General features: G+C 68.9%; 53 protein-coding genes and 1 tRNA gene (1 of these 54 only partly in view). 31 read left to right on the top strand and 23 right to left on the bottom strand.

The features are described from left to right. The 6 genes in view from CKO31_RS07600 to CKO31_RS07575 are tightly spaced (at most 18 nt apart) and all read left to right on the top strand, a layout consistent with a single transcriptional unit that may run on beyond the window. Positions 1-703, top strand: the 3' portion of a protein-coding gene (locus CKO31_RS07600; protein ID WP_200235576.1) for a hypothetical protein. Its footprint begins 83 nt before the window's first position; only the last 703 of its 786 coding nucleotides appear in the window; the start codon falls outside the window, past its left edge; the stop codon is at positions 701-703. Continuing rightward, entirely contained in the window at positions 703-2532 is a 1830-nt protein-coding gene (locus CKO31_RS07595; RefSeq protein ID WP_200235574.1) for a V-type ATPase 116kDa subunit family protein, read from the top strand. Before CKO31_RS07600 ends, CKO31_RS07595 begins: the two co-directional genes overlap by 1 nt. Further along, positions 2529-2885, top strand: a complete 357-nt coding sequence (locus CKO31_RS07590; RefSeq protein ID WP_200235572.1) for an ATP synthase subunit C — start codon at positions 2529-2531, stop codon at positions 2883-2885. The genes CKO31_RS07595 and CKO31_RS07590 overlap by 4 nt, the downstream gene beginning before the upstream one ends. A gap of 18 nt (positions 2886-2903) precedes the next feature. Next, a complete protein-coding gene (locus tag CKO31_RS07585; RefSeq protein WP_200235570.1) occupies positions 2904-3224 on the top strand; it encodes a V-type ATP synthase subunit F in 321 nt (106 codons plus the stop codon). Then, positions 3221-3913 (top strand): hypothetical protein, encoded by a 693-nt coding sequence (locus CKO31_RS07580; protein WP_200235568.1) that lies wholly within the window; start codon positions 3221-3223, stop codon positions 3911-3913. Before CKO31_RS07585 ends, CKO31_RS07580 begins: the two co-directional genes overlap by 4 nt. After that, positions 3910-5727 (top strand): V-type ATP synthase subunit A, encoded by a 1818-nt coding sequence (locus CKO31_RS07575; protein ID WP_200235566.1) that lies wholly within the window; start codon positions 3910-3912, stop codon positions 5725-5727. The genes CKO31_RS07580 and CKO31_RS07575 overlap by 4 nt, the downstream gene beginning before the upstream one ends. Before the next feature lie 163 nt (positions 5728-5890). Here the strand turns inward: CKO31_RS07575 and CKO31_RS07570 are convergent, their stop codons facing one another. Then, positions 5891-6196 (bottom strand): hypothetical protein, encoded by a 306-nt coding sequence (locus CKO31_RS07570; RefSeq protein ID WP_200235565.1) that lies wholly within the window; start codon positions 6194-6196, stop codon positions 5891-5893. A 596-nt stretch (positions 6197-6792) separates the two neighbouring features. Here CKO31_RS07570 and CKO31_RS07565 point away from each other — a divergent pair. From CKO31_RS07565 to CKO31_RS26735, 7 genes are all read left to right on the top strand, one after another. After that, complete coding sequence (locus tag CKO31_RS07565) at positions 6793-7266, top strand: DUF29 domain-containing protein (protein ID WP_200235563.1); 474 nt, start codon at positions 6793-6795, stop codon at positions 7264-7266. A 727-nt stretch (positions 7267-7993) separates the two neighbouring features. Then, positions 7994-8431, top strand: coding sequence for a hypothetical protein (locus CKO31_RS07560; RefSeq protein WP_242475225.1), 438 nt, complete (start codon positions 7994-7996; stop codon positions 8429-8431). Positions 8432-8467: 36 nt separating this feature from the next. Further along, positions 8468-9664: an HlyD family secretion protein gene (locus CKO31_RS07555; protein ID WP_322789107.1), complete on the top strand. Its 1197-nt coding sequence runs from the start codon at positions 8468-8470 to the stop codon at positions 9662-9664. Between the two features lie 113 nt (positions 9665-9777). Then, positions 9778-10398, top strand: a complete 621-nt coding sequence (locus CKO31_RS07550; RefSeq protein ID WP_200235559.1) for an SUMF1/EgtB/PvdO family nonheme iron enzyme — start codon at positions 9778-9780, stop codon at positions 10396-10398. Positions 10399-10662: 264 nt separating this feature from the next. Next, on the top strand, positions 10663-10905 hold the full coding sequence (locus tag CKO31_RS07545; protein WP_200235557.1) for a type II toxin-antitoxin system HicA family toxin: 243 nt from the start codon (positions 10663-10665) through the stop codon (positions 10903-10905). Beyond that, the gene (locus tag CKO31_RS07540; protein WP_200235555.1) at positions 10902-11255 is read left to right on the top strand and encodes a type II toxin-antitoxin system HicB family antitoxin; all 354 of its coding nucleotides are present in this window, start codon (positions 10902-10904) and stop codon (positions 11253-11255) included. Before CKO31_RS07545 ends, CKO31_RS07540 begins: the two co-directional genes overlap by 4 nt. Before the next feature lie 87 nt (positions 11256-11342). Beyond that, positions 11343-11522, top strand: a complete 180-nt coding sequence (locus tag CKO31_RS26735; protein WP_242475233.1) for a hypothetical protein — start codon at positions 11343-11345, stop codon at positions 11520-11522. Between the two features lie 444 nt (positions 11523-11966). Here CKO31_RS26735 and CKO31_RS07530 read toward each other — a convergent pair whose 3' ends face one another. From CKO31_RS07530 to CKO31_RS27185, 5 genes are all read right to left on the bottom strand, one after another. After that, positions 11967-12494: a Uma2 family endonuclease gene (locus CKO31_RS07530; RefSeq protein WP_306341719.1), complete on the bottom strand. Its 528-nt coding sequence runs from the start codon at positions 12492-12494 to the stop codon at positions 11967-11969. Between the two features lie 191 nt (positions 12495-12685). Next, positions 12686-13039, bottom strand: a complete 354-nt coding sequence (locus CKO31_RS07525; RefSeq protein WP_200235553.1) for a type II toxin-antitoxin system PemK/MazF family toxin — start codon at positions 13037-13039, stop codon at positions 12686-12688. 8 nt (positions 13040-13047) lie between these two features. Continuing rightward, the gene (locus CKO31_RS07520) at positions 13048-13350 is read right to left on the bottom strand and encodes a hypothetical protein (protein WP_200235551.1); all 303 of its coding nucleotides are present in this window, start codon (positions 13348-13350) and stop codon (positions 13048-13050) included. 364 nt (positions 13351-13714) lie between these two features. Then, a complete protein-coding gene (locus CKO31_RS07515) occupies positions 13715-16603 on the bottom strand; it encodes an alkaline phosphatase family protein (RefSeq protein WP_200235549.1) in 2889 nt (962 codons plus the stop codon). A gap of 296 nt (positions 16604-16899) precedes the next feature. Beyond that, positions 16900-17595: a hypothetical protein gene (locus CKO31_RS27185; protein ID WP_200235547.1), complete on the bottom strand. Its 696-nt coding sequence runs from the start codon at positions 17593-17595 to the stop codon at positions 16900-16902. A 974-nt stretch (positions 17596-18569) separates the two neighbouring features. On the opposite strand from CKO31_RS27185, the gene CKO31_RS07505 reads away from it, so the two are divergent. Then, positions 18570-20048, top strand: a complete 1479-nt coding sequence (locus tag CKO31_RS07505) for a V-type ATP synthase subunit B (RefSeq protein ID WP_200235545.1) — start codon at positions 18570-18572, stop codon at positions 20046-20048. A 23-nt stretch (positions 20049-20071) separates the two neighbouring features. Further along, positions 20072-20776, top strand: a complete 705-nt coding sequence (locus CKO31_RS07500; protein ID WP_200235543.1) for a V-type ATP synthase subunit D — start codon at positions 20072-20074, stop codon at positions 20774-20776. Positions 20777-21476: 700 nt separating this feature from the next. On the opposite strand, the gene CKO31_RS07495 is transcribed toward CKO31_RS07500, so the two are convergent. The 6 genes from CKO31_RS07495 to CKO31_RS07470 all read right to left on the bottom strand — a co-directional run bounded on the left by CKO31_RS07495 (position 21477) and on the right by CKO31_RS07470 (position 29352). After that, the gene (locus tag CKO31_RS07495; protein ID WP_200235541.1) at positions 21477-22595 is read right to left on the bottom strand and encodes a thioredoxin fold domain-containing protein; all 1119 of its coding nucleotides are present in this window, start codon (positions 22593-22595) and stop codon (positions 21477-21479) included. A 157-nt stretch (positions 22596-22752) separates the two neighbouring features. Further along, positions 22753-26043, bottom strand: coding sequence for an efflux RND transporter permease subunit (locus tag CKO31_RS07490; protein WP_200235540.1), 3291 nt, complete (start codon positions 26041-26043; stop codon positions 22753-22755). Between the two features lie 4 nt (positions 26044-26047). Beyond that, entirely contained in the window at positions 26048-27919 is a 1872-nt protein-coding gene (locus CKO31_RS07485) for a glycoside hydrolase family 15 protein (RefSeq protein WP_200235538.1), read from the bottom strand. Positions 27920-28182: 263 nt separating this feature from the next. Next, positions 28183-28668, bottom strand: coding sequence for a hypothetical protein (locus CKO31_RS07480; RefSeq protein WP_200235535.1), 486 nt, complete (start codon positions 28666-28668; stop codon positions 28183-28185). A gap of 66 nt (positions 28669-28734) precedes the next feature. Continuing rightward, the gene (locus CKO31_RS07475; RefSeq protein WP_200235533.1) at positions 28735-28887 is read right to left on the bottom strand and encodes a hypothetical protein; all 153 of its coding nucleotides are present in this window, start codon (positions 28885-28887) and stop codon (positions 28735-28737) included. Positions 28888-28977: 90 nt separating this feature from the next. After that, the gene (locus CKO31_RS07470) at positions 28978-29352 is read right to left on the bottom strand and encodes an EF-hand domain-containing protein (RefSeq protein WP_200235531.1); all 375 of its coding nucleotides are present in this window, start codon (positions 29350-29352) and stop codon (positions 28978-28980) included. Between the two features lie 380 nt (positions 29353-29732). Here CKO31_RS07470 and CKO31_RS07465 point away from each other — a divergent pair, with 380 nt between their 5' ends. The 4 genes from CKO31_RS07465 to CKO31_RS07450 all read left to right on the top strand — a co-directional run bounded on the left by CKO31_RS07465 (position 29733) and on the right by CKO31_RS07450 (position 31887). Next, complete coding sequence (locus CKO31_RS07465) at positions 29733-30647, top strand: alpha/beta fold hydrolase (RefSeq protein WP_200235529.1); 915 nt, start codon at positions 29733-29735, stop codon at positions 30645-30647. 53 nt (positions 30648-30700) lie between these two features. Beyond that, complete coding sequence (locus CKO31_RS07460) at positions 30701-31102, top strand: bacteriohemerythrin (protein WP_200235527.1); 402 nt, start codon at positions 30701-30703, stop codon at positions 31100-31102. 356 nt (positions 31103-31458) lie between these two features. Then, positions 31459-31689 carry a DUF1902 domain-containing protein gene (locus CKO31_RS07455; protein WP_200235525.1) on the top strand — a complete coding sequence of 77 codons (231 nt, stop codon included), beginning with the start codon at positions 31459-31461 and terminating at the stop codon, positions 31687-31689. After that, on the top strand, positions 31690-31887 hold the full coding sequence (locus CKO31_RS07450) for a type II toxin-antitoxin system HicA family toxin (protein WP_200235523.1): 198 nt from the start codon (positions 31690-31692) through the stop codon (positions 31885-31887). It begins immediately after the preceding gene. A gap of 186 nt (positions 31888-32073) precedes the next feature. Here CKO31_RS07450 and bchE read toward each other — a convergent pair whose 3' ends face one another. Continuing rightward, complete coding sequence (gene bchE / locus CKO31_RS07445; protein WP_200235521.1) at positions 32074-33828, bottom strand: magnesium-protoporphyrin IX monomethyl ester anaerobic oxidative cyclase; 1755 nt, start codon at positions 33826-33828, stop codon at positions 32074-32076. Between the two features lie 361 nt (positions 33829-34189). Between bchE and cobF the strand changes: the two genes are divergently transcribed. Together cobF and CKO31_RS07435 are read left to right on the top strand one after the other, a co-directional pair. Then, positions 34190-34975, top strand: a complete 786-nt coding sequence (gene cobF, locus CKO31_RS07440; protein WP_200235520.1) for a precorrin-6A synthase (deacetylating) — start codon at positions 34190-34192, stop codon at positions 34973-34975. A 277-nt stretch (positions 34976-35252) separates the two neighbouring features. Next, positions 35253-35597, top strand: a complete 345-nt coding sequence (locus tag CKO31_RS07435) for a hypothetical protein (protein WP_200235518.1) — start codon at positions 35253-35255, stop codon at positions 35595-35597. 105 nt (positions 35598-35702) lie between these two features. On the opposite strand, the gene CKO31_RS07430 is transcribed toward CKO31_RS07435, so the two are convergent. The 7 genes from CKO31_RS07430 to CKO31_RS07400 form a co-directional block, all read right to left on the bottom strand. Then, on the bottom strand, positions 35703-36227 hold the full coding sequence (locus CKO31_RS07430) for a DUF302 domain-containing protein (protein WP_200235516.1): 525 nt from the start codon (positions 36225-36227) through the stop codon (positions 35703-35705). 119 nt (positions 36228-36346) lie between these two features. Next, positions 36347-37054 carry a c-type cytochrome gene (locus CKO31_RS07425; RefSeq protein ID WP_200235514.1) on the bottom strand — a complete coding sequence of 236 codons (708 nt, stop codon included), beginning with the start codon at positions 37052-37054 and terminating at the stop codon, positions 36347-36349. Between the two features lie 312 nt (positions 37055-37366). Further along, complete coding sequence (locus tag CKO31_RS07420; protein ID WP_200235512.1) at positions 37367-38098, bottom strand: DUF429 domain-containing protein; 732 nt, start codon at positions 38096-38098, stop codon at positions 37367-37369. Then, the gene (locus CKO31_RS07415; protein WP_200235510.1) at positions 38095-39369 is read right to left on the bottom strand and encodes a protoporphyrinogen/coproporphyrinogen oxidase; all 1275 of its coding nucleotides are present in this window, start codon (positions 39367-39369) and stop codon (positions 38095-38097) included. Before CKO31_RS07415 ends, CKO31_RS07420 begins: the two co-directional genes overlap by 4 nt. A gap of 48 nt (positions 39370-39417) precedes the next feature. Then, positions 39418-40971, bottom strand: a complete 1554-nt coding sequence (locus tag CKO31_RS07410; RefSeq protein WP_200235508.1) for a cryptochrome/photolyase family protein — start codon at positions 40969-40971, stop codon at positions 39418-39420. A gap of 10 nt (positions 40972-40981) precedes the next feature. After that, a complete protein-coding gene (locus CKO31_RS07405) occupies positions 40982-42565 on the bottom strand; it encodes an ATP-dependent DNA ligase (protein ID WP_200235507.1) in 1584 nt (527 codons plus the stop codon). Between the two features lie 40 nt (positions 42566-42605). Then, the gene (locus CKO31_RS07400; RefSeq protein WP_200235504.1) at positions 42606-43349 is read right to left on the bottom strand and encodes a ferredoxin--NADP reductase; all 744 of its coding nucleotides are present in this window, start codon (positions 43347-43349) and stop codon (positions 42606-42608) included. Between the two features lie 203 nt (positions 43350-43552). On the opposite strand from CKO31_RS07400, the gene CKO31_RS07395 reads away from it, so the two are divergent. After that, positions 43553-44125: a glutathione peroxidase gene (locus CKO31_RS07395; protein WP_438874004.1), complete on the top strand. Its 573-nt coding sequence runs from the start codon at positions 43553-43555 to the stop codon at positions 44123-44125. A gap of 156 nt (positions 44126-44281) precedes the next feature. Next, positions 44282-45301, top strand: coding sequence for an SRPBCC family protein (locus CKO31_RS07390; RefSeq protein ID WP_200235502.1), 1020 nt, complete (start codon positions 44282-44284; stop codon positions 45299-45301). A gap of 228 nt (positions 45302-45529) precedes the next feature. On the opposite strand, the gene CKO31_RS07385 is transcribed toward CKO31_RS07390, so the two are convergent. Further along, positions 45530-46720, bottom strand: a complete 1191-nt coding sequence (locus tag CKO31_RS07385) for an RtcB family protein (RefSeq protein ID WP_200235500.1) — start codon at positions 46718-46720, stop codon at positions 45530-45532. A 35-nt stretch (positions 46721-46755) separates the two neighbouring features. Beyond that, positions 46756-47310, bottom strand: coding sequence for a hypothetical protein (locus CKO31_RS07380; protein WP_200235498.1), 555 nt, complete (start codon positions 47308-47310; stop codon positions 46756-46758). A gap of 195 nt (positions 47311-47505) precedes the next feature. On the opposite strand from CKO31_RS07380, the gene CKO31_RS07375 reads away from it, so the two are divergent. From CKO31_RS07375 to CKO31_RS07340, 8 genes are all read left to right on the top strand, one after another. After that, positions 47506-47784 (top strand): hypothetical protein, encoded by a 279-nt coding sequence (locus CKO31_RS07375; protein WP_200235495.1) that lies wholly within the window; start codon positions 47506-47508, stop codon positions 47782-47784. 16 nt (positions 47785-47800) lie between these two features. Further along, positions 47801-48421 carry a hypothetical protein gene (locus CKO31_RS07370; RefSeq protein WP_200235493.1) on the top strand — a complete coding sequence of 207 codons (621 nt, stop codon included), beginning with the start codon at positions 47801-47803 and terminating at the stop codon, positions 48419-48421. Positions 48422-48691: 270 nt separating this feature from the next. Then, a complete protein-coding gene (locus CKO31_RS07365) occupies positions 48692-49705 on the top strand; it encodes a prenyltransferase/squalene oxidase repeat-containing protein (RefSeq protein ID WP_200235491.1) in 1014 nt (337 codons plus the stop codon). 251 nt (positions 49706-49956) lie between these two features. Further along, the gene (locus CKO31_RS07360) at positions 49957-51015 is read left to right on the top strand and encodes an extracellular solute-binding protein (protein ID WP_200235489.1); all 1059 of its coding nucleotides are present in this window, start codon (positions 49957-49959) and stop codon (positions 51013-51015) included. A 3-nt stretch (positions 51016-51018) separates the two neighbouring features. Continuing rightward, entirely contained in the window at positions 51019-52578 is a 1560-nt protein-coding gene (locus CKO31_RS07355; RefSeq protein ID WP_200235487.1) for an ABC transporter permease, read from the top strand. A gap of 6 nt (positions 52579-52584) precedes the next feature. Next, positions 52585-53592: an ABC transporter ATP-binding protein gene (locus CKO31_RS07350; protein ID WP_200235485.1), complete on the top strand. Its 1008-nt coding sequence runs from the start codon at positions 52585-52587 to the stop codon at positions 53590-53592. 237 nt (positions 53593-53829) lie between these two features. Then, positions 53830-53985: a hypothetical protein gene (locus tag CKO31_RS07345; RefSeq protein WP_200235483.1), complete on the top strand. Its 156-nt coding sequence runs from the start codon at positions 53830-53832 to the stop codon at positions 53983-53985. Continuing rightward, positions 53978-55252, top strand: a complete 1275-nt coding sequence (locus CKO31_RS07340; protein WP_200235481.1) for a radical SAM/SPASM domain-containing protein — start codon at positions 53978-53980, stop codon at positions 55250-55252. Before CKO31_RS07345 ends, CKO31_RS07340 begins: the two co-directional genes overlap by 8 nt. Positions 55253-55361: 109 nt before the next feature. On the opposite strand, the gene CKO31_RS07335 is transcribed toward CKO31_RS07340, so the two are convergent. Further along, positions 55362-55437 (bottom strand) — tRNA-Thr (locus CKO31_RS07335). Positions 55438-55650: the final 213 nt, after the last annotated feature.

The following is a 55650-nucleotide window of genomic DNA, read 5'->3' as shown; positions in this document are numbered from 1 at the left end:
GCGCCGCATCAGCGGCATCCGCGGGCTCGGCGCCTGGCTTGAGGATGCCCGCAACGGCCCGCACCGGGATTGGGTCAAGGCCTTCTCCGCGGCCAGCACCGCCGCCGACATCGAGGCCGGCGTGCGCGGGCTGCTGCTCACCGAGATCGACGCCGTCGCGGACTTCGTGCCCGAGTCCTGGCGCGACGCCGTGCGCTGGACCCGGTGGCTGGCGCTTGCCGGTGTGATCGAGCATCTGCGCCGGGGCGGGGCGCTGCCGGCGTGGGCCCGGCAGGCCGCGCCGCTGGCGGCCTTGCTGGATGACGACGGCGCCCTGGTGGAGGCACGGGTGGCCGAAGCAGGGCTGGCGCCGCTGCTGGACCCGGCCGCGGGCCCGGTGCCGACGCTGTGGACGAACGCCTGGCGCCGGCGCTGGCCGCACCCCGGAGCGGCGGCGCGCGCCGACCTGGACGGCCTCGCCGGGCTTCTCGGCGAGCATCTGGCCGCCTTTCGTACCGGCAGCCCGCAGCGGGCCTGGACCCGCCGCCAAGCGCTGCGTGAGCGCCTGCGCTTTCGCTTCCACGGTCTGGGCCTGTCGCCGGCGGCGCCCTTTACCTACCTGGCGCTGCTGGCACTGGACCTGGAGCGCCTGCGCCGAGCGCTGCTTGACCGGGCTCTGTTCCCGCAGGTGCCGGCGGCCGGCAGCCGAGAGGAGGCCGCCTGATGCTCCGCCCCCTCGCCACCCGTTGGTTCGAGGTGCTCTGCCCCCGCAGCGAGGCGGTGCACACCCTCGCCGAGCTGGCGCGCACGGGCGCCGTGGAGCTGGAGCTGCGCGCGCCCGAGACCGCCGAGCAGCCTTTGGCGGCCATCGCCGCCGGCATCGCGGAATACCAGCGCCTGGCGCAGCGCTATCAGCGCTACTGGCAGCGCGGGCGTCTGCGCCGCGGCCCGCTGCTGGCGGCGCCGGTGCAGGTGATGGAGCGCGCCTTGACCCGCATCGCCGCCTGGCAGCGCGAAGCCGACCCACTCATCGACCAGCTCCAAGCCTGCGAAGAGGAGCAGACCGGCCTCAAGTGGCTGGAGCAGATCATCGGCAAGGTGCGCGGCAGCACCCTGGACTTCGCGCGGGTGACCGACTCCGGGCCCATGCTCGGCACCTTCTGCGCCATCCTCCCCGCCGGCACCGAGCTCGCGCTGCCGGAGCCCCTGCTGGCGCGCAGCGTCCCCTGGAGCGACGAGGACTGCTGGATGATCCTCGGCCCCGCGGATCGGCTGGACGCGGCCAAGGCGCAGGTGAAGGCCCAGCACGGGCGGCTCGTGCTGCGCCCGGCCTGGCTCAAGGGCGATGCTGTCACGGCGCTGGCACGGATTCGCGCCCGCCGCAATTTCCTCTCCCGGCGGGCGGTGCACCTCACTGCCGAGCTGGACACCCTGTTCGACGAGTACTCACTCGGCGACAGCCTGGGGGAGGCGGAGTGGCTGGAGTGGTTCAGCCGCCGCGTCGGGGCGCTGGAGCGCGCCGGCGAGCACCTGGCCTGGATCACCGGCTGGACCGACGACCTCCACGGCGAGCGCCTGGCGGCGGCCCTGGCGCGCGCCGACACCCGTGCGCTGCTGCGCTTCGCACCGCCGCCGGCGGGCGCCCGCCCGCCGCAGGTGCTGCACAACCCGGCCTGGCTGAAGCCCTTCGAGCTCTTCGCCCGGGCGCTGGGCGTGCCCGGCGGCGACGAGGCCGACCCGACGCCGCTGTTGGCCGTGGTGGTGCCGCTGTTGTTCGGCTACATGTTCGGCGACGTCGGCCAGGGATTGGTGCTGGTGGCTGTGGGCCTGTGGCTGATGCCCAGGTTCCCGATGGCCCGGCTCATGGTGCTCTGCGGCGCGTCGGCGACGCTGTTCGGCTTCCTCTTCGGCAGCCTGTTCGGCATCGAGCACGTGATTCCGGCCCTGTGGCTGCATCCGCTGGAGCACCCGCTGGTCGTGCTTGCGGTGCCCCTGGTGTTCGCGGTGGCGCTGCTCTCCCTGGGTCAGCTGCTGGCGGGCTTCGGGGCGCTGGCGGCGGGCCACGCCCGCCACTGGCTCGCCGTGGACGCGGGCATGCTGGTGCTGTACCTGGGCCTGGTGGGTATGCTCGCGCTGCCCGATCTCGGTCTCGGTTGGCTCGCGCTGTTGGGGCTCGGCTGGTATATCGCCGGGTCCTATTGGATCGCGCACAAGCTGCTCGGGGCGCTGGCGGCGCTGGGGCATCTCGCCGAGAGCGGGCTGCAATTGCTCACCAACACCCTGTCCTTCGCCCGTGTCGGCGCCTTTGCGCTGGCGCACGCGGCGCTGTCGGCGGCCGTCGTCACCATGGCGGCCGCCGCCCCCGGCTGGGCCGCGGTGCTGATCCTGATCCTCGGCAATCTGGTGATCATCCTGCTGGAGGGGCTGGTGGTGTCCATCCAGACCACGCGGCTGGTGCTGTTCGAATTCTTCAACCGTTTCCTCAAGGGCACCGGGCGGGTGTTCAGCCCGCTGCCGGCGCCCCCCGCCCTCGTCACAGGAGGTCCGTCATGAGCAAATCCGTTCTTGTCGCCGGCTCGCTGTTCGTCTCCGCCGTGCTCGTGGCGGTGTTGGCGAGCGTGCTGCTGTGGCAGCCGCAGGCCTTCGCGCAGGGGGAAGTCGTGGAGATCGCCGAGCGTGTCATGGATCCGAGCGTGCAGCGCTGGGGCTTCGTCGCCGCAGCCCTGGCCACCACCGTCGGCGCCCTGGGGGCGGCCTATGCGGTGGCCACCGTGGGCGCGGCGTCCGTGGGTGCGCTGGCCGAGAAGCCGGAGCTCTTCGGCAAGGTCATCATCCTGGTGGGGCTCGCCGAGGGCATCGCGATCTACGGGCTCATCGTCTCGGTGCTGATCTTGAACAAGATCTGAGCCGTCGGGCCGGCCGCCATGGCAGACGTGCTCGCTGCAAGCCGCTGCGTCTTCGTCGGCGATGCCGTCAGCGCCGCCGGCTGGCGCCTCGCCGGTGCCGACTGCCGCACGCCGGCGCAGCCCGAGGTCGCGGCCTTGCTGCGCGAGCTGCGCCGCGACGCCGGCGTCGGACTCATCATTCTCACCGCCGAGGCCGCCGCTGCGCTGCCGGCGCCACTGCGAGCCGAGGCGCTGGCCGCGCAGCGCCCGCCCTGCGTGGTGGTGGCGGACGCCCGCGGGCGCATGGCGCCTGCGGACCTCACGGCGGTCTTGAAACGACAGCTGGGGTTGGCCGAATGAACACCGAAGAGCGCGAGCGCGCCCTGCTCAAGCTGGTGGCGGACGAGCGCGACAAGGCCTGCCGGGAGATCCGGGCCGAGGCCGAGACGCGGGCCCGGTCCCTGATCCACGACGCCTACCGGCGCGAGCGCGCCGCGCTGCACGAGCGCATCGTCGCCGAGCGCGCCCGCGCCGAGGGCATCCTGCGCGCCGCCGCCGCAGAGCGGGCCACCGTCGAGCGCCGCCGCGGCGAGCATGCCGATGCGGCTCTGCTGGCCGCCGCCTGGCCCGGGCTTAGGGCGCAGCTCGCCGAGCGCTGGGCCAACGCCGAGCATCGCCGTGCCTGGGTGGACACCACCCTGGAGCAGGCCCTGGAGCGCCTGCCCGAGCACGGCTGGACCATCCGCCACGCCGGCGGCTGGCCGCAGGCGGAGCGCGAGGCGGCGCTGGCGGGGCTTGGGCAGGCCGGCATCGAGCCGCCGGCGCTGCGCGCGGACGGCGACTTGGAAGCGGGGCTCATCGTCGCCGCCGGCGGTGCCGTGCTGGACATGAGCCTCGAGGGCCTGCTGCGCGATCGCGCGCGCATCGAGGCGCGCCTGCTGGCGCTGGCCAAGGGGCAGGCAGCCGGTCGGACAGAGGCCCGGGCGGGGGGCGCTGCCCAAGTCGCCGGGACATCCACCCACAGCGAGACCCCGGAGGTGCCCACATGAGCGCCCGCGCCACCACCACCTGGATCAGCGGCCCGGTGCTGCGCGCGGCCTCCGAGGGCGCGTTCCTGCTGCGCGAGGCCGTGGTGGTCGGCGACGACCGCCTGCTGGGCGAGGTCATCCGCGTCGCCCGCGACGAGATCACCGTGCAGGTCTACGAGGACACCTCGGGGCTGCGGCCCGGCGACCCGGTGGAGGGCAGCGGGCGGCTGCTGTCGATTCGGCTGGGACCGGGGATTCTCGGCAACATCTTCGACGGCCTGCTGCGGCCCATCGGCGTCGACGGCACCGATGGCGATGCCGCCCCGGATGCCGCCCCGGATTCGGTCTGGGTCCGCCCCGGCATGCGCGAGGCCCCCGCCGGGCGCTTTCGCTTCACGCCGACGGTGGCCGTGGGCGATCGGGTGGCGCCCGGGTCCGTCCTCGGCGACGTCGGCCCGGACGGCGCCGAGCCCGCCGAGCAGGGCCTGCGCCAGCGCTGCCTGGTGCCGCCGGATGCCGCGGCGGGACACATCGTCGAGCTGGCGGACGCGGGCAGCGTGGCCGAGGACGCCGCCGTCTGCACCCTGCGCACCGACGACGGCGGCGAGTACGACGTGGCCCTGTCCCACCGCTGGCCGGTGCGCCTGCCGCGCCCGGTGGCCAAGCGCCTGCCCGAGGACGAGCCCATGCTCACGGGCCAGCGCATCCTGGATTGTCTCTTTCCCATCGCCCGCGGCGGCACCGCGTCCATCCCCGGCGGCTTCGGCACCGGCAAGACGGTGCTGCTGGAGACCATCGCCAAGTGGTGCGATGCCGACGTCATCGTCTACGTCGGCTGCGGCGAGCGCGGCAACGAGCTGGCCGGGCTGCTGGCGGAGTTCCTGGAGCTTCAGGACCCGCGCACCGGCCGCCCGCTGCTGGAGCGCACCGTGGTCATCGCCAACACCTCCAACATGCCCGTCGCCGCCCGCGAGGCCAGTATCTACACCGGCATCACCGTGGCCGAGTACTTCCGCGACCAGGGCCTGGACGTGGCGCTGATGGCGGACTCCACCAGCCGCTGGGCGGAGGCGCTGCGGGAGGTCTCAGGCCGCCTCGGGGAGCTGCCGGGGGAGGGCGGCTATCCGGCCTATTTGTCCTCGCGGCTGGCGGACTTCTACGAGCGCGCGGCGCGGGTGGAGACGCTCGCCGGCGAGCAGGGCTCCGTCAGCGTCATGGGCGCCGTGAGCCCGCCGTCGGGGGACTTCTCGGAGCCCGTGACCAACCACACCCGCCGCTACGTCGGCTGCCTCTGGGCGCTGGATGTGCGCCGGGCCCAGGCCAGGTTCTACCCGGCCATCCACCCGCTGACCTCCTACAGCAACAGCGCCCAGGGCCTGGCGCGCTGGTGGCACAGCGAGGGCTGCACCCGCTGGGAGACCCTGCGCCGGCGCTTCCTGACCCTGCTGGAAGACGAAGCCCGGCTGGAGCGCATGGCCCGCATCATCGGCCGCGACGCCATGCCGCCGCGCCAGCGCCTGACCCTGCTCTGCGCCCAGCTCATCAACCAGGCCTTCCTGCGCCAGTCGGCGTTCTCCGAGATCGACCGCTATGCCACGCCCCAGCGCCAGGCGGTGATGATGCGCCTCATCGGCAGCTTCATCGACGCCGGCGACAAGCTGCTCGCCGACGGCGTGCCGCCGGAGCGCATCAACGCGGCGCCGATCTTCCGCTCGCTGATGCGCATGGGCGAGGAGATCCCCGAAGGCGACTGGGAGCGCTTCTCGGAGCTGGATCGGGAGCTGACGGCCACCGTGCGGCGGCTGCGTGAAGAAGCGGCGGAAGTCGACGTGTGAAGGATGGAAGGATGAAGATTGAAATTGGACGGCTTGGGTCGGGCACGCACCGGTGGTCGAGTCAGCGGTGGGTGGCGCCGGCCGCGCGAAACCCTAAGATGCGGTGCAATAGAGCAGACGGCGGCCGCGGTCCCTGCGGCGCCGGCCTTCCTGTCGGCGCGGCTTACTCTTGCTCTTCGGCCTCGGTTTCCGCCGCCTCTGCTGCATCCTCTGCGGCGACGTCATCCGCGCTGGCGGCATCTTCCATACCCATGGCGGATTTGGCCTGGTCCTTGGCCATGCCGGCGGCCTTGTCCACCGCGCTGTCGACGGCCTTCTCCTTCATGCCGTCCATGGCGGCGCCGGTGATCGGGTCCGACGCGAGCAGGGCCGTCGGGGCCAGGGCCAGGGTCAGGACCATGATCAGGACCGGGGTCAGGACCGGGGCGCCGCCGAGGCGCAGCAGGCTGGGGGCTTGGGTGTTCGGCATGTCGCTCTCCTGTTGTTGGGGATAGTCGGAAACGGCGTGCATGCACGCCTTGGCGGATGACAACACGCCGGGTGGAGAGAGGCCAGCGCTGTCGGTGAACTTTGTCGTCTGACCACGTACATGTCGTCCGCCAATCGCCACCCCGATGGGCTTCGCTGGTGCCGAGGCTCTGCCCCGGCACCAGGTCTTGGTGGTCTACACCAGCGGCCGCCAGTCGCTGGCCATACGGGAAACGCCGGCAGCCTCTTGAGCCCGGCGCAGCAGGATTTCGGCCGCATCGAGACCCGCACGCCGGAGCTGCTGGACACCGACCTGCAGCCCTTCCTCTGCAACGCCTGACACAGCGGGCGCTAGGGAGGCGCCGCTCAATCGGCGCCTCCCTACTAGGTTGGGAAATGCGCCTACAGATGCCGACAGCCCGCGTAGCGCCGCCGAGGGGCGGGGTTTACACTCAGGGTCCATGTCAGAGGAGCGGCGAGTGGGGAGATCCGCGCCGGCAGGTCCCGCTTGGCCGTCCTCCGAGGAGCTTTTTTCGACACGCATGGCTAGGCTTTTGGCAACGATGCCCTCGGAGGCTCTTTCCGCGGAGGCAACAGATGGCGAGCACGAACAAGCTTTACGAACAGGACTACAGCGCTTGGGCAAGGCGGCAGATCGAGCTGCTGAGCAAGAGACGGTTCGCCGACCTCGATATCGACCACTTGGTGGAGGAGCTCGAAGACATGGGCCGCAGCGAGCGGAACGAGCTTGAAAGCCGTTTGACGATCCTGCTCGCGCATCTGCTCAAGTGGCAGTTTCAATACGCGGCGCTCTCGGAGCGTTGGAAGGAATTCAAAGGCGACAGTTGGCGCTCGACCATCATCGAGCAGCGTGATCGGGTCGCCAAGCGACTTCAGAAGTCCCCCGGTCTTCGCGCCGAGCTGGCTGCGCTGGCCGCGGAAGCCTACGCGGATGCCATCGGACTCGCCAGCAAGGAGACTGGCCTCCACCCCGAGGTTTTCCCCCCGGACTGCCCGTACGCAATGGAGCAGATTCTAGACGACGCGTTCTTTCCAGAATCTAGCGTGTAATCGGGGCTGCGGGGCACAAGCGGCAGCCGTGGAACGCTGCCCGGTCCGCGGGCAGTGCCCCGAAGCAGGCGCGCAGGTGCTCCATGTAGCAGACATGATGATAGCGACTGGTACTCGGGACGAAGCCGTTTGCGCACCTCTTTTGACATCCGTACGCATACTCGGCTACTGCGTTGCGCATTGCCCCAAGAGCCCTTGCTCGTTCCTCCCGCCAATTGCCATCCAGATCGGCTTCGCTGGTGCCGCGGCTGCGCCAGGAAGGCCATGACTTGGGTAGCCCGCGATCCGGGCAGGGCTTGCTCGGTCAACGCGAGCGTCCCCGCCGCCGGCACGCGCGTCACTCGGTTGACAAACCGCGGTTCTCATGTCCTTGCGGCGAGCTGTACGATTTTGGCTGAATAACGGCTTGCTCACGAGTCGACGGTACCGCGTCTTTCGTCGATGATAGCCGCCTGCTCAATCCGGGCCTCGGTCCCGGTGGGCCGAGGAGACCGGTCTCCTGTGTCAGGCCAGTGGCCGCGCTCGCAGACACTCGGCCCTTGGCCCTACCGGCGCCTGACGGAGGACGGGGCAGCGTCAATGTCAAGCGTCTACAAGCAGGAGTCGCCGTCACGCAATCCAGGCCGCTCACGAGCGGCCGTCGCGCACATCGAAGACGCTCAAGGAGCAATCAGATCGCATGGCTACAATGGGCCCCGACGCGTTGCATCCCGACGCGCCTCATCACTTGCCATTCTTCATTACCGCCCCCGGTGCCACGGACACGCTCATGGTTGCGTCGGGGCTCTTCCTGCTCACGGCCCTGATCGGCGTCGGTGTTCTTTATTTCAAGCTGCACGCTTTACCGGAGCAGATGGCGCACAAGGGGCAGAAGGTCCAATTCGAGCTGGTGGCAGTGCTGGCGCTGCTGGCGTTGTTTACCCACAACCACGCCTTCTGGATCGCTGGCTTGCTGCTGGCGTTGCTGCCGTTACCGGACTTCACGACACCGCTTCGCACCATTGCCAGCTCGCTCGAGGCGATTGCGAGCAAGCCTGTCCAGCAGGCGCAGGGCGCCCGGGACGACGCCGCCGGCGCCGAGCTGGATCATCAGCCCCAGCAGTCTGCGCAGCACGCGGTTGCCACGGAGCCGAGCCCCGGGCACGGCGACCAGCTCAGGAGCTGATCCATGTTGGAAGTGCTTCTTTGCTCCCTGGTCACCGTGCTGCCGGACTACTTGTTCCGCCGCTATGTCCAGGGCAAGCGCATCGGCCGGGAGATCACGCTGTTCTCGGTGTGGTACGAGCTGCGTTATGGCATCACGCTCTGTCTGCTGCTCACCCTGAGCTTGATCACGGCCATCTTCTATTTCCACCCGTCGACGACGGCTGCCGCTTCGGTGTTCCGCTCGGTGACCATCCTGCCTGAGATCACCGGCCGCGTAGAGGAGACGTATGTCGGCATCAGCCAACGGGTCCAGAAGGGCGATCCACTGTTTCGCATGGACAGCTCCCGGTTCGAGGCAGATGTTGAAACGGCGCAAAAGCGGGTCGCTGAGATCGACGCCCAAGAGGCCGTCCTCAATGCGCAGCTTGCCGAGGCGGAGGCAAGGATCCAGCAGGTCCGCGGAGGTCTGAAACAGGCGCAGGACGAGTTCCAGGCGCGCGCGGACGTGGAGCAGCGAAGTCCGGGCTCTGTTGCCGCGCGCGACGTACAGCGCTTCGAGACCCAGGTCACCACGCAGCAAGCGGCCGTGGCAGCCGCAATGGCTGCCCGCGATGCGCTGCTCATGCAGCTCGAGACCCAACTCCCCGCGCAGCGGGAAACCGCGGTTGCGGCGCTGAAGGAGGCAGAGGTCGAGCTGGGCAAGACGTTGATGGTCGCCGGCACCGATGGGGTCGTGCAACAGTTCACGCTGCGCCCCGGTGACTTGGTCAACGCCATGCTCCGCCCCGCGGGCGTACTGGTGCCGGATCACAAGGTCGACACCTTGCTGGCCGGATTCAGCCAGCTCGAATCCGAGGTCATCAAAGAAGGCATGGTCGGCGAGGTCGCCTGCATGGCCAAGCCCTGGCAGATCATTCCGGTGCTTGTCACAGGGGTCCAAGACGTCATCGCCAATGGGCAGGTGCGGCCGACGGACCAGCTGTTCGACATCCAGCAGTTCTCAAAGCCAGGCACCATCACCGTCCTGCTGGAACCGCTCTACCAAGGTCAGCTGGCGGGCCTGCCCCAAGGCGCCATCTGCGCTGCGAACCTCTACACCAGCAGCCATGACAGGTTGAGCTCCGATGACTTGGGCCCGTTGCAGCGCGTCGCCCTGCACGCGATCGACACCGTCGGTGTGGTTCACGCGATGCTGTTGCGCATTCAGGCGTTGCTGCTGCCGGTCAAGACGCTGGTGCTAAGCGGTCACTGACACGCGTCGCAGGACCTTGCCGCAAGGGCCAGTGTCCACGCGGATGCGATCGGTTGCGCCCCAGCGCCTCCGCAGGGTCCTCAGGGTTGGACGTTGAGCCCACCGCGGGGAGAGTGCGAGCGGCTGAGCGTCGCGCCGGTGCACGTGGTGTCTGTCCCGATGACGAGGGCATCATCGACGCCAAGACCGGCGCCGGACCGCATCGGCTGGACTACGGCTGGTGGATCGCGCGCTGGCCGCTGACCGTCGCGCAGTGGCGCGCCTACCTCGACGGCGCCGGTCGCGAGGCGGAGGACGCGCGCTCATTGCGCGGCCCAGCCAACACCCCGGTGGTCTACGTCTTCTGGCGCGAGGCCATGCGCTGCGCCGACCGGCTCACCCAGCACTGGCAGCGCCGGGGGCTGTTGCCGGCCGGCTGGCGGGTGACGCTGCGCTCCGAGCCCGAATGGCAGCAGGCGGCCCAGGGCGGCGAGCGCATCCCGGCGCCGGGGGCGACGCTGATGCGCACGCTGACCGAGCTCGCCGCGGAGATCGGGCGCGACCCACCGCTCGCGGCCAACCCCGAGCCGCGGCGGCGCTATCCCTGGGGCGACGAGGCGGATTCAGAGCGCATGAAGCCCGCTTCCGCGGCGCGTGGCCCGAGACGCGCCGCGGGAGCGGCGGTCACCCCGTGTCGGCGCCGGAGCGCCGGCACGATCTACACAGTCAGGGTGATCAGCTCATGCCTCAGCTGATGCGCCGGGCTGATGGGAGCGGCCTCTGGCTGCGATCTGCAGGCGCAGATGGGTTCTGCCCAATTCGTGGCGGGATGCCGCTCCCATCACCGCGGAGTGCCGCTGCCTGCAATGGCTGAGCTCTGGCGCTGATCACCGATGGCAGCCCCGCGTGGGCGCTTTGGGGTCGGCCTGCGCTCTGCTTCCTGCTGAAATTGGGACGGCCGTGCCCCCTGTGTCAGGCTGGTTGTCGCGACTTGGTATCACCAGCGGTATCATGCGGGTATGACCAAGGCCGACAAGCTGCTCGCGCGCATGCGCACGAACCCGCGAGGCTGGCGTATCGAGCAACTGGAGTCGCTGGCGCAACGCTTCGGCATCCAGGTGCGCAAGGCGGGCGGCAGTCACTTCGTGTTCCTCCATCCTGACTGCGAGCTGGCCGTCACGGTGCCGTTCAAGCGTCCCATCAAACCTGTTTACATCCAGCAGTTTCTGGCCCTGCTGGAAGAGCTGGGAGTCGACCCATGACCGAGCTGCCCAAGTACCCGTTCGAGATGCGCCCGCTGTCCGAGGAGGAAGGCGGCGGCTGGCTCATAGCTTTCCCGGATTTGCCGGGCTGCCTGTCTGACGGCGCCACGCCGGAAGAGGCCATCGAGAACGGCAAGGATGCCGTCGCGGCCTGGCTCGACGCCGTTCAAGCCGCAGGGCGCAAGGTGCCACAGCCGGGCGATGCCTTCAGTGGCCGTTTCGTCACCCGCGTGCCGCGCAGCCTGCATGCCCGGCTCGCCGCCCGCGCCCGGCTGGACGGCGTCAGCATGAACACCCTGGTGGCGAGCTATCTCGCCGAGGGGCTGGGGCGCAGCGCCTCACAAAGCTGACCCCGAAGCGCGCAGCCGTTGGGGGCGCATTGCCGCAGCTGCTCCGGCAGCCCGCCCAAGCCCACGTGGAGCGGATCAAGACGGCACATGACGGACAAGCAGACCCATAGCATCCAGGCCCGCAACGGCGGCGCCGCCGTCGGCACGGTGCATGGCGCCGTGACCATCAACAACATTGGCGTGCCGGCGGAGCACGCGGCGCGGCTGGCGCGGCCGGGCCCGCTGCCGGAGGCACAGGCTCCTGCTGAAATAGGTCACGCCGGGTAGCCCTTCGAAATGGTCGTCGGCCGTGACGAGCTCCACCTGATGCTCTCGGGCGGTGGCGTAGATGACGGCGTCGGCGAATGCGAGCTGTGAAGGGCTCGAACCGTCCGGCGAGGTCGACGTCGGTGAGCCACTCGATCCAGGCGCAGGTGTCGACCGGGGTCCTTCAATGCGATCCAGACGTTCTGAGCGATCGCGCCAGCCGGTCGGATCTTTGCCTTTGAGGGCGCCCCGCATCGATTCGAGAGAGCGGATGGGCATCAGCACGATGGTGCCGTCTTAGGAATGACTGCAAACTGCCGTCCGGCGTTCAGCTGCATCTCATCGCGAACCCGCTTTGGGATCGATAGCTGAAACTTGCTGGACAAGGTGACGGAGGTCATGGGCTGGCTCTTACGGATCGCACAATACGGCCACGGCATCGGCTCACTGTCGGCTCGGCCTGACCTACGCCCCCCACAGCGCCGCAAGATCAATGGCGGCGGCATCGAAGGGCGGGATGCGTTGGTGCAGGACGCCGGTGAAGGTGCCGGTGTCCTGCCAGGCGCCGTTGGTGAGGCGGCAGGTCTCGATGCGGCGTGCGACGGGGTCGATGAGCCAGGCGTAGGGCACACCGAAGCGGGCATAGATGGGCAGCTTGATCTCCCGGTCCTTGCTCTGTGTGGACGGCGAGAGGATCTCGCAGATCCAATCGGGCACGATCTCGAAGCGGTGGCCCGCCGGCACCCGCGGCATGCGCTCGCGCCGCCAGCCGGCCAGGTCCGGCACGTCCACTTCCATGTCCCGCAGGAAGTGCAGCTCCGGCTCCGGCAATATCCACCAGCCGCCGGGGCCACCGCGGCCGCGCTGGAAGGGGCCGTACAGCTCGCCGCTTACGACCGCCGCCGCCAAGGCGTGGATGCCCGTCCGGCGCGGCTGGGTGTGGAGCTGGCCGTCGAGGATTTCGCCGATCAGCCCGGCGGGCAGTGCTTCCAGCTGCTCATACAGGCTGCGCCGGGCCGGGCGCGGGTGGACTTGGGCGTGCGTTGGTTAGGTCGGCATAGATGTCCACGAAATCGGCATACTTCAGCCGCTTGTCGGTCCGGGCCGTGCGGGATCAAGATGCAATCATCCCGTACGACAACGCGCCAACGTCCCGAACCTACGACCCGGTGCCGCAAAGCGGCTCATCGCACAAACCCGCGGCCAAGCACCATGTCGATGCCACGCAGAATCGCATCGAGGCGTGCGCGAGCCAGCCTGCCGACGCACTCATCGAGCGAATCGCGATCAAGGGTCATGATCTGGGAGACGTTTGCCACCGAGTCCTTGGTCAGGCCGGTCTCCTCGGTTGCGAGGATGACATTGCCCGGCGCGTCGGCCCACTTGAGATTGCTGGTCAGCGCGACGCAAACCACCGTGCGGATCAGGCTGGCGTTGAAGGCGTCGCATTGAACAACGACGACAGGTCGACGATAACCCGGTTCGGAACCGACAGGATCAGCCAAATCAGTCCACCACACCTGACCCTGCTGAATCATGCCGGCCCCTACCAGTCAATGCTGGCTGCGGTCTTGCGGGCGGCGCGACGCGCGAACGCCTCGTCGGCATCAGGGGCATCGATTGAACTGCAGACGGCGTCGAGTCGAGCGGTGACGGTCTGCTCGTCTATCCGGCGGAAATGCTCCGACAGCACGCGCGCGCAGAGCTGATCGGTCGGCAAACCGCACTGTTTGGCCTCATGGGCTGCCTTGGCATAGAGATCGTCCGGGATGGAGATTGTCAGCTGCATGATGCGTAGATAGCCGGATGGACTGTCGGCAGCAGCGTACCAAAGCCCGAGATCGTCCATCTGGCGCTGGCGCCCCGGGGTCGAGCCGGGGAGGTCGCACCGCGCGCGCAGCGGAGAAATCGGGGCCGAGGGAATGGGGTCACCGAGGGAATGGGGTCACGTCTCACATGTAACAGGACAGGTGAGCAAGCCCCCGCTCACACCCCGCTTGTGTGCAATGTGAGACCTGGCCCCGCGCCCCGTGGCCCCGCGGCCCGTGGCTTGTCAACCGGGGATCGCCGCGAAGGTCCGGGATCGATGCGGCGCGCGCAGGCAGCCGCCGGCGCGGGCGTCGGTGCGCCCGGAGGCACCGCCGGCGTCGCCTCTGCAGACCCGCAGATTGCCGGGGTGATGGGCCGACGGGCGCAACTGAAGCGCCCGTCCATCACCCGGCGGGGTCCGATGCTGAGCCTCGGGTCGCCCCGAGGGATTGCCGTTCGCGGTAGAGCCCGGTATCCACTGCGTCGGCCATCGCATCGCTGTCTAGGTCGCGGCCGAGGAAGGCCGCGATACGGGCGCCGGCGCGCCGCGGCTCGGCAATGACCTCGGCATGGTCGACCTGCAGCGTGCGGATATGGGGCTGCGCGGCCAGCCAGGCGCGGACCTGGCTCAGCTGGCGCGTGAAGGCGCTGCCCAGGTCCGCCGCCGCTGTGGGCGTCTGTCCATTGTCTTTGCGCGCCAGCATGCGGTGCTGCGAAGTCAGCACCTCTTCGAGGTCCCGCTCCATCAGGATCACGCGGTAGCTGTGACCCGCCGGCAGGAACGGCAGCAGCTGGGCGACGATCTTCACGCCCTTGTTGTGGGCGTCGGCGAGCCAGGCAGCGTCGGTGCGCAGTCGGGTGGCCGCCTCCAGCTCATAGTAGCCGCGCGGGTTGCTCGCGTCGGCCTCGCGGCGGCCGTCGGTCAGGATCGGCAGGCCGCCGGCGGCGAGCATCTGCATCATCATCGAGGTGCCGGAGCGGGGCAGGCCGGAGACCACGACGATGCAGTCCTGGTCATCGAAGCTGCCGGCATCGTCAGTGCCTTGTCCATCGTGGACGGCGACCGCCGGGACGGCCGGGCCGTGGCTGGACGCCGGATCGGCGCCCTGCGATTCGGCGCTCGCCGGCGGCGCGGTGCTGCGCCGCCGGCAACGCGCCATTGCCAGCTGTGCCTGCTGCTCCGCGGCCTTCTGCGGATCCGACAACAGGCGCCGGTAGAGCCACAGCAGGAGCCGATGGGCGCGGGTGAAGCCCGGCGCCTGGGTCACCGCGGTGCGCCAGGCCTCCTCGGCGCGGCGCGGCTCGCCCAGGCGCACCAGCGCGAGCCCAAGCACATAGTGGGCCATGGGGTAGTGGAAGCGCAGCCAGATGGTCTCCAGGGCCAGCTCCGCCGCGCGCTCGGTGCGACCCTGATGCAGCAGCGCGATGGCCAGACCAAGGTGCGCCTGGGGGCTCAGGTCGTCGATGTCGAGGGCGGCGTCGAAGGCCTGCTCCGCGGCGCGCCAGTCGCGCAGCGCAAGGTGGGTCTCCCCGATCAGGGTCTGCAGCATGGGCCGGCGCGGTGCGCCCTGCCGGGCTCGCTCCAGGACCTCCAGGGCCTCGCGGTGCAGGCCCTTGGCGCCGAGCGCCCAGCCGCGCAGATAGTCGAGCTCGCCGAGGTTGAGCCGGGCCAGCGTGCGCCAGTCCTCGAGCTGCCCCTTGTCATCGTCGGACAGGCGCTCGGGGTCCAGCGGCGTCTGCGTGTCGTCGTCGGCGATGCCCTGGTCGCGGCGCAGGCGGGCGATCTGCTCGCGGGCGTCGTCGGCGGCGGCGCGCCGGTGCGCGGAGAGGCGCTCGACCAGATCCAGCAGCGCGTCGGCCTCCCCCAGGCTGCGGTGGCACAGGCCGAGCTGGATGCCGTAGCGGTATTGATCCGGGGCGTCCCGATACAGCGCCTCCAGCAGCGGCAGCGCCTTGCGCTGCAGCCCGCCGTCGATGTACGAGCGCGCCAGGTTGTAGCGCAGCTCACGCTCGGTGCGCTGCACCGCCGCCGCCGCGTCGTCGCCGGGCGGCTCGATGTAGCCCAGGGCGACGAGCTGGTCCAGCGCGGCCTTGGCGGCGATGGGGTTGAACTGCTCGGTCTCTCGCAGGCGCGCGTCGTTGCCGCTCACCGCGTCCCAGCTCGGGATGCGCTCCAGCGGACCCGGCTCGGTGAGCGCCTGCACCAGGGGCTTGCCGTCCATGTCCGCGCCGCAGGGCAGCCCCAACAGGCTCAGGATGGTCGGCGTCACGTCCAGCAGGCTGGCGCCGTAGATGAGCTGATCCTGCACGACACCGGGGCCGGCCATGGCCAGCATGCCCAGCTCGCGGTGCTCCGCCGCCGGGCCGGCGGGCTCCTTGGGCAGGCGCACCGGCCGCAGGGCGTCCGGGTGGAAGCCGTGGTCGGAGCAGATCCCCACCGTGGTCTCGGGGCCGGCCAGGTCCAGCAGGGTGCCGAGCATCATGTCGTGGAAGCGGTAGGCCGCCTCGACGACGCCGTGGTAGAGGTTGAAGTCGGCTTCCGGGATGTGCTCGCGCCGCGGCGGGTGGTACTTCATGAAGCCATGGCTGAAGTGGTCGATGGCGTCGTAATAGACGGCGCACAGGTCCCAGTCCTCGTGGGCCATGAGCCAGGTGGCGGCGTTGTGGACGGAGGTGCACTCGGCCAGCACCTTCATCACGGCGGCCAGGCGCCGATCCTTGTCCTGGTCGATCTCCAGGGCCTTGGGCACGAACGGCAGCACCTGCGACGGCTCCAGCTCGCTCGGGTGGAAGCGCAGCCCCGCCAGGGTCTCGGTGAGATGCGGCGGGTGCACGGTGCCCGGCGGCATGGGCCAGGGCTGGTCCAGCGGACCCACCGCGCGCTGGAAGTGGTTCGAGACCATGACGCCGTCGATGGGCTCCGCCGGCCAGCTCGGCCACCAGCCGACGACGAGGGAGCGCAGGCCCTGTTGATTGAGGATGTTCCACAGCGCCTTGGTGCGGCGCGAGCGCTGCGAGACCGGCTGCACGGCGCTGCCGTCCGGGGTCACCTCCTGAAAGCCCAGCACGCCGTGCTTGTAGGGCCGCTTGCCGGTGGCGATGGAGGTCCACAGCATCGGCGACAGCACCGGGCGCAGCGTCATCAGGTTGCCCATGGCGCCGCGCTCGACGAGACGCGCCAGGTTCGGCATCTTGCCCTGGTTCATCAGCGGGTGGATGACCTTCCAGTCGGCGGCGTCCCAGCCGATCAACAGGACCTTGCGCTTGGCGCGGGCGGGGCTTGTGGCAGGCATCAGCGGCTCGATGGGGTCAGTCAGGCGTGCGCAGCGGCCGGCCGTGCCGGCCGCCGATGCAATGCTCCGGGCGTCGACGGCGCGGGCATGGGGTATGGGCATCGGTACCGACGGGGCAGCGCCGGCGGGCTGGGCGCGCGCCGGCGCAGCAGGGGCCGGTGCGGTCACTGGCCCCGTGATATCGAGCGCGGATCGGCCCGAGGTCAAGCGGCGTCGGCGTACCGGGTCTGATGCGCGGGGCAACGCCCGGGCCGTTGGTCATGGCGCGGGCGTCGTCGCTGGGCTCGCGGGAAGGATCAGGCCGCGGCCTGTGCCTCGCGCTCCTTGCGCTTGCGCCGGCGATAGGCGGCAACGGCCGGGAAGCCGCCGGCGAGGGCCAGCAGGCCGGTGGACGGCGCCGGAACGCCGGTGGCACCCATCTCGATCTTGGCGCCGGTGTCGTCGTAGCCCCAGTCGACGACCTCGACATAGCCGCTGGTGGGGCCGGTGATAAAGCCCTCGAGGCGCATCCAGCCGTAGTTGTCGGTGCCGGCGTTGTCGAAGCGGAAGGCGAGGAAGCCGCCGTTGTTCCAGCCCGCCGGGTCGTAGCCCGTGCCGGCTTGGAAGTTGCTGAAGTTCACGTCACCGAAGCCGGCCGTGGTGGTGCCGATCATATCCCAAGTCTCGCCGGCGAGGCCCCGATAGCCGCCAAAGCTATTTGTGTACGAAAAGTTTCGAAAGTTCGCGCCGTAAATGAAGAGGTAGCTGGTGGAAGAATTGAAAGAGATGTCCGTGAGCGTCGTCAGCCCCAGCTCGTCGGTGATGTCGACGGACAGGAACGTCTTGCCGGACGGGGCCTCGGTGCCCGTGCCCCCCACGCCGACGGTGTCGTTGACGCTGCCGGTGACGATGGCGGCGTTGGCGGCGGGGACCGCGGCGGTGGCCGCGAGCGCGGAATAGCGGGCAAGGGTCGTTGTCAGGCGGCTGCCGTCTGTGGGATCTGACTGCTGCATGGCTGCGGTCCTCGGTTGCGTCGGCAATTGAAGCGGGTGGTGTCGGGCAGTCCGAGCGGCTCGTCTTCGACTGGGCAGGATTTGCAATGCGGCCTGGTGGGTCTGCCGATGTGGCTGACACTCGAGCACGTAAGTGCGTCGACTGTAACGCCAACCCAGGTGTGGCCGTGGCTGCCACCCTGCGGAGACCGGATCAGCACTGTATGCCGCTCTCCCGCCCGCACCCGCCTCGGCGTTGGCTCAGACCGCCGCAAGGAAACCAAACATCAGTGGTTGTGGCAAGGGCGGCATAGTGCCTACTACTCCTCCCGGCCTGAGGCAAACCCTGACCTAATTCCTGTGGCGTGGGCGCACAGTCGGACGGTCACCACCCCGGAGCAATGGTGGCGCGATGGTTGAAATCGCGGCGAAAATCCGAGCGAGCTGCCAGCGCCCCCGTTGTACTTCCGGGCTGGCAGCGCGGCTATCCCGGCGGGACCATCGCTTCACAAATGTTTACAGACAGCTCGGCGCGGTGGCCGGTTAGCCTGGGGCGAAGCGCAAGCCTGCCGCCGAGACACGCGCGCGTCGGGGCGCCCGGTCCAGCCTTTGCCTTCAATCTCCGGACACCGCTGATTGTTGATGCCTGAGCCGCCCTTCCGCCGCGCGCGGTTGATGTCCGATGCGGAGCCCTCGCGGGACAAGTGTCTGAGTGGCGGTGCCCTTGTGGGAGCGGCATCCTTGCCGCGACGACTCCCAGCGCCTGTGCCGCGTCCGCAGGGTTGGACGTTGAGCCCACCGCGGGGAGCGTGCGACCGGCTGCGCGTCGCGCTGGTGCACGTGGTGCCTGTCACGGTCGGTGCCTCGGCAATGGGCTACGCTGTAACTCTACGGGACATAAAGATCTCACACGGTGAGGAGGGTAGGCCAGGCCCCGCACCGCGCACCGCGCACCGCGCACCACGCACTACGCACCAGGCACGATTGGACTCCCCATGTACGCAAGACTCACAGGCGAAGACATTGCCAACCGGGTGGACGGGCCGCTGTTGTTCCTGCAGCGCAGCGTGGACGTGGGCCTGAACGAGGCCGTGGAGGTGGAAGACGCGGGCGGTGCCGTGCGCCTTGGGCGCATCGCGGCGCTGGATGAGGACAGCGTCACGGTGGAGATGCTGGACGACACGGCCGGCCTTCGCATCGACGGCACACGGGTGCGCTTCTTCGGCGAGCCGCTGCGCTTCCACGTCGGGCCGGGCCTCTTGGGCCGGATCTTCAACGGCGTCGGCAAGCCCCTGGACGGCGGGCCGCCGCTGGCGGCGCAGCAGGCGTTTCGCGTCGACGGGCTGCCGCTCAAGCCCTCCGCCCGGCAGGCGCCGAGCGAGTTCCTGGAGACGGGCTTCACGGCCATCGACCTGATGAACGCCCTGGTGCGCGGGCAGAAGCTGCCGCTCTTCTCCGGCGGCGGGCTGCCGCATGATCGCATCGCCGTGGACATCGCCTGCAACGCCCGGCTGCCGGGGGCGCAGCGCGAGCGCGGCGCGGCGGATGCCCGCGGCGATGAGGACTTCGCCATCGTCTTCGCCGGCATCGGCATTCCCCACGGCAGCGCCGAGTTCTTCCGCAGCTCGCTTGAGCAGAGCGGGGCGCTGGCGCGCACGGTGCTGTTTCTGAACCTGGCCTCCGATGCCAGCGCCCAGCGTCTGCTGACGCCGCGCTTCGCCCTCACCGCCGCCGAGTACCTGGCCTTCGAGGAAGGCAAGCATGTGCTGGTGATCCTCACCGACCTCACCAATTACTGCGAGGCGCTGCGGGAGGTCTCGGCGAGCCGCGGCGAGGTGCCGAGCCGCAAGGGCTACCCGGGCTACATGTACTCGGACCTAGCGACCCTGTACGAGCGTGCCGGGCGCATCCGCGGCCAGGCGGGCTCCGTGACCCAGGTGCCCATCCTCACCATGCCCAACGACGACATCACCCATCCTATTCCGGACCTCACCGGCTACATCACCGAGGGTCAGCTGGTGCTGGACCGGGAGCTGCACCGCCGCGACCTGTATCCGCCCATCAAGGTGCTGCCGAGTCTGTCCCGATTGATGAAGGACGGCACCGGCAAGGGGCTCACGGATCCGGACCACCCGGCGCTGGCGGCCCAGCTCTATGCCGCCTATGCCCAGGCGCAGCAGACCCGCATCCTGGCGAGCGTCGTGGGCGAGGAGGGGCTGTCGGAGACGGACCGGCTGTATCTCGCCTTCGGTGAGCGCTTCGAGACCGAGGTCATCGCCCAAGACGGGCGCCGCAGCCTCCACCAGAGCATGGAGGCGGGCTGGCAGGCCCTGCGCGGGCTGCCGGAGCAGGAGCTCACAAGGCTGTCGGATGCGCAGATTCGCGCGCACCTGGCGGGTGCCCCCCGGCAGGGCCCGGCCGAGACCGAGAGCGAGCGCGCCGAGGCGACAGCCGCCACCAGCGCGCCCGCCTGAGGCGAAGGCACAGGAGCCGGGCCATGACCGACCGCGAGCTGGTCCCCACCCAGAGCGCCTATCTGGAGCTCAAGGCGGAGCGCGCCGGCATGCAGGAGGGCTACCGCTTCCTGGACGAGAAGCGGCTGATCCTCGCCGGCGAGATCCTGAGCAATCTGCGTGACTACGACGCCACCATGGCGCGCTGGCGCGAGGCCGAGACGGGCGCCCGGGAGGCGCTGCGGGCCGCCGTCGGGCGCCATGGGCTGGACGAGCTCGGGGTGTATCCGCCCGCTGCCGCGGACTGCGGGCTCGCCACCAATAGCCGGTCCGTGCTGGGGGTGCGGATCGAAGCGCCGGTGGCGGCCGGTGTCGGGGATGGCGATGGGGCCTCGGCGCGGGCGGTTGGATCGGGTGGTGGGAGTGGCGAGCTCGCTAGCGACTCCGATCGCGATCCCGATGCCGATGTCGAGAGGGGAGATCGGGCTGGAGCCGTTGCGATTCGCAGCCCGGAGGCGGAAGCGTGCCGGGCGGCCTTCGCGGACCTGATGCCCCTCGCGGCGCGGCTTGCGGTGCTCACCGGCAACCTGGAGCGGCTGCGGGTGGAATACCTGCGCACCTCGCGTCGCGCCCGCGCGCTGGAGGATGTGCTGCTGCCGGAGATCGATGAGCGCTTGGGCGTCATCGACAACGCCCTGGAGGAGCAGGAGCGCGAAGAGGCGGTGCGGGTGCGCCGCGGGGCCGGCTGAGCCGTTCGGCTTGCCGGGGTCTGTTTCACGCAACCGGGCTGCGGGGCGCGGTGGCTGTGGGAGCGGCGTCCCGCCGCGATGAGGGCTGCCTGCGCGCTGGAAGTCGTCGCGGCAAGGATGCCGCTCCCACGGCGCACGGTGGCTGTGGGAGCGGCGTCTCGCCGCGATGAGGGCGGCCTGGGCGCTGGAAGTCGTCGCGGCAAAGATGCCGCTCCCACGGCGCGCGGTGGCTGTGGGAGCCGCGTCCCGCCGCGATGAGGGCGGCCTGGGCGCTGGAAGTCGTCGCGGCAAAGATGCCGCTCCCACGGCGCGCGGTGGCTGTGGGAGCCGCGTCCCGCCGCGATGGGGGCGGCCTGGGCGCTGGAAGTCGTCGCGGCAAGGATGCCGCTCCCACGGCGCGCGGTGGCTGTGGGAGCGGCGTCCCGCCGCGATGAGGGCTGCCTGGGCGCTGGAAGTCGTCGCGGCAAGGCTGCCGCTCCCACGGCGATGCCCGTCGTGGGAGCGGCGTCTCGCCGCGATGCCTGGCGCGCGCAGCGCCAGCGCCAGGACCAGCACCTCATCCGCGGGCCGCCGCCAAGCGGTGGACGGCATGGGCTCGTTCCCCCAGGACTTCTCATCAACTCCGTTTATGACACGTCCTTGGCGATCCCTTCACACAGAACATACGAGGTCGGACTGAGGGACGAAGCCCGACATCGCACTAGTCGGAGGACTCGGCGGACGCCGCGCCGTCCTCGGCCTGCACGCGCTTCATGGCCTGGCTGCGGGCGTAGCGCTGGTAGTTCCAGCCCTGCTCGTAGACCCGGTCGGTGACGAAGCCGATGCTGTTGTGCATGCGGCTGTTCAGCACCACGGCGTCCGTTGCCAAGACGCGGCGGCCGTCTTCGGCGAAGAAGGCCAGGGCCGGCAGCTGGGTGAAGCCGAGCTCGGCGTACCAGTCCTGCGGGTTGGTGCGCGCGCCGGCGGGCGTCAGCACCGGGGTCTCGGCATCGCCGGCATCCAGGCGTACCACGTCGAAGCCCGCCAGCTTGTCCCGGATGCTGTCGTCGCCGAGGACTTCGTTATGGAAGCGCGGGCAGCGCTCGCAGTCGGCGCCCTCGAAGAGCACCAGCAGTGGGCGCTCCGCCGGCATGGCCTCGTTGCGGGCCAGCGCGTGGGGCGGGGGCTCGAACAGCGGGTCGCTCGGCAGCGTCCAGCCGGCGGCGGCATCGGCAGCGGCGTCGGTCTGCGCCAAGTACTCCCGCAGCCCGATGCGCCGGTGATGCCCCTCCACCAGGTAGTCCAGGACCTTGGCGAAGCGCTCCGGGCCGTAGTAGCCGGTGAGCTTCACCAGCGCCTCGCCGTCGGTGTCGTAGAACAGGAAGGTGGGCGCGAACTCTACCCCTGCGTCCAGCGCGAACTGCTTCACCCGGGTCGTTTCGCCGCTAAAGTCCGTCAGCTCCGCGTCGGAGAAGATCTCCAGGCCGATGGCGTCGAAGTGCTCGCGCAGGCGCTCGGCGATGGCCGGGTCGCCCAGACTCTTTTCGATGAACAGGTGGCAATAGGAGCAGCCCTCGGTGCTGAAGAACAGAAACAGCCCCTGCTTGCCGGCCTCCGCGGCCATGGCGGCGTCGTCCGGCAGGTCCAGGAAGCTCGCCTTGAACCAGTCCGGGTACTGGATCTGCATGATGGCGGCGTCGTCGAAGTCCGGGTCCACGGCAGCCGCCGCGACCGGCAACAGCAGCAACCCCGCCAGCAACCCCGCCGCGAGCCGATACCCCGGCGGCGGTCTCAGGTGGGCTAGGGCTGAAGCCGGGCGGAAGGACGTCGCTGGATTCATGGCATGACCTGTGGAGAGCAGACGCTGGGGCCGGAACGGTAGCACCAGCCAGCCCTACCTGGGAAATGGCGGACGTCACGACGCCGGATTGCGCGGTTTCCGGCCCGCATGCCGCGCAGATGAGCCGTCCCGGGGCAAATCCCCCAGCGCCCGGGTGTCATGCCGAGCCTGCCGCCGGCGCGCTGCGGCCTTCGGGGCGGGCAAAGGCGCCGGCGGTGCTGAGACAGCCGAGCGGCACCACCAGCAGCGTCAGCGGCACGGCGATGATGGGCCCGAACAGCAGCGACACGGCCATGCCCTGGAAGACGGGGTCGAACAGGATGGCGACGGCGCCCGCCATCATGGTCAGGTCCGTCACCCACACCGGGCGCAGGCGGGTCTGTCCGGCCTCCACCAGGGCGTCCTTCACATTCGCACCACGCAGCACCGCCTGCTGGGCGAAGTCCACCAGCAGGATGGAGTTGCGCACCTCGATGCCGGCCAGCGCGATGAAGCCGATCATGGACGTGGCCGTAAACTCCGCCCCCAGCAGCCAGTGCCCGGGCAGGATGCCGATGAGGGTGAGCGGGATGGGCGCCATAATCACCGCCGGGTGCACGAAGTTGCGGAACTCCGCGACCAGCAGGACGTAGATGAGCGCCAGCGCGGCGATGAAGGCGAGGCCCAGGTCGCGGAAGGTCTCGTAGGTGACCGTCCATTCGCCGGCCCACTCGAAGCCGCTGCCGGCGGCGGGGTCGGGCGGGGCGGTGAGGGTGCCGCCGGGCAGCTCGGCGGCGTCGAGCATGCCCTCGACTTGCAGCATGCCGTAGATGGGCGCCCCGAGGCGCCCGGTCATGCCGGCGGTGACGTATTCCACCGCCCGCAGGTCCTTGTGCCGGATGACCTCGGGCTGGCGCTCGCGCTGGAAATCGCCGAGCGCCGCCAGCGGGACGCTGCCGTCGCCGGCGGCCACCGGCAGGTTGCCCAGGCGCGCGATCTGCGAGCGCTCCCCCAGCGGCAGCTGCAGCACCAGGTGCACCGGCTCCTGATCCGTGCCCTGCTCGACGGCGCCGAGCCGGTGGCCGCCCATGGCCATGGCGAGGGTTTGCGTGACGCGCGACACCGGCACGCCGTAACGGCTCGCCTGCTCGGTGTCCACACGGAAGTGCCAGCGCTCGTGGGGCGCGCGGAGGCTGTTGTCCACGTCCACCACGCCTTTCGCCTCCTCGAAAAAGCCGGTGAGCTGCTCCGTCAGCGCCCGGCGCGCCGCGCTGTCCGGGCCGTAGACCACCGCCACCAGGGTTTGGCGCACCGGCGGGCCGGGCGGCATCTCCACCACGGCCATGTGGGCGCCGGCGTCTTGTGCCAGCGGGCGCAGATGCTCGCGGATGGCCGCGGCCAGGGCATGGCTGCTGCGCTCGCGCCGGTCCTTGTCCAGCAGGCGGATTTGCAGGTCTGCCTGCCAGGGGGCGTCGCGCAGGTCGTAGTGGCGCACCAGGCCGTTGAAGTCCACGGGTGCCGCGGTGCCGATGTGCGCCTGCACCGAGCGCACCTCCGGCAGCGCGCGCACGGCCTCGGCCATGCCGTGGGCGGCGTTGGCGGTCTCGGCCAGCGCGGTGCCCTCCGGCAGGTCGATGATGACGTCGATCTCGCGCTTGTTGTCATAGGGCAGCATCTTGACGCTCACCGCCTGCAGCGGCAGCAGCGACAGGGCCGCCAGGAAGGCCGCGACAATGCCGGCGAGGAAGCCCCAGGCCACCGCCCGGCGCTCCAGCAGCGGCAGCAGCAGCGGGCGGTAGGCGCGGGCCAGCAGATGCTGGACTCGGCGCTCGCGGCGGGCGGCGCGCTCCAGGGATCGCACCCGCGGGCGCAGCCGATAGGCGAGCCAGGGCGTGAAGACGAAGGCCGCCAGCAGCGAAAACCCCATGGCCACGGAGCCCAGCACCGAGATGGGGCGCATGTAGGGGCCCATCATGCCGGTGACGAAGCCCATGGGCAGCAGCGCCGCCAGCACCGTCAGCGTCGCCAGGATGGTGGGGTTGCCCACCTCGCGCACGGCGTCCACCGCGGTGGCGGCGGAGGTCTCGCCGGCGGCGAGCCAGCGGCGGAAGATGTTCTCGGCCACCACGGTGGCGTCGTCCACCAGGATGCCGATGGAGAAGATGAGCGCGAACAGGCTGACGCGGTTGATGGTGAAGCCGAGCATGCCGGCGGCCCAGACCGTGAGCAGGATGACCACCGGGATCACGGCCAGCACCACCAGCGCCGGGCGCAGCCCCACCGCCAACAGGGTCAGCACCGATACCGCCGCGGTGGCCCCCAGGAGCGAGCTCAGCAGCTCGTTGACCTTGGCATTGGCGCTCTCGCCGTAGTCGCGGGTGATCTCCACCTGCACCGAGGCCGGGATGACCTGGTCTTGCAGCGTCGCCAGGCGCTCGCGCAGCGCCCGGGTCACGGTGACGCCGTTGGCCCCCGGGGCCTTGGCGATGGCCAGCGTCACCGCGGGCGCCGGCGCCTCCGCGGTGCGGTCCTCGCCCGCTGCGGCGCCCGGGTAATGGAGCAGCGCCTGCTCGGGCTCTGCCGGCCCGTCCGTGACCCGGGCGACATCGGCGACATAGACGGGTGTGCCGCCGCGGTGGCCCACCACCAGCCGGCGCACGTCCTCGGCGCTGTCGAGCTTGGCGCCGGCGCTCACCGTCAGGCGCTCGCCGGCGCGCTCCACGGCGCCGCTCGGCTGCTCCGCGTTGGCGCCGCGGACGGTCTCGGCGAGCTGGGTGAGGGTGATGTCGAAGCCCTCCAGCTGCTCGGGCTGCGGCTCGATGGTGATCTGCCGCGGCCGGCCGCCGACGATGTAGCCGGCGGCGGTCTCCGGCACGGCTTGCAGGCGCTGGAGCAGATCGAAGGCCAGGGTGCGCAGGGCGGCGTCGTCGAGGTGCCTTGACCAGAGGGTTGCGGCAAACACGGGCACGTCGTCGATGCCCTTGACTCGGGCGCGCCAATCCGTGACCCCCGGCGGGATCAGCTGGGTGTGGGCGCGGATCTTGTCGCGCACCCGCACCACGGCCTTCGCCATGTCGGCGCCGACGCGAAAGCGCACGGTCACCAGTCCGCCGCCGCGCCGGCTCTGCGCGTAGAGGTGCTTGACGTCCGCCAGCTCGCCGAGGATGCGCGCCAGCGGCTCGATGGCCTGGCTCGCCACCTGCTGGGCATCGCCGCCGGGCCACTGCACCCGCACGTCCACCATGGGCACGGAGATGTCCGGGTCCTCCTGCCGCGGCGTGGTCCAGAGTCCGAGCATGCCGATGGCGAGGGTCGCGATGAGCAGCAGCGGCGTCAGCGGCGAGTCGATGCACCAGCGGGCGATGCGCCCGGCGGGGCCGAGGCCGTTACCCGGCCCGCTGCCGCCGCCCCGCGGAGGCCCCTGCTGGCCCTCTTGCGCGTCGGGCGGTTGTGCGTTGGTCGCGGCCATGGCGTTATTGCTCTTCGCCGTCACGCTGACCGTGGGCGAGATGAATGGCCTGCGCCGCGTTCACGAGGCCGATGTGACTGAATGCCTGCGGGAAATTGCCGAGCAGCTCGCCGGTGTCCGGCGCCACCTGCTCGGCGAGCAATCCGACATCGTTGGCGCAGCCCGCCGCGCGCTCGAACAGCCGCTCGGCCTGCTCGATCTGGCCCGCCATGGCCCGGGCCTGGGCGAGCCAGAAGGTACACACCAGAAACGAGCCCTCGCCGCCGGGGAGGCCGTCGTCGCAGCGGTAGCGGCGGATGAAGCCCCGCTGGTCCGCCAGCGCGTCCTCCACCACGTCCAGGGTTGCCAGCACCCGCGGGTCGGTGGCAGGGAGAAAGCCGACGATGGGTATGAGCAGCGTCGCCGCATCCGGCTCGTCGTTGTCGAAGGCTTGGGCATAGGCGCCGAGTGGCTCGCTGAAGCCCTGCTCTAGGATGGCGGCGCGGATCTCGTCCCGGGCCTTGCGCCAGTGCGCCTTGCGTGGTGCCGGGTCCGTGTCCGGCAGCAGCAGACGGGCCAGCCGCACGGCCCGATCCAGCGCCGCCCAGCACATGAGCTTGGAGTGCAGATAGTGCCGCGGGGCGGTGCGCATCTCCCAGATGCCGTGGTCCGCCACCTGCCAGCGCTCGGCGGCGGCGTCCGCGATCTCCGCCAGGAAGCGCCGCGCCGTCGGGCTCAGCTGCACCAACTGCTCGCGCAGGCGGTGCGCGGCCAAGAGCACATTGCCGTAGCCGTCGAGCTGACTCTGGGACCAGGCGCCGTTGCCGATGCGCACCGGCCGGCTGTCGCGCCAGCCGCGCAGGCGGGGCAGCTCGCGCTCGTGCAGGTCGTGCTCGCCTTCGATGCCGAACACCACCTGCAGGTTGCCGTGCTCGCGCACCTGGAGCATGGCGGTGGCGCCGAGGAAGTCGAAGAAACGGTGCGCCTCCATGGGGCAGGCGGCCACCCAGAGGGCATCCAGCGTCAGGCTCGCGTCCCGCACCCAGCTGTAGCGATAGTCCCAGTTGCGGCTGCCGCCGACACAGGTGGCCAGCGAGGTGGTGGGTGCGGCGACGATGGCCCCCGTGGGCTGGTAGCCGAGCCCCTGGAGCACGCGGCCGCTGTGGCGTACCAGCGACTGCCAGGGTCCGTCGTAGGCTTGATGGACGTCCGACCAGGCCTGCCAGGCGGCGCGTGTCGCGGCGAGGCCGTCGCTGACCTCAGCCGCGCTCAGCGCCGGCGGCGCGCCGTCGGCGGTGGCGCTGTGCTGGAGCCCCAGGCACAGGCGCTCTCCCTCGGTGAGCTGCACGCGGGCGGCCGCGCTGCACTCGCCGAGCCACCACTCCATGTCCACCGCCTCACCGTCGCCGCGCGTCAGACCGCCGGACAAGCGCAGAATGGACGCGCCGCCGCGGGTCAGCAGTCCGCCCTGAACGGGCTCCAGCAGCGGGCGGATCAGGCCGTACTCGGGCCGCGGCTCATACTGGACATCCAGGGTGACATGGCCGGCGGTGCAGACGAGCTCCCGCAGCAGCCGGTGCGGAGCGCCGAGCCCCAGGCTGTTGGCCTGATCCTCGGTGCCCATGGCCAGGGCGTCGCGCAGCGTGACGCTGCCGTCGCGACAGCGGAAATCGGTCTCCAGCACCAGCGACTGGAGTAGATAGCGCCGAGCGATGGCCTGCGTGTCCCGAGGACCGACGCGGAAGTGCCCGGCATCGGCGTCGAGCAGGCCCGCGAGCTGGGCCGGTGAATCGAAGCGCGGCAGGCAAAGCCAATCCACGCTGCCGTCGCGATGCACCAGGGCGGAGCCGTGCCGATCCGAGAGCAGCGCGTAGTCGGCGATGGGGCGCGCGCTCATGGGCGCCCCCACTGCCGGCGATGCCAGCGGCGGCAGGCCTGCGAATGGCCGCGCGCTGATCCCGTGGCCGTGTGGGCCGGTTGGCGCTGCGTCTGTGGGTGCATGCGTCCTCCTGCGAGCAGCGGGCTGATGCTTGCCCGGTACTCGCGGAGCGCAAGGGGTGTGCCAGAGCAACAATGGCGTCTGCGGCGTCGCCGGGGCAGGGCGGCTGGGGCAAATGCCCCGAATCGGCGGGAAATGGCCCGTCCGGGCCGGTGCGCTCGCTAGGGAAAGGGCGGCGAGCCCGCGGGATCCGGGCCCAGCAGCAGCACTTCGGGGTGGCGCTCAGCGACCTGCGCCTCCACGCGCCTGACCTCGGCATCGTCGAGGTCGGCGATGATGATCAGCTCGCCTCGGCGCAGCGCATCCGCCTGAGCGGCCAACGGGTCCTGCGCCCTGGGGCCGCGGCTCAGCTGCCAGCCGGCACCGAGGGCGGCGCCGACGAGGGCGAGCAGGAGCAGCGAAAAAGGCTCTATGGCGCTGAACAGCAGTACGCCCAGAGTCGGCAGGGCCAAGGCACCGATCACTGCCGGCACAGCCACGGCCAACGCCGGCGGCCACCAGCGCTTCGCCGCCACCGGCAGGTCCGCCGGGATGCGCCGGCCGACGACGCGCAGCCGCTCGGCGTCCGTGCCGAGCTCGAGCAGCTCGCGGACGAGGCGTGCGCCGTTGTCCGGATTGCGGGCGCGGATATAGATCGGTGTGGTCATGGAGGCTCCTGTATCGGGGTCGCTGCGTGGCCTCGGACGGGCCGGGACGGGGCTCCTATGTCACAGTTAAGCAGGGTTCATGCCGCCCGGCACCATGGGCGGCAGTCCGTAGTGGCGGGCGAGGCGGGCCGAGCTGGCCTCGAGTCCCCGGCTGCCCACCCAGACTAACGCCGTAGCGACCGCTAGGGTGGCGAGCAGGGCGGGCAGGGACAGGGACATGGGTCGGCTCCGGCCGGTTCGCGATCAGTGCTCCTTGCTGCCGGCGGCGGCCGGCCCAATGGGCTTCGGCGCGAGACGCCGGCAGGCGGATCAGCTGCTGCCGCCGGATTTGTCGCGGCCCATGCCGCCGCCCATGCGGCGCTCGCCCATCTCCTGGCGGTGGCGTGACTGCGCCTGCTCGAATTCGTCCGGCCCGACGCTGCCGTCACCGTCCAGGTCGAGGTCGTCGAAGTCCGGTGCCCGGGAGACCATCCGCATGCGATAGCCCTGCTCCGAGCGCTGCGCTAGGCGCTCGGCGCGGGCCTGGAAAAACTCGTCCTCGGTGATGGTGCCGTTGCCGTTTTGATCCGCCTCTTCGAAGCTCATGGGCTTGGGCATCTGTGGCTTGCCCTGCGCCAGCACCATGGGCGTCGCGGCCAGCGGGCAAGTGCTCAGGGTCGTCAGGATCAGCGCTTTGCGAAGCATGCTGCACCTCCTAGAAGTTGCAAAAAAACATTGCGTGAGAACGCGTTGGGGCTCAGCCATTGTTAAGCAAAGGCAATGCCAGCCCGCGCATGGCTGCAACGGGCGCCTTGCCGCTGCGGCCTTCCCTGTATGCCTGTGGCCGCCGTGTAGCAGATCCCCCGGCGGTGGTGGTGCTGCACCAGCCGAGCGACCCTTAGGGGGCGATGCTCCGTCGCGGATCGGCAGACGCGGCCAGTGCAACGCCGTGGCAGCTCGTCAGCACCGTTGCAGACGGTCTCCGGACGCTGGCGATCAGTACCCCCGGCGCTTGCGCTCTGGCGCAGCCTGCGGCATCGTCGGTCTAGCCTGTAAGGCGTTGATTGGTGTAAGGCGCGAGCTTGATGCCCTCCGATCCCGCTGCCGAGCCAAGGTACCGCCCGCCACCGGCGCTGTATCCGTTCCCCAGCCGTTGGTGCGACGTCGCCGGGCATCGGCTGCACTATCTGGACGAAGGCCCGATAGAGGCCGGACCGACAAAATCGGCTGCGGACGGCCCGGCCTTGCTGTTCCTGCATGGCAATCCGAGCTGGTCCTTTCTTTATCGGGATTTGATTCGCCAGCTGCGCGGGCGCTGGCGCTGTGTCGCACCGGACCTGCCGGGGCTCGGTCTTTCTGCGACGCCGCCTCGGGCGTTGCGGCCGGCCGAGCATGCGGCGGTGGTGGCCGAATTCCTGGACGCCCTGGGCCTGGACGACCTGGTGCTCGTGGGCCATGACTGGGGCGGTCCCATCGGGCTCGCGGCGGCGCTGCGCCGGCCTGCGGCGGTACGCGGTATGGTGCTGGCCAATAGTTTTGCCTGGCCCCTGCAGGGCTCCTGGCGCATGCAGGTCTTCTCGCGTCTGGCGGGTAGTTGGGCGGCGGCGCTGGCGAGTCGGTGCTGCAATGCCTTCCTCGCCGTGGGGCTGCGGCTCGCCATCCGCCGGCGGCCCATCGAGCCCGCGGTGCTGGACGGTTACTTCGGGCCCTTTCGGGCACGCGCGCGGCGTCGGGTCATGCAGCGCCTGGCTCGGGAATTACTGGCGAGCCGGGAATTTCTCGCGGCGCTGGAGCGCGACCTGGGCACGCTGGCGCAGCAGCCGGCGCTGCTGTGCTGGGGCGGGCGCGACCCCTTCATCGGCGCCGCCGAGCGCCGGCATTTCGAGCGCCTGTTCCCGCACCACGACACGCTGGTACTGCCGGCGGCGGGGCACTTCGTGCCGGAGGACGCCCCGCAGGCCATGGCCGGCGCCATCGCTTCCGCCGTTGCGCTATGGTAGTGGCGAGCCGCGGCGAGCACCGCGCCCACCCAGCCCCCGCCGGAGAAGCAACCATGAAAGAGCTGACCTGGGACCAGACACTCAGCGTCGAGGTGCCCGAGATCGATGAGGACCACCGCCGGCTGGTGGATCTATACAACATCCTGAGCCACGCGGTGGCAGAGGGCGAATCCGCCGAGTACATCGCGGCGGTCACCGACGAGCTCATCGCCTGCACCGTCTGGCACTTTCGCCACGAAGAGCGGCTAATGCTCAAGCACGGCTATGACGGTCTCGCCGAGCACAAGGCCGAGCACGAGGAGCTGATGGCGAGCGCCAAGGACCTACAGCAGAAACTGCAGGACCAGGGCAAGACCGTATCGAGCGATGAGGTGCAATTTCTCGAGCGCTGGCTGATGGGGCATATCTACGGCGCGGACATGCCCATGGGCGCCTATCTATCGAAGGCGATGTAGCCCTGTGGGAGCGGCCTCTGGCCGCGACGGCGGACGCCCTGTCAACGCGCTTTGACCATCTCGTCTGCCGTCTCTTCGCCGTGCCGAGGCGCAGCCTCGGCACGGGCACACATGAAAACGCCCCCGCCCGGGGGCGTTCTCGCTGGCGGGGCCGGGGCCGGTGATCCTGGCACATGGAAAGAGGCGTCGGAATGGCTTGCTTTGCGCGGGGGATAGCTCGCGATCGCGGCCCGGCGAAAAGGCTTTCGAAGCATCGCGCTGACGTGATGTTTGCGTTGCTGTAGTCTGACGGGATTCTGTGGTGGCCAGCTGAGCCGAAGGGCCGATCACAACCCGCTTGCGCAGGGGCGACGCCGGTGCAATACGAGATACATATCGATTGGGACGATGAGGCAGAGGTTTGGTACGTGGACGACAGCAACGTCCCAGGCCTGGTCGGCGAGGCCGCTACCTTGGAGGCCATGATGGCTTTGCTGAGGGTACGCGTGCCGGAGATGCTGGAAGAGAACAGTTGCCCGAGCGGCGACGACATCCCGCTTCGGCTGCTGACCAACGCAAGCCTCGGGCAGATGCGTGCAACCGGTTGAATGGGCGCAAACTATACGCCTGAGCTAATTCGCCGCCTGAAGACAGCCGGCTGCCGTTTCGTGCGACGGGGCAAGGGCGATCACGACATTTGGGAAAGCCCGATTTCGGGGCGGCGTTTCCCGGTGGATAGCAAGATCGTGTCACGGCATATGGCGAACACCGTACTAAAGCAGGCGGGTTTGCCACCGTCGTTTTGAGGCTCATACGGGCTCCGCTGCAACCACCGGAGACGATGAAGGGTTTCGGCCCCGGAAGTGGAGCCGCGACGACGGCGCGTGGAGGCGAAGCTTCGGTGCGCGCACGGCACGAACGCAAGAACGCCCCCGGCTGGGGGCGTTCTCGCTGGCGGGCCCTGGGGCCGGTGATCCCGGCCCCGTCGCTGGCTAGGCTTCCTCGGCCACTGCCGCCTTTTCCTTCGGCTTGCCGATCTCGGAGATGGGTACAGCGACCTCGCCTGGTCCATTGAGGCTTGATCCGTTGTATTGGGCGATCTGCTCGTCGGTCATCTGCTGATCGCCGCCGCCGCAGGCCATGGCGGCATGGGCCGGCTCGGCACCGCCGCAGGCCTTGATGGAGGCGCTGACACCGCTGGGCTGGGCTGCGGCCTGTGGGCGCTTGGCCGACGGGGCCTTCTTCCAGGCGTTGTGGTCCGGCTCCTCGATCTTGGAGGCGGACTTGTCGTAGTCGAAGCGGATCAGCTTCTTGAACATCGGCCCCCAGTAGTTCTGCTGGCCGAGCTGGTAGAACTTGCGCTCGAAGGCGCTCTTGAAGAAGGCCTTGATGCAGCCGATGAGATAGCGGCGGCGGAACGGGTCCTTCACCCAGGGGTACTGGAACAGCATGCGCTTCATGTAGAAGCGCCGGTAGTTGGCCATGACGCCGTCGAGCAGCTCGGCGCGGTCGATGGTGTCCGGCTTCATGATGGGCGAGACGAAGTTGTACTTGGAGTAGTCGAAGACCTCCACCTTCTCGCCCAGCTCCGTGAACATATCGGAGAAGGGCCAGGGGGTGAACATGGACCAGTTGGCCATGTCGGCGCCCCAGTCCATGACCATCTGGTAGGTCTCCTCCAGGGTCTCGCGGGTCTCGTTCTCCAGTCCGACGATGAACTGCGCCTCGGTGACGATGCCGTTTTCCTGCAGCAGCTGCACCGCGCGCTTGTTCTGCGCGACGGTGGTCTCCTTGACGAAGCGGTCCAGGTTCAGCTGTGCAGCGGCCTCGGTGCCCAGCGAGATGTGCACCAGCCCCGCCTTGCGGTAGAAGGGCAGCAGCTCCTCATCGCGCATGACGTCCGTCACGCGGGTGTTGATGCCCCACTGGATGTCGAGGTCGCGGTCGATGAGCTCCTGGCAGAACTCGATGAACTTGGCGCGGTTGATGGTGGGCTCCTCGTCGGCGAGGATGAAGAAGCCCACTCCGTGGACCTTCTTCAGCTCTTCGATCTCGTCCACCATCTCTTTCGGGCTGCGCACGCGATAGTCACGCCAGAACTTCCACTGCGAGCAGAAGCTGCAGGTGAAGGGGCAGCCGCGGGCCATGTTCGGCGTTGCCACCGGCACGCCGAGCGGGATGTAGATGTACTTCTTCCAGTCCAGCAGGCCCCAGTCCGCCTTGATGCTGTCGATGTCCCGGATGGACGGCTCGGCGGGGGTCGCCACTACCGCGCCGTCGTCGCCGAGGAAGGCGATGCCGTTGATCTGATCGCGCTCGTTGGGCCAGCGGCCCTCGTCGATGGCGCGCACCAGGTTCAGCGTGACCGCCTCGCCCTCGCCGCGGACGATGGCGTCGATCCAGGGCGCCTCCGCGAGCACCTGCTTGAACATGAAGGTCGCGTGAATGCCGCCGAGGACGGTGACGGCATTCGGGCATTCTTCCTTGGCGATCTCCAGCACCCGCTGCGCGGCATAGATCATCGGCGTCATGGCCGTGGTGGCGACGACGTCGGCCCCGGCCTCGCGGATGGCGATGCGCAGCTGTTCATCATCCAGGTCGTCCACCAGGGCATCGACGAACAAATAGTCCACGTAGCCGCCGGCCTTGAGGTAGCCGGCGACGTACGTGACCCAGGCCGGCGACCAGTTACCGGCGATATCGGCGGCGCCGGCGCTGTAGTTGGGGTGGACGAAAAGGATGCGCATGGATCGGCTCCGTGTCGGTGAGCGTCGGTCGCGGACAGGCACCGGCGACTGCGTTAGGGTGGCGGCACGCCGCTCGGGAGTGGGCGGCAGGCGTGCTGCGGCGGTTCTGGTGCGGGCGAGTGTCGGCGATGGCATCGGTGCGCGTCATTGAGCCCCATCTATCGTTGCGCTGATGCGGGTGTCAGGGCGCCCGGTCCCGGATCGGGGACGGCGGCGCCCGGCCGGCTCGGACCGTTCCGACTCGCCTGCCCCCGGATGGTACTGCGCATGGCGCGCGTCGCCAGCGAAATAACTGTCATTCCGCCTTTCCGTTGACCGGTGTCAAGCTCACTGGACACCTGTCTAGCCATGATCTTCCGCCATGAAGCACTGCGCGCTGATCGGTATCGGTCCGGGCCATCCGGACTTTCTGACCCTCCAAGCCATGGCCGCCATGCGCCGGGTGGACGTCTTTTTCCTGCTGGAGAAGGCCGGCCGTGGCAAGGACGAGCTCCTGGCGCTGCGCCGTCAGATCCTGCAGCGCGTGCGCCCGGCGGGAGACTATCGGGAGCTGAGCGTGCCGAGCCCGCCGCGACCGCGGGCTGTAGACCAGGACGGCGACGCCTACCGGGCCATCGTCGCCGACTGGCATGCGCAGAAGCGGCGCATCTTCGCGGATCTGCTGACCCGCGAGCTCGCTGACGGGGAGACCGCCGGCTTGCTGCTCTGGGGGGACCCGGTGCTCTACGACCAAACCATCAGCATGGTCGAGGCGGTGGCTCGGGACCTGCCTGAGCCCGTTGCAGTGAGCGTGATCCCGGGCATCAGCGCCGTGCAGGTGCTGGCGGCACGCCACCGCATCCCGCTGAATCGCGTCGGCGAGTCGGTGCAGATCATCACCGGGCGCGAGGCGGAGGAGGTGGACCCGGCGCAGATGCACAACGCCGTCGTGATGCTGGATTACAACGCGTCCTTCCAGCGCTTCGTCGGCCAGGACCTGGACATCTACTGGGGCGGCTACCTGGGCGCCGAGGACGAGGTGCTGATCGCCGGGCCCCTGGACGAGGTTCTGGAGGAGCTATTGCGTGTCAAGGTCCAGCTGCGCGAAAAGAAGGGTTGGCTCATGGACACTTATCTGCTGCGACGCCGGCTTGACCATGAGGCCTGAGCGTCTCCCGTGCCTGCGGGTCGGGGCCCTGTCGGGATGCTTCCATTTGTTGCGTCTGCGACATATCGGGCGCGCGTGTCTCGGTGTCGCGCGTCGCGCATGCCTCTGAGGCAGCGCAGCATGCCGAGTGCAAGATCGGCAACGGGGAGTGGCGCGTTGCTTGCTTCCCTGTGCTTGCGATGCCTTGGACGTTTCGGGCTGGCTCAGGTCTCGCCTGAGCACAGCCCGACCTGTCGCGACCGCGACGCCTGCCCGACGCCGGCCCTAAGGACCGCCCATGTTCCCGACCAAGCCCGATTTGCAGGACTATCTACAGCTGTTCCATCAATACGGCGGTGATCTCACGGGGCTCTATCGAGCGCCCGACGATGATCGCTACGCGCTGCTGTTCGAGCAGGTGGCGCGCCTGCTGGTGCGCCCCTCGCCATTCAATTTGCGACTCCCCGAGCCCTTGCGCATGGCGGCTCGACGCTACCGCGACGGCCGTCGGCCCACGGTGGCTAGACTGCGTGAGCCGGCCAACCGCAACTTCATGCTGTCGGAGCTGCATGACCTGGTGATGCTGAAGGGCGGCCTCGCCGCGACCCGTGCGCGCAAGGCCGATGACACCGAGATGGCCTAAGTCAGGCTAAGTCGAGTCGGGCTAAGTCTGGCTGGAGTGCGCCTCCTGCGGCCAGGAAGCCGCCCGGAACACTGGGCAGGCGGCTGAGGGCGCGCTTGCCATGGCTCAGAACGCACCGGTGGCGCCGGCGGTGATGATGGAGAGCATTTCGCCATTGATGGTAATGGCGATGGCCTGGAGCTCCGGCGGCAGCTCGTAGGCATTGATGATCATGTCCAGGTTGAGCATCTCCAGCCAGACTTTGCCCTCTTTGTCCTCAACCAGCGCGATGCTGCAGGGCATATAGGCCGCATAAATGGTGTTGAAGCGCACCATCTTGACGGCGTCTTCCGGCCGGCAGAACTGGAAGATCTCCAGCCGCGGCGAGTCGACGCCGCGAGCCTCCAGCTCTTTGCCGACATTTTGGTGCCCCACCAGCTTCATGTTCAGCTCGACGGCCTTGGAATTCATGGCATCGACGGCGTCGTCCGGTGTCACGCCCTCGGCGAGGCCCATCTTGAGCACCGTCTGGCCGATCTCGTACATGTTGACGTCCGGCGCGCTCGCCGGGTCTTGAGCGACGGCGGTGGCCGTCGGCAAACCGACACCCAGCAGCAGGGCGGCGGCAAAGGAAAGCAGTGTTCTGGTCATGCGTGTTGACTCCTTAGGTGGATCGGGCCGGCGTGGTTCGGGCCGGCGTTCGTACTGACCGGCCGCGGTGGCTCGGCGACCGGGTGGAGCGCAGACGGTGCGGCGGGCCTGGCCGGCGCTCAGTCGTCGTCTTCTTCTTTGTCGTCCAGTGAGGCGATCCAGGCCAGGATGTCCAAGAGCTCTTCGTCCTCGTAGGCCTTGAAGGTCTCGTCCTCCGGGTCGTCGGCGTGGATTCGCTCTTTGCTCTTGAACAGCTCGATCTGGCGGAGCAGGTATTCGTGGTACTGACTGCGCAGCGGCGGCGACTCCTTGCGCGTCTTGCCCTCCGCCTTGCGGCCGTGGCAGGTCTTGCAGTCGTAGCGGTACAGCCGCCGGCCGCTGCGGGCGCTGCCCGCCTCCGGCCCCGGCACGTCGATGTCCAGCTCCATATCTGAAATGTAGGCGGCCAGGTTCACCAGATCTTGGTCTTCGGCGGTCTTGAGGGCGCCCACTACCAGCATGGCATCGTAGCCGCGCACGCCGGTTTGATAGTCTTTCAGGGCGTTCAACAGGTAGTAGTCGGGCAGTCCGGCGATGCGCGGATACTTACCGCCCAGGATGCCCTGACCGTGCTTGCCGTGGCAAAGCGCGCACTGGCGGTACATCACCGCGCCGGCTTCGCGGTCGGGCTGCATGTCCAGCAGGTCGACCTCGTCGTCCTCGTCGTCGTCGGCGAAGACGCCGGGGGCCATGAACAGCACTGCCAACAGCAGGCTCAGCGTGATCAGTCGCAACGTGTAAAAGGTCGACGCAAAGGTGCTCGGCGTACGGGGGCGCTTTGGGGCCATGTGCAGACGCTCCAGGGTCCTAATGGGGTAATCGGCCCGGCGGCTGCCGCCGCCCGGGCCGCACGGCGCGCACGAAACGTGCGCTGCCGACGCGGTTATTGTCGGTTCGGATGCTGTGCGTGACGCCCCGGGGACGGCTGTCGGACCGCGCGACGGACCGACCGCCGCAGCAAGTTGTTGCGCAGCTCGTGTGCCACCCCATGGCGTCCAGCACCCTGCAGCCGGCGGTAACATAGAAGATCGCTCAGGCGCCTGCAACCGCGGAGGCTTTTGGGGGTTTACGGGCATGCCCGTCGTGGCTCGGAAGGAGGGTCAGCGCCGTAAATAGACCATCTCCATGGGCAGGCCGATGACATCGTGCTCCGGCACCGCGGGCAGCCGACCCAGGGCGCCCGCATCTTCGAGGCCCAGGGCCGCGGTAAGGGCCAGTATCGCGGCGTCGAGGATGTCATCCTGCGCCACGGCGCGGCGGGGATGGGCCTGCGCCACGGCGTCCAGATGACGCAGGCAGTCCGGGTCGAGGGCCGAGAGCAGCCGCCGCCGCTCCGCCTGTCCCGCCGGCTTGCGCTTGTTGTACTGCATGGCCCGGCCGCCGGCGAGTCCCCACAGGCAGACTTCCGGGTGGGCTTCGCGCAACCGCTTGCGCAGTGGCGCATCCCCTGCCAGCAGCGCGTCGACCTCCTTGATCTTGCCGGCGATATTCCAGGTTTGCTTGGACAGCGCGCGGCCGGTGTGGCGGCGGTTGACCTCGCAGGCGTGGGCGTAGTCGCGGGCGTCGAGGGCGGCGCGGCAGGGCGGGCGAAAGATACTGCTCGCGCGCGGGCGCCCGAGGAGTGCGCGGGCGGCGCGATCACAGCCGCGCTCGTCGGCGCCGGCGGTGAGCAGGCCGATGGGCATGTCCACCAGCGTCATGGCGCTGGCGGCGATGACCGGCCGCAGCGCCGCCAAGTCGGCGGCCAAACCGCCGTCCCAGCGCCCGCCGGCGTGACGGCACCAGACCCAGCCGCCGCGGCAGCCGTCGATGCCCACCGCAGGTCCGCTCACGCAGCCGTGCGCGGCCTGGGGCCGGGGCTGCTGCCGGTGCGCAGCCCCCGGCTTAGGTCGGCGCCGGTGTCGTCGCCGCTGGCCAGGGCCCAATGGATGGACGGCGGTGCGGCGAGCTCGCCGCAGACCCAGAGCTGCTCGCCGACGCGCATCGGACCCTGCGGTGCGGTGACGCCGGCGTGCTGCACCGGCAGGGCCTGCGGCAGACGGTAGACGGCGAGGCGCTGCCAGACATCCACGTGCTCGCCGTACCAATCCCGCAGCTGGCGGCGCACGGCGGTCTCCAGCGCGTCCGGGTTGTGGCGGGCGCCGAAGACGTTGACGCACACCAGAGCCTGGCCGGCGGGGGCGTAGTGTGCGGACAGGTTGCTCGGGCAGAGCAGGCTGTTGATGGGGCCCTCGCCGGTGGCGTTCAGCACCAGATAGGGGCCCGCGAACGGCGCCTCGGGCGCTGCGAAGTAGAAGCAGGTGGTGCCGCGGGTGGCGGTGGGCTCGCGGCCGAGAAGGCCCGCGGCCGCTGCCCCGTCGGTGGCGAGCACCGTGGCCCGGGCGCGCAGCCGCGTGCCGTCGGCGAGACGCACGCCGTCGGCTTCGAGCCGCTCCACCCGCTGGCCGGTGCGCAGGGTCTCGGGTGCGAGTCGGCTTGCCAGCTGCAGCGGGATCTGCGCCATGCCGCCGGCCGGCAGCGCCGTGTCGCCGAGGGCGAAGGCGCGGAAGACGAACTCGAAGGCACGGCTGGAGACCTCCAGCTCCGGCTCGAAGAAGACGCCGGCGAAGAAGGGCCGGAAAAAGCGCGTCTGGATGCGCTCGGAGAACCCGAGCTCGCCGAGCAGCGCCGGTGCGGACCGCTCCGGACGTGCATAGAGGTCCGCCAGGTCGCCACGCAGTGCGCGGCGGCGCAGAGCCAGGAGCCTCAGCTTGTCGCCCAGGCTCCCCACCGGCGAGACCAGCATCTCCGGCAGCTGAGCGGGGCGGCGCCAGATGTCGCTGACGCGGTGGAAGGCGTCGCCGATGCGCACCAGCGCGCCCGGGTAGAAGGACCGCAGGTCCAGGGCCTCGTAGTCCAGCAGCCGCTGCGCCGCCGGGTACCAGGTCTGGAGCACCTGGAAGCCGCGGTCCAGCAGGAAGCCGTCGCGCTCGTCGGTGGCGATGCGCCCGCCCGCGCGGTCCGCCGCCTCGAGGACCAGGGGGCGCAGGCCCTCGCGCTGCAGGCGCAGGGCGCAGGCGAGACCGGCGAGGCCGCCCCCGATGACGATGACATCCGCATCCACTTGTGTGGCTCCTCCTCGGCGTTGGCTTGGGGCTGCAGCCGGTGTTGCTCAGGTTGTGGCCAGGGATTCGCGCAGCCGCGCCGCCCGGGTGCGGATGGCGGCGAGCCGCTCGCGGTCCAGGCGCTCCAGATTGCGCCACATGAGCGCGGTGCGCGGATGGCCCGAGAAGCGCTCCCGGTGGCGTGCCAGAAAATCCCAAAACAGCGTCGTGAACGGGCAGGCGCTGTCGCCCACCGCCTGCTTCGGGTCGTAGGGGCACCGGCGGCAGCAGTTGCTCATGCGCTGGATGTAGGCGCCGCTGGCGGCGTAGGGCTTGCTGGCGAGCAGGCCGCCGTCGGCGAACTGGCTCATGCCGAGCGTATTGGGTGCCTCCACCCATTCCACGGCGTCCACGAACATGGCCAGGTACCAAGCGTGCACTTGGCGCGGCTCCACCCCCAGCAGCAGCGCGAACAGGCCCGTGACCATGAGCCGCTGGATGTGGTGGCCATAGCCGCGCGCCACCACCTGACCCAAGGCGTCCGCGAGGCAGGCGTAGTCGGTGTCGGCGCTCCAGTAGAAAGCGGGCAGCGGCGCATGGGCGTCCAGGGCGTTGGCGTCGAGATAGCCCGGCATCTGCCGCCAATAGAGACCCCGGACGTACTCCCGCCAACCGAGGATCTGGCGTACGAAGCCCTCCACCGACGCGATGGGCGCCCGCCCCTCGTGGTAGGCGCTCACCGCCGCATCGATGGCCCGGCGCGGCTCCAGCAGCTTTAGGTTCAGCGCCGCCGAGAGCCGCGCATGATAGAGGTAGGGCTCGCCGGTCCAGATGGCGTCCTGGTAGGGGCCGAAGGCGGCGAGCCGATGGTCGATGAAGTCAGTCAGCGCCGCCTCGGCCTGCGCCGGCGTCACCGGCCAATCGAAATGCCCGAGGCCGCCGGGGGCCTGCGGGAAGCGGGCGTCCACCAGGGCCATGACCTCGCGGGTGACGGCATCCGGCGCGAAGCCGACCGGTGCCGGGAGCGTCCCCGGCCCCTGCTTGCCGAAGCGCTTGCGATTGTCCTTGTCGAAGTTCCAGGCGCCGCCCGCGGGCTCGCCGTCGACCATGAGCACGTCATGGCGCTTGCGCATCCAATGGTAGAAATTCTCCAGGCGCAGCTCCTTGCGGCCGTCGGCCCAGGCGTTGAAGTCCGGCAGCGGGCAGAGAAAATGTCCGTCTTCCAGCACCCGGAGCGCCACGCCGGCGTCGGCGCAGGTCTGCTCCAGGGCTTGCTGGACGCGATACTCCCCCGGCTGCACCACGTGCACCTGCGCGGGGGCCAGCGCGGCCAGGTCCGCCGCCAGCGCCGCGTCGATGCTCGGATGGTCATGGGCATCCAACGCCAGGTAGCGCACGCGCAGGCCGTCGGCCCGCAGGCGCTCGCGGAAGTGGCGCATCGCGGACAGAAAGAGCGCGGTGCGCGCCTTGTGGGAGGGGACATGCGTGGCCTCCGACGGCGCCTCGCACAGCCAGATCAGGTCCTGCTCGGGATCGCAGCCGTCGAAGAGGCGGCTGTCGGCGTTCAGCTGGTCGCCGAGGACAAGCAGTAGCCGGCGGGGTGATGGCTCGATGGTGTCCATGCGCCGATGCTCAGGCGTTGGCGGCGCGCGCCGGCGCCGGCGGTGCCGATGACCGGTAGGCGAGCTGGCGCTCGAAAATCGCACGCACGCTGTCGATATGGTCCGCCTGCGCCGCGGTCTTGTCGCTGCGATAGCCCTTGACCCGCGCGAAGCGCAGGGCCAGACCCGCCGGGTACTGGCGGCTCTGCTGGAGCTCGTTGAAGGCGATCTCCACCACCAGCTCCGGGCGCACATGCACCACATGGCCGTCCCGAGCCACCTCCCGCGCGAGCAATTGCTGCGTCTGCCAGGCGAGGACCTTGTCCGTCAGGCCTTTGAAGGTCTTGCCCAGCATCAGGTAGCCGCCGGCGGCGTCGCGGCAGCCGAGGTGCAGGTTGCTAAGCCAGCCCCGGCGGCGCCCACTGCCCCACTCGGCGGCGAGCACCACCAGGTCCAGGGTGTGCGCCTGCTTGATCTTGAGCCAGTGGCTGCCGCGGCCGCCGGCGGCATAGGGGGCCTGCGGGTGCTTGGCCATCAGCCCTTCGTGGCCGGCGGCAAGCGCCGCCTGCAGAAAGCCCTCGGCCGCCGCCGCATCGCCGTCGGCGAGCCGCGGGATCAGCAGCGCCGGCGGCAGGGCGTCGGCGAGTGCGGCATGGCGCTCGCGGGTCGGGGCGTCGATGAGCGTCTCGCCGTCGCGGGCCAGGCAGTCGAAGCAGAAGACCGTCAGCGGCAGCCGGGCCCGCAGCTCGGGGTCGTCGCTGTGGCGGCCGAAGCGGCGCATGGTGGTCTGGAAGGCCCGGGGGCGGCCGTCGGCGGCGAGCGCCAGAGTCTCGCCGTCCAGCACCAGCTCGCGGGCGGGCAGGGCAGTGACAGCGTCGACCACCTCCGGTAGGGCGGCCGTGACCTCGTTGCCCTGGCGGCTGTAGACCCGCACGGTCTCGTCCTGCTTGTGGATCTGCACCCGGGCGCCGTCCAGCTTGTACTCCAGGATGGGGTGGGGCAGCTGGCTCAGGGCGTCGTCCAGATCCGCCGCCGGCTGCGCCAGCATGGGCAGCAGCGGGCGGAAGACTTGCAGGCGCAGCGCGTCCAGTCCGGCGCGGCCATCGCTGCGGGCGATGGTCGCGACCTCCGCGATGTCCCCGCGCAGCATCTGCGCCCTGCGAACGCCGGCGGCCGGGATCTCGAAGGCGGCGGCGACGGCGTCCACCACCAGTGATTCCAAGGCCCCCTGGCGGAGCTCGCCGAGGATCAGGCGCCCGAGGAACTGCTGCTCCTCGCCGGTGGCGCGGGCGAACAGCTCGGCGAGCGCCTGCGCACGTCGCGCCTTGGAGCCGGCGCCGCTGATGTCGGCGACGGCCGTCAGCCGCGCCATGGCGTCGGCGATGGTGTGCGTCGGTGCCGCCGCCGGCGCCGTGGCCAGCGCGGCCCGCACCTGCGCCGGGCCGATGCCGAGGCTGCGCTCGGCGGCCTCGCCGGTGCCCCAGCGCGCGGCGGTGCCGATGTCCGCGGCGTCCGCGCCGCGCAGCAGCGCCGCCAGCCGGGCGACCTTGGCGCTGCGGCTGCGCGTGGCCGTCAGGTCCGCGGAGGTGCGCGCCAGGTCCTGGACGGTCAGCATGCCGGCAGGCGGGTGCGGCGGGTGCGGCGGGGCGCCGGTCTCAGTGGTATTGCTCGGTGGTGTAGTGGCCCGGCTCGTGGCGCTTGTGGCGCTGCATGCCGCGCGCTTCCAGCCAGGCGCGCACGTCCTTGATCATGGCCGAGTTGCCGCAGAGCATCAGGTGGCTGTCGTCGGGCGTGATCTCGGCATCGGCGGCGGCCTGGAGGCTACCCTGCTCCAGCAGATTGGTGATGCGGCCCTGGAGCGCTGTCTCGCTGCTGTCGCGGGTGAGCGCGGTGATGAAGGTGAAGGCGTCTTCGTGGGCCGCCTGGATCTCGGCGATGGTCTCGCCGTAGGCCAGCTCGCCGGCGTTGCGGGCGCCGTGCACCAGGATTACGCGCTCGAAGCGCTCCCAGGGCACGGCGGTCTTGAGCATGGACAGGTACACGCCCAGCGCCGTGCCCGTGGCCAGCATCCACAGATGCCGGCGGGAGACCACATTGTCCAGCGTAAAGACGCCGCTCGCCTTGTCCGAGACCCAGACGCGGTCGCCCACCTCCAGGTAGGAGAGCTTGGGCGTCAGAGGGCCTTCGGGGATCTCGTTGAAATAAATCTCCAACGGGCGCTCGTCCGGGGCGTTGACCAGCGAGTAGGGGCGACCGACGCGCTCCCCGTCCACCTCCAGCGCCACTTTGATGTATTGCCCAGCCGTGAAGTCCGGCAATGGTGCGTCGATCTGCAGGCTGTAGAGCTCCTGCGACCAATGCCGCTTACCGGTGATGTTGCCTTCGAGCCATTCGGCCATGGATGCTGCTCCTAACTTGTTGGAAACGGGCAAGCTTGGTTCGATCGCCCGGCATTTCAAAGGTTGAACAGGGGTTGGACAAGCGTCTTGCTCGACGCTCGCCGTGTGCCCGGGGCCGCCCGCCGGTGGATTGTGTTCCGCGCTCACTGCACCATATCGGCCTTGTCCAGGTTTTGTTTAACCCAAAACGCCGGAGCCTGACCATGATCCGCAACCGCCACCTGTTACTGCTGCCGCTGCTGCTGGGAGGTTTGCTAATGACCGACAACGCCAACGCCGCCTGCGCCCCGACGCTGGAGTTCGACAAGCGCCGCCTCGCCGGGGATGAAACCGTCAATCTCTGTGACGCGTACAAGGGTAAAGTGCTGCTGGTGGTGAACACCGCGAGCAAGTGCGGCTTCACCGGCCAGTACGAAGGCCTGGAAGCCTTGTATGACAAGTACCGCGAGCAGGGCTTGGAAGTGCTGGGCTTCCCGTCCAACGACTTCGGCAACCAAGAGCCGGGCACCGAGGCGCAGATCAAGGATTTCTGCCGCCTGACCTACTCGGTGGAGTTCCCGATGTTCGAGAAGGTGAGCGTCAAGAAGGGCAAGGCCGATCCCTTCTACGAGTATCTGGCGCAGCAGACCGGCGTTTATCCAAAGTGGAACTTCTACAAGTATCTCATCGACCGCGACGGTAAGGTGGTGGACGTCTACTCCAGCATCACCTCGCCCAGCAGCAAGAAGCTGGTGCGCACCATCGAGCGTCTGCTGGCGAAGCCGGCGTCCTCCTGAGACCGTTCCCTCTGAGCAAGCGGCCGCCGAGCGCGCGGCCGCCCTCGCGGCGGCGGCCGGCGCCGTGGCCCCGCCAGGAGCCGGGCGCGCCGCCGCTGTTGCATGCATCTCGGCTAGACTGCGCGTCGGAATCCATCGCCGCCGCACTCTACGCTCATGCTCTATCTGCTCGCGCTGCCGCTGCTGATCATCCTCGGCGTGCTGGTCTTCCTGCTCCTGCAGCCGGGGGAGATCAATGTCCGCCGCTCGCTGCACATCCGCTGCAGCCCCGAAGACGCGTTCGAGCGGGTGCGGGACCTGCGCGGCTGGCGGGACTGGAGCCCCTGGCTGCTGCACGAGCCGGACGCACAGCTTAGCTACAGCGACGCGCCCTCGGAACCCCGCGGCTGGTACGCCTGGAATGATGAGCGCATCGGCGCCGGGCGCATCACCCATGTCGCGCTGCATCCGCCTGAGCGCATCGAGCAGCGCATCGATTTCAAACGGCCGCTGAAATCCACTGGTGCCGTGAGCTGGGAATTCGTGCCGACCGAGCGGGACAGCGCGACGGCCACCGACGTCTACTGGAGCATACGCGGGCGGATGCCTTTCCTGCTGCGCTTTCTCGCACCCATGATGTCTCAGCTCATCGGCAAGGACTTTCAGCTCGGCTTGGTACGCCTGCGGTCCCTGCTGGATCCGGCGGCGCCGAAGCTCGATATCCGCTTTCCGGGCACCACGGAGCTGCCGGCGCAAACGGCGCTGACCCTGGGGCTCAATGGCGGCGCCAAGGACATGGCGCAGGCGATGGAAGAAGGCTTCGCGCGCATTCGCGCAGCGCTCGCCGAGCGCGGCCTCCAGCCCGCCGGCCCTGCCTTTACCGCTTACTATATGGCCGCGCCCAAGGCGGGCCGTTTTCGCTGCGACCTCGCCGTTCCGGTGCCCGCAGGCACCGAGGCCGGCGAGCTTGCCGTCAAGGAGCTTTCCGGCGGCCCCTGCCAGGCTACCGAAGTCGCCGGCAGCTACGATTTTCTGGACCTCGCCTGGCACGCGGTAATGGCACACCTGCGCATGACCAAGCGCCAATGGGACCGCTCGCGTCCGGCGCTGGAGGTCTATGTCTCCGGCCCCGAGTCGGTGGCCGGCGACGACGCGCTGATGACGCACATCTACGTGCCCATCAAGACCGAGTCCTGAGCGCGGCGGCGATCTTGCCTTTCAACGCGGCGCCCGGGCGCGTCCGTCGGGCTTCGCTGGCGCTCAGCGCCGACCTACACCGCGACCCGCCGAAGCGCGGGCACCGTGGGAGCGGCATCCCTGCCGCGATCCCCCCAAGCGAGCGCGCCGTGGGAGCGGCATCCGTGCCGCGATCTCCCCAAGCGAGCGCAAGTCGCGCCAGGGATGGCGCTCCCACAGGTCCGCCGTCTACCCCTTGACCGTCACCACCTGCTTTAGTGTATGCACCACGTCCACCAGCGCTGTCTGGTTGGCCATCACGGTGTCGATGTCCTTGTAGGCGCCCGGGATCTCGTCGATCACGCCCTTGTCCTTGCGGCACTCGACGCCCTCGGTCTGTGCGGCGAGATCCGCCCGGTTGAAGCGCCGCTTGGCCTCCGCCCGGCTCATGCGCCGGCCGGCGCCGTGGGCACAGGAGCAGAAGCTCTCCGGGTCGCCTTTGCCGCGCACGATGTAGGAGCGCGCGCCCATGCTGCCGGGGATGATGCCGAGATCCCCCTTGCGCGCGCGGATGGCACCCTTGCGAGTCAGCAGCACGTCGCGGCCATAGTGGTGCTCGTGGGCGACGTAGTTGTGATGGCACTCGATGGCCTCGTCGGTGACGCTGAAATCCGGCAGCCGGCCCTGTGCCACCTGATGGCGCAGCGCCGCCAGGATCAGCCGCACCATCTGCCGGCGGTTCTCCAGCGCATAGTGCTGGGCCCAATCCACGGCCTCCACATAGTCGTCGAAGAGCGCGCTGCCCTCGGCGAGGTAGGCCAGGTCCCGGTCCGGCAGGCGGATGTCCAAGCGCTCCATCTCCCGGCGGGCCTGCTCGATGAAGAACTGGCCGATGCGGTTGCCGATGCCGCGGGAGCCGGAGTGCAGCATGATCCAGACGCGGTCGGACTCGTCCAGGCAGAGCTCGATGAAGTGGTTGCCGCCGCCCAGGCTGCCGAGCTGGCTCTGCCAGCGGGCGTCGATGACCGGATACTTCGCCTGGATGCGCTTGAGGCCGGCGGCGACGCGCCCGAGCCCCGCCTCGCACCAGCGCCCGTCCGGGTGTCCCGCGAAGCCCACGGGCACGTCGCGCTCGATCTGTGCCCGCAGCCCCGCCAGGTTGTCCGGCAGCTGATCCGCGCGCAGCGACAGCCGCAGCGCATTCATGCCGCAGCCGATGTCCACCCCCACGGCCGCCGGCACGATGGCGCCCACCGTGGGGATCACCGGGCCGATGGTCGCCCCGAGGCCCCAGTGCACGTCGGGCATGGCCGCGACATGGTGGTGTACGAAGGGCAAGGCGGCGACGTTCTGAAGCTGCCGCGCAGCGGCCTCGTCGATATCGTCGGTGAAGACCTTCACCGGCACGGGCGCGTGGCTGTGGTTGTGATGGGTTGACATGGCTTCCGGCTTCAGCGTTGGGTGTTCGGTCTGCCTCAGTGCGCCTCCAGCTTGCCGAGCTCCGAGAGGATGTCCAGCACCAGCTGCTCGCCCTGGCTGTCCATGCCTTGGGTGAGCTTGTCCGGATCGCGCTCGCCCTGGATCATGGGCCGGATGACCCCGGCGAGGCGCGCCATCTGGCCGCCGACGGTGCTCATCTGCTCGGCCATGTTGCCGATCAGCGCCAACGCCTGGGGGTTGCCGGTGGCGGCGGCGTGGATCATGTGTGCCAGGCCCGGGGCGGCCATGGTGGGGTCCTGGCGCTGGGCCGGGTCGGGCAGGGTGGCCGGGTCCTGCATGCCGCGCAGGATGGCGTCGGCGATGATCTGGTCCTCTTCGTCCAGGCCCTGGAAGACCTGCGGGCCGCGCTCGCCGGCGGCGATGCGCTTGAGCGCGCCTACCAGCTCCGCCCAGCCGCTTTGCTCGGCGTTGCCCAGCAGGGCGTCGAATTCCGCGCGGCGCTCGGCATTGCCGCAGGTGGCGGCCACCTGGCGGATGAATTCTGCGTGCACCAGGCGGATCTGCTCGTGGCGGTCTGGGTACTCGGGCATGGGGCCGGTCTGCCTCGCTGGGTCTAGGGTGCGGATGGGAGACAGTCAGGGGCTGGTCGGTGCCCGACTGGCAACATGACTGAGATGACGACAGATTTGGTGCGGCCCGGTCAAGCCTCGCTCGGGGCCGCTAGCAGGTCCAATTGGAAAAGCATGATGTTATGAAGGACTCTTCACAATTTACTGGAGAGTCCGATGGTCCTGAGGCCCAAACCCGAGCCCGAGCTCACTGCGCAGCGGTTCACGGCGGCAACGGTGGTGACGAGGATCCGCCGAGCGCTGGACGAGCCGCCCGACGCGCGCAAGGGCGGCAACAACCAGCGTTACGCGATGGGCGACGCGGGCCTGAGCGCGTTCTCGGTGTTCTTCATGCAGAGTCCGTCGTTCCTCGATTTCCAGGTGCGGATGCAGAAGGCGCGCGGTCGCAACAACGCCAGCGCATTGTTCGGCGTGCACAAGGGGTCCACTTTATAGGTTGGCACCGGTGTTCATGGATCTCGTCGGCAATCTGGTGGCAAGCGGCGAGCTGACCGCCCATCGCGCGCTCGGCGACGATCTGTACTGCCATCAGCCGTTCTGCGAGCAGGTGTTGGCGCAGGGCTGTGCGTTTCTCTTCGTCTGCCTGCCCGGCTCGCATGCGCTGCTCTACGAGTGGATCGCGGATTTCGAGCGCACCGCCGAGGTGCCGACGTTGGTACGCACCCGCTGGACCGGCAAGCAGCGCCTCACCGACACCTATCGGTGGCTCAACGACCTGCCGTTGCGCGATGGCGAGGAGGCCCTGCACGTTGGCTGGTGCGAGCTGACCACCAGCGATGCCGAGGGCAACGTCCTCTACCATAATGCCTGGGCCAGCTCGCAACCGATCAGCGCGGCTAACGTCATCGCCGTCGTCGCTGCCGGGCGCAGCCGTTGGAAGATCGAGAACGAGAATAACAACACGCTCAAGGCCAAGGGTTACAGCTTCGAGCACAACTACGGTCACGGCAAACGGCATCTCGCGAATCTGCTTGCCAGCCTCACCCTGCTCGCATTCCTCGCCCATACGGTGCTGGAGCCCGCTAAACCGCCGCCTACTGGCCGCGCCGCTGCGCCAGGGCGGCAAATTTAGAATTGTTGGCTGCATTGGCGGGAGCTTGACCGTGCTGCGCACCTCCGCTAGGTTCCAAGCGCAGACTCCGCGGGACCTGGCGAGACGCTTCTAGCCAGCGGGTGTGCCGACGCCAGGCGAAGTGCCAAGGGGTTATAAGCCGTACCAAGTCCTCGGCGATCCAAGCAACAATCCAATGATGTGAGCGAAATGCCCTTGAGGTCCATATCCGTCTGTTGCTGGACCCTTGCCCTAGTGGTGTCCGTCGGCGGTGCCTGCGCGCAGGGCGTCGTGGATCGCGCGCTTGCTGTGCAAGCGCTCAAGCACACCGACTACGGGCTGCGCTTACTGCGCGAGCATCAGCAAGAGGATGGTAGCTGGAACGACTCGGTGGCAACGACGGCATTGGCACTGCGCGCCTTTCTGGAATCCTACCAAGGGTATAGCGAGTCGGACGGAGCCTTCGTTACCCGACCCCTGACCTACCTGCTCGATCATGCCGCCGAAGACGGCGCGATCAGTGACCGCAAAACTGGGCGAGCACGGGACACGGCAACCGTGATGCTCGCGCTGCATGCGACCGACAATCCACGCTATACGCCGGTCGTCCAAGCGGCCGCGGGCTACCTGATCCGGAGTCAAGGCTCCGCAGACAACGGCATCCCAGAAACAGATGCCCGCTACGGCGCCGTAGGCGCGCATGAGGACGCACCGCCAAGCCTGGAGACACAGTACTGGGCGCTAGAGGCGCTCACGGCTGCCGGCGTTGACCTACCGCAGGGGTTCCGAAACCGGGCCGCCGCGTTCATCAGCCAACTGCAAAACTCGCGCCCCGGCAAGGACGAGTCCGGTGCTGATTACGCTGGCGGCTTCGTGTCCGCGCCCGAACAACCGCAGTCGGGCGCATCGCGAGCCACTGCCACCATGACCCACGCCGCCGTCGCAGCTCTGCGCGATGTGGGCATTCCGGACACTGACCCGCGCGTGGAAGCAGCACGGCGTTGGATTGCCGATCATTATAGCGGCGGCCTCCCAGTCACTGCTGCGGCAAGTCCGGACCCGTTCTTGTTCTTTGACGCCTTCGTGCGCAGTATGGTCGCAAGCGGCCAGCCTGTGATTGAGACCCCGAAAGGAGGCACACACAACTGGCGCAACGACGCCATCAGTACGCTGCTCGAGCTGCACCGACCCGATGGGTCCTGGGGCGTCAGGGCGAACGCGGTCTTGAGTGCCGAGACGGACCCTGTTCTGAGCACCGCGCGCAGTGTCAATGCGCTCAACCGCATCATCCATTCCTGGCGCTGAAGCGAAGGTGTTCGCCATGTGGACACTAGTGTCGGCGCCGCGTACAGCCTTAGCGGCCGGGCTTGTGCCTGTGCGCTAAAGGTCGTCGATTTTTCCTTTTTTGCGTATTAACTTCTACCGCCTCGGCAATACCCAAAATATTGGCATGGATTTTGCTTGACGCGGGCTGGCTCGCCGTCAACCTGAGTGCTTGCGTCGCGAGTGCTGCGGCATCGGCGGTGTATGCCAGACCTCGCCAAACACTGCCAGCCATGGAGAAACAGCATATGCGCCGTCCCCTTTCCGCTACTCTGGCCGTCGTTCTGTTGGCCCTTGGATATAGCATCAATGCCAAGGCGGATGAGCCGGTGCGGGTGATTTCGGATCGCACACCCTCGCATTTGGAGCCCCTGTTCGCGCTTTACACCGAGACCACCGGCGTGGAAATCCAGCCGGTGTTCGTGGACGAGGGATTGGTTGCACGGCTGAAGTCGCGCCCGACGGAAGCGGACCTGGTCATCACGAAGACAGCAGATCTACTGGAAGCGGCGAAGGCGGATGCCCTATTGCAGCCGTTCGAATCCGACGTGATCGTTACGGGCGTCGCGCCGGAGCTCCGCGACGTCGACAACACCTATGTAACCCTGTCGTATCGGCCGCGCTCTATTTTCGTGTCCAAGGAACGGGTGCAGCCCGGCGCCATTGCAACCTACGATGATCTCACTGATCCGCGATGGCGGGGACGAATCTGCATTCGCTCCGGCTATCACGACTACAATCTGAGCCTGTTTTCCCAGATGGCCGCGGACCGCGGCCTGGATGCCGCGCGCGCCTTCATCAAGGGATTGCACGAGAACCTTGCACGAACCCCCACAGGCAACGACCGGGCCCAGGTGCGTGCCGTCTACGAAGGGGAATGCGATCTCAGTATCGGCAACTCGTACTACATGCCCATTATGCTGAGCCGCGACGACCAACGGCCCTGGGGCGAGGCGACACGAGTGGTCTTCCCGGATCAGGCCGGGGATGGCGCCTACGTCATGCGGGGCGGTGCCGCACTGACCACCGCCACAGATAATTTGGAGGCCGCGACCGGGCTTCTGGAATACCTGGTCAGCGAGGAGGCCCAGGCGTTTATCGTCAACACGACATTCGAGTACTCGATTCTCGATAGTGTCGACATGCCGGCCGCGAACCGCGCCTTGGGCGCTGAGCAGCCGGAGGTGCAGGACGGCCGGTTCAAGGCGGAATTCATCCCGCTCGATGCCATCGCCGCACAGCGGCAGGCGGTGGTGCAGATCCTCGATGAGGTCGACTTCGACGGCAAGTAATCCATGCGGGCTACCATCCCCGGCGGTGTCGGCACCATCTCTGCCGTGGCGGCAGTCTTGGTGCTCTGCCTCTGTCTGGCGCCCTTCGGTTTCGTGCTCGTGCGCGCCCTTGGCAGCGGCGACTTCGCCGCGCTTGGCCACCTCGCAGGCACTGTCCTGCCCGTCTACGTCGCAAATAGTGCGCTGGTCGCGGGTCTGGCGACACTAGTCGCCATCGCGGTGGGCGTCGGCGGCGCCTTTCTTGTGAGCTTCTACGAGTTCTGGGGACGACGCAAGCTAACCGCTGCGCTGGTACTACCATTGGTGCTGCCGCCGTATCTGGTGGCTGTGGTCTACCGCGAGCTCTCTCACCTTGTCGCCTTGGCGCCGCGTGTCGATTCCCCGCTGGCGGCAGCGCTCGTTTTCGCGCTCACGCTATATCCGTTCGTGTACTTGCTCACGCGTGCTGCGTTTTTGCGGCTCGCTGGCAGTCAGTTGGAGGCCGGACAGTCGCTCGGCATCGCACGCGCTGAAGTGCTGCGCCGCGCGCTGCTGCCGCTGGCGGCACCAGGGATATTGTTGGGCGGCCTACTTGTGGCACTGGAGGCGATCAGCGATTTCGGCAGCGTCGATGCTCTGGGTGTGCGAACCCTGACCACGGCGATTTATCGCATCTGGTTTTCCATGTTTGATGCCAACCTGGCAGCGCAGGTGGCGGTAATCGCGTTGCTTTTGCCCCTCATGCTGGTAGGGGGTTATGCGCTGCTCACCCGCGGGCGTGGTTTCGCAAACCCCACCAATCGGCCACGGCCACCCGGGCGTATACCGCTCTCGCCGAGGCTCGGCGCTCTTGCTGCGAGCGCCTGCGCGCTGCCCGTTGTGCTGGGCTTCGGACTGCCCCTGCTGACGCTTCTGGCTTGGGCTGGCGGTGCGTTCGCGGTCTTGCGGCTGGAATCGCTGTATGCCGACGTAGCGAGCACACTCCTCGTGGCCACGGCGACGGCGGCCCTGACCTTGCTCCTCGGCACCTGGCTCGCGATCCAGGCACGGGCCGCCCGTGACCACTCATGGTCATCCGCGCCGCTCTGGGTCTTGAGCCTGAATTATGCTATGCCTTCCATCGTCCTCGCCATCGCGCTGCTGTTCCTCACCGGTTGGAGCTATACCACCGAGCTCGGCTCCGCGTTAGCCGATAGCCTGGTGTTGATCCTGCTGGCGACAACGCTGCGCTTCGCTGTCATCGCGCATTTCAGCGCTGAAAGCGGCTTGCGAAGCCTATCCCTTCGTCTGGACGAAGCCGTGCGCTGCACGGGCCGCGGCGGCTTTCATGGCCTGGTCCGGGTGCTGCTGCCCCAATTGCGCGGGCCATTGACAGTGGCAGGCCTGTTGGTATTCGTCATGTCCGCGCGGGACCTCACGCTGTCCCTGGTGCTTCAACCTTTCGGCTATGGCTCGCTGCCGCTGTCCATTCACCACTATGCCGAGCTCGACTTGTACGGCGCGGCGTCCGTCTACGCTCTGTGCCTGGCTCTGGTGTTGCTCTATCCGGTGCTCGCGCTGGAACGCCGGCTGGCGCAGGGTTAGGCGCCGATGCTCGCAGCCATTGGCATCACTCGGCGGGTCGGTAAGCGCACGCTGCTGGCCGACATCTCCTTCGAGCTTCCCGCGGGTGCCACGGCGACTGTGCTGGGCCCGAGCGGCAGTGGCAAGACTACTTTGCTTCGCACTCTGATGGGTCTAGAGCCGCCGGATGTCGGCGAGGTACATCTCGACGGTCGTTGCTTGGCGCGCCCAGGTTTACATGTGCCGCCGGAGCATCGCGGCATGGCCTTCGTTTTTCAGGAGTTCACGCTGTTCCCGCACCTGGATGTGCAGGCCAACCTTCACTTCGGTGTTCGCGGCCGGCGCCGCCGCGCCGAAGCGCGCGACCTGTTGGAGCTACTGGACATCGCACAGCTGGAACGTCGGCGCATCGACAGTCTCTCCGGCGGCGAGCAGCAGCGTGTCGCCCTGGCGCGGGCACTTGCGGTTCGCCCGCGGCTGCTACTGCTGGACGAGCCCTTCAGCAACATCGACAGTATGCTGCGCGACCAACTCTATGAACGTCTGCGGACTTGGTTGGCAGCGCAGGGCATCAGCACGATCATCGCCACGCACGACCATAAGGAGGCCTTCTACTTCAGTGATGCGATTCTCGTCCTGCGCGACGGTGTGCTCATCGATCACAATCCGCCACGGCACATCTATGAGACGCCGGCGGACGCCTGGACGGCGGAGTTCTTCGGCGCCGCGAACTTCCTCGCCGGGAGCACGCTCGGGCCGCTGGCACCCGGCCGCAGCCTGGAGCCTCACGGCCGCTACCTGGTGCGCCCTGAGGCCTTCGAGTTGCACACCGATGGTGACGAACCCAACGCCCAAGTGCGCTCGGTCATCTATTACGGTGCCCACCAGGACTTAGACTTGGCCTTGACCGGCAACAGCGCCCCGCTGCGCGTCCGCTGTGCCGGCACGCTGCGGCTGCAAGCGGGCCAGTCGGTGCGCATCCGACTGCGCGACGACGTGGCTCCGCATCCGCTCCCGTTCGCGGCGCCGGAATGAGCACCTGTTACGTGATTCCGGCCGAGGCCGCCGTCCAAGAGAGCGAGCTTCGTCGTCATGAAGATTCTGCGCATCCGCCGTGGGTATACCACCAACTCATCGGCCTACACGGAGTGGCTCCCGCCCCCGGGCGGAGGCAGCGCACAAGGCAGTGGCGCAACGGGGACGGCGCCGGGCGGTAGCGGCCCCGCTGCCTCTTCGGCACCGGCCGTATCGGGCACTCAAGCGCCTTCCGCGATGGCGGGCGCACAGACACAGCCACCGAGCCAGCTCGGCGGCAATAGCCTGCTGGTCGGCGGCCTTCTTGCGGCGGTGGTGGCCGCTTTCGTCGGCGAGCGCCTGCTGCGCCGGCTGCGGCCCGGCCGGCATCGGGTCGGAGACGCGGATGAGTGACCTCGCCGCGCTGCCGCTGGTACTGCGCGCAGAGCGCTTCGGCGGCGTGCTCTTCGACCCCGCCGACGCCACCTTTATTGAGCTGGATGAAGCGGGCTTCGGCGTGCTACAGAACTACGCCGAAAGGGGCCGTCCTCCGGCAGACCCGGTTGCGGCCGCGCTGCTGGACGCGGTAGCCGCTGAGGTGACCCGACTCGAGGACCGTGCGATTCGCATCGTGGATGTCGGTGTGCCCGCGCCGGATGCCCCGGTGCCGACGCTGACGGCACCGTCGTTGGTAGATTTCCAGATTACCGAGCAATGCCATCTAGGCTGCCCGCATTGCTATGCAGCCTCCACGCCGGAAGGGACGCATGCACGTCTAGAGGACATCGAGCTGGCGCTGGCGCAAATCGCAGATGTCGGCGCATTTCAGGTGGCTCTCGGCGGCGGCGAGCCGCTCCTGCATCCGGCGCTGGAGCGCGTTCTGGTGCGCTGCCATGCACTAGGCATCGTCCCGAATCTGACCACCAGTGGCCTACATCTGAGCGAGGGCAATCTGGACCTGCTCGCGCGCTACTGCGGGGCCGTGGGCATCAGTCTGGAGGGCGTCGGCGAAGACTTCGACCGTTGCCGTGTGTCCGGCTTCAGGCGCTTTGAGCGGACCCTCGACAAGCTCCTGGCCAGGGGCATCCGGGTGGTGCTGCAAGTAACCCTGGACGCCCAAAGCTTCGAGCATCTTAGCGCCATTGCCGCCTTCTGTCGCAGTGTGCGCGGTCTTTACGGCGTCATCTTCCTGGCCTTCAAACCCGTGGGGCGGGGACGGGGCTTCGGCACGCCACTCGCTGCTCTGCCTCACGCCGAGGTGCATGCCAAACTGCAACGGGCCTTTTTCAGCCTCGCCGAAGTGACACGGGTAGGCTTCGACTGCTGTCTAACACCCGGTGTCACCGGTAGTAGCGACGCCTTTGACGTGCATGCGGCAGCCTATCTCGAGGGCTGTTCGGCGCTGCGCTCGAGCATTGGTTTGCAGCCGAATTTGAACGTACTGCCTTGTACCTTCACGCCCGAGCACGTTGTCGGCAATCTGCGCGATACGCACCTAAGTAAAATCTGGGCCGGGCTCACGACCAAACGTTTCCGCAGGCATATTGCAGACCGCGCTGGTGACAACCCGCGCTGCTTGGACTGCCGTAAATACAGCTACTGCCTCGGCGGCTGCCCCATTATGGATCTGGTCAACTGCGGGCGAGACTACTTGGGCGCGGCGGTAGCTGGCCGCGTTTGATGCGGCGGGAGGGCTCGCTGGCGGACAGCGCCGGCACTGACAAGCCTTCACTTATGTCGCCGCCTGTCAGGGTTTGGGGAATGCGGGACTCTCTAGAAGATCGCGAGCATGGAGCCGGTGAGCGGATTCGAACCGCTGACCTACGCATTACGAATGCGTTGCTCTACCAGCTGAGCTACACCGGCGACGGGAACCTGTTCGGAGCTGAGCCCAAACTAGCCGAACATGATATGCAAATACCGTTTGGGCAGCAAGCGCGCAAGTCAGCCGCCAGCCCTGAAGCATGATCGGCCACCGGCGCAGCCGGTGGCGTCGGCGCGGTGATGTCGGATGTCGCCGAGCCGTTGAGCGGCGTCACGGGGCGGTTGATGCGTGGCCGCTGATGCGGTTTTCACTGT

Origin of the sequence: Thiohalocapsa halophila, from assembly GCF_016583825.1 — a bacterium.
Classification (GTDB): domain Bacteria; phylum Pseudomonadota; class Gammaproteobacteria; order Chromatiales; family Chromatiaceae; genus Thiohalocapsa; species Thiohalocapsa halophila.
Note: the sequence above shows the minus strand (reverse complement) of the source record. Positions and strands in the feature narration are given on the sequence as shown.

Excerpts from the sequence above, each read along its gene's own strand:
- CKO31_RS07360 (WP_200235489.1), top strand. The coding sequence starts at position 49,957 with ATGGAGAAACAGCATATGCGCCGTCCCCTTTCCGCTACTCTGGCCGTC.
- CKO31_RS07380 (WP_200235498.1), bottom strand. The coding sequence starts at position 47,310 with ATGCCCGAGTACCCAGACCGCCACGAGCAGATCCGCCTGGTGCACGCA.
- CKO31_RS07345 (WP_200235483.1), top strand. The coding sequence starts at position 53,830 with ATGGCGGGCGCACAGACACAGCCACCGAGCCAGCTCGGCGGCAATAGC.
- CKO31_RS07525 (WP_200235553.1), bottom strand. The coding sequence starts at position 13,039 with ATGATTCAGCAGGGTCAGGTGTGGTGGACTGATTTGGCTGATCCTGTC.
- CKO31_RS07595 (WP_200235574.1), top strand. The coding sequence starts at position 703 with ATGCTCCGCCCCCTCGCCACCCGTTGGTTCGAGGTGCTCTGCCCCCGC.
- CKO31_RS07540 (WP_200235555.1), top strand. The coding sequence starts at position 10,902 with ATGACCGAGCTGCCCAAGTACCCGTTCGAGATGCGCCCGCTGTCCGAG.
- CKO31_RS07375 (WP_200235495.1), top strand. The coding sequence starts at position 47,506 with ATGGTCCTGAGGCCCAAACCCGAGCCCGAGCTCACTGCGCAGCGGTTC.
- CKO31_RS07565 (WP_200235563.1), top strand. The coding sequence starts at position 6,793 with ATGGCGAGCACGAACAAGCTTTACGAACAGGACTACAGCGCTTGGGCA.
- CKO31_RS07500 (WP_200235543.1), top strand. The coding sequence starts at position 20,072 with ATGACCGACCGCGAGCTGGTCCCCACCCAGAGCGCCTATCTGGAGCTC.
- CKO31_RS07430 (WP_200235516.1), bottom strand. The coding sequence starts at position 36,227 with ATGACCAGAACACTGCTTTCCTTTGCCGCCGCCCTGCTGCTGGGTGTC.
- CKO31_RS07485 (WP_200235538.1), bottom strand. The coding sequence starts at position 27,919 with ATGAGCGCGCGCCCCATCGCCGACTACGCGCTGCTCTCGGATCGGCAC.
- bchE (WP_200235521.1), bottom strand. The coding sequence starts at position 33,828 with ATGCGCATCCTTTTCGTCCACCCCAACTACAGCGCCGGCGCCGCCGAT.
- CKO31_RS07460 (WP_200235527.1), top strand. The coding sequence starts at position 30,701 with ATGAAAGAGCTGACCTGGGACCAGACACTCAGCGTCGAGGTGCCCGAG.
- CKO31_RS07490 (WP_200235540.1), bottom strand. The coding sequence starts at position 26,043 with ATGGCCGCGACCAACGCACAACCGCCCGACGCGCAAGAGGGCCAGCAG.
- CKO31_RS07350 (WP_200235485.1), top strand. The coding sequence starts at position 52,585 with ATGCTCGCAGCCATTGGCATCACTCGGCGGGTCGGTAAGCGCACGCTG.
- CKO31_RS07450 (WP_200235523.1), top strand. The coding sequence starts at position 31,690 with ATGGGCGCAAACTATACGCCTGAGCTAATTCGCCGCCTGAAGACAGCC.
- CKO31_RS07575 (WP_200235566.1), top strand. The coding sequence starts at position 3,910 with ATGAGCGCCCGCGCCACCACCACCTGGATCAGCGGCCCGGTGCTGCGC.
- CKO31_RS07580 (WP_200235568.1), top strand. The coding sequence starts at position 3,221 with ATGAACACCGAAGAGCGCGAGCGCGCCCTGCTCAAGCTGGTGGCGGAC.
- CKO31_RS07570 (WP_200235565.1), bottom strand. The coding sequence starts at position 6,196 with ATGCCGAACACCCAAGCCCCCAGCCTGCTGCGCCTCGGCGGCGCCCCG.
- CKO31_RS07590 (WP_200235572.1), top strand. The coding sequence starts at position 2,529 with ATGAGCAAATCCGTTCTTGTCGCCGGCTCGCTGTTCGTCTCCGCCGTG.
- cobF (WP_200235520.1), top strand. The coding sequence starts at position 34,190 with ATGAAGCACTGCGCGCTGATCGGTATCGGTCCGGGCCATCCGGACTTT.
- CKO31_RS07480 (WP_200235535.1), bottom strand. The coding sequence starts at position 28,668 with ATGACCACACCGATCTATATCCGCGCCCGCAATCCGGACAACGGCGCA.
- CKO31_RS26735 (WP_242475233.1), top strand. The coding sequence starts at position 11,343 with ATGACGGACAAGCAGACCCATAGCATCCAGGCCCGCAACGGCGGCGCC.
- CKO31_RS07355 (WP_200235487.1), top strand. The coding sequence starts at position 51,019 with ATGCGGGCTACCATCCCCGGCGGTGTCGGCACCATCTCTGCCGTGGCG.
- CKO31_RS07395 (WP_438874004.1), top strand. The coding sequence starts at position 43,553 with ATGATCCGCAACCGCCACCTGTTACTGCTGCCGCTGCTGCTGGGAGGT.
- CKO31_RS07495 (WP_200235541.1), bottom strand. The coding sequence starts at position 22,595 with ATGAATCCAGCGACGTCCTTCCGCCCGGCTTCAGCCCTAGCCCACCTG.
- CKO31_RS27185 (WP_200235547.1), bottom strand. The coding sequence starts at position 17,595 with ATGCAGCAGTCAGATCCCACAGACGGCAGCCGCCTGACAACGACCCTT.
- CKO31_RS07545 (WP_200235557.1), top strand. The coding sequence starts at position 10,663 with ATGACCAAGGCCGACAAGCTGCTCGCGCGCATGCGCACGAACCCGCGA.
- CKO31_RS07505 (WP_200235545.1), top strand. The coding sequence starts at position 18,570 with ATGTACGCAAGACTCACAGGCGAAGACATTGCCAACCGGGTGGACGGG.
- CKO31_RS07585 (WP_200235570.1), top strand. The coding sequence starts at position 2,904 with ATGGCAGACGTGCTCGCTGCAAGCCGCTGCGTCTTCGTCGGCGATGCC.
- CKO31_RS07405 (WP_200235507.1), bottom strand. The coding sequence starts at position 42,565 with ATGCTGACCGTCCAGGACCTGGCGCGCACCTCCGCGGACCTGACGGCC.
- CKO31_RS07340 (WP_200235481.1), top strand. The coding sequence starts at position 53,978 with ATGAGTGACCTCGCCGCGCTGCCGCTGGTACTGCGCGCAGAGCGCTTC.
- CKO31_RS07515 (WP_200235549.1), bottom strand. The coding sequence starts at position 16,603 with ATGCCTGCCACAAGCCCCGCCCGCGCCAAGCGCAAGGTCCTGTTGATC.
- CKO31_RS07435 (WP_200235518.1), top strand. The coding sequence starts at position 35,253 with ATGTTCCCGACCAAGCCCGATTTGCAGGACTATCTACAGCTGTTCCAT.
- CKO31_RS07400 (WP_200235504.1), bottom strand. The coding sequence starts at position 43,349 with ATGGCCGAATGGCTCGAAGGCAACATCACCGGTAAGCGGCATTGGTCG.
- CKO31_RS07385 (WP_200235500.1), bottom strand. The coding sequence starts at position 46,720 with ATGTCAACCCATCACAACCACAGCCACGCGCCCGTGCCGGTGAAGGTC.
- CKO31_RS07390 (WP_200235502.1), top strand. The coding sequence starts at position 44,282 with ATGCTCTATCTGCTCGCGCTGCCGCTGCTGATCATCCTCGGCGTGCTG.
- CKO31_RS07470 (WP_200235531.1), bottom strand. The coding sequence starts at position 29,352 with ATGCTTCGCAAAGCGCTGATCCTGACGACCCTGAGCACTTGCCCGCTG.
- CKO31_RS07425 (WP_200235514.1), bottom strand. The coding sequence starts at position 37,054 with ATGGCCCCAAAGCGCCCCCGTACGCCGAGCACCTTTGCGTCGACCTTT.
- CKO31_RS07410 (WP_200235508.1), bottom strand. The coding sequence starts at position 40,971 with ATGGACACCATCGAGCCATCACCCCGCCGGCTACTGCTTGTCCTCGGC.
- CKO31_RS07465 (WP_200235529.1), top strand. The coding sequence starts at position 29,733 with ATGCCCTCCGATCCCGCTGCCGAGCCAAGGTACCGCCCGCCACCGGCG.
- CKO31_RS07370 (WP_200235493.1), top strand. The coding sequence starts at position 47,801 with ATGGATCTCGTCGGCAATCTGGTGGCAAGCGGCGAGCTGACCGCCCAT.
- CKO31_RS07475 (WP_200235533.1), bottom strand. The coding sequence starts at position 28,887 with ATGTCCCTGTCCCTGCCCGCCCTGCTCGCCACCCTAGCGGTCGCTACG.
- CKO31_RS07520 (WP_200235551.1), bottom strand. The coding sequence starts at position 13,350 with ATGGACGATCTCGGGCTTTGGTACGCTGCTGCCGACAGTCCATCCGGC.